The organism is Kineococcus mangrovi (assembly GCF_041320705.1).
Lineage (GTDB): Bacteria > Actinomycetota > Actinomycetes > Actinomycetales > Kineococcaceae > Kineococcus > Kineococcus mangrovi.
On sequence record NZ_JBGGTQ010000006.1, the window covers coordinates 57527 to 114704 of the forward strand.

A 57178-nucleotide genomic window follows, 5' to 3' on the forward strand; every position below is an offset into this window, starting at 1 on the left:
GGACACCCTGCGCGCAGCCGTCGATGCCGCCTTCGAGCAGGACCCAACGTCCATCGCGGCCTGGCCTGACCCCCACCCCGACCACGAGCCCGCCCCGGAGGAGTACTCCCGCTGCCTGGACCCCACCAAGTACCGCATCCTCACCGTCCGAGCCGATGCCTGGGCGCGAGTTCTCACCGACGCAGGTCTGGCCACCCTTGAACCCATCGATCTCACCCCCACGGACGACACGTGGCGCGACGGCTCCCCCTCCGGGATCGCCCCCCTCCGGGCCCACCGACTGCGCCCGCACCAGCAGAGCGCGATCCCCGTGGTGCTGAGCTTCCGCGGCTTCGACGGCCCCGACGACAACATCGTCACCATCAGCGCAGGCGAACCCGCCGTCCCCCTGGCCACCGTGCCTACCTGCGGCTGCGACGCCTGCGACGACGGTTCCGAGCACCTCCTGACCGAACTCGACGAGCACATCCTCGGCGTCGTCACCGGCGACTTCGTTCACGTCAGCACCCCCCGCCTCACCGCCTTCGGTACCAGTCACGGCTGGGAGGCCAACGCGAGCGACGACGACAGCGACGGTCTCGGTCAGGTCGAGCAGCTCCTCGAGGACGCCCGGACAGGCCGCTCACCGCACCGCGTCGTCCACGGCGCCCGGTGGTGGTGACGCCCCCACCGCCCAAGCACCTCAGTCCGGGAGCCACCACACGTCGTAGCCAACCGCGCGGTCGTCCCGCGGTGCATAGGTACACGGTCGCGCCATCCACCCCTGGCCCCGCTGTGCCAGGCTGAGCAGGTGCCTGCCTCCACCACGCACACCGCGCACACCACGACCGCCCTCCAGATCGGCGTGAAAGTGCTGCCGCGCCTCCTCCTGGTCGGTGCACCCACAGGAGCAGTGCTCGGCGCCGGCCTGGGTGCAGTGTTCGCGACCGTCAACGACGACAGCCAGATGCTCATGGGCGCCATCGGGGCCGGTGCGGGGTGCCTGATGGCCACCGTGGTGCAGCTGCTCAACACCGTCGTGGTCGCCACCGTCTGGCGGTGGCGACCGGGCGCCTTCCACCTCGCCCACGCGCTCACCCCGGTCCTGGCCACCGCGGCGGCCGCCGTCTCGATCACCAGCGTCCTGGACGTGTGGGGGATCCCTACTGCGATCGGGCTGGGGGTCCCGCTGGTCTATGGCCTGCTCGCCCTGGCGATCGCTTTGATGAGCGTGCGCTGGTGCCTGCGCCCGGCAGCGCACAGCCTGTACGACCGCGCCTGAGCCCAGGACTCACCCGGAGGGGCTGAGCACGCGGCGGGTGCAGACACCCCGGACCAGCACCACCTGCCCACCCTGGCCGGCCCCTCGCACCGGGGGCCTACGGCTGCAGGACGAGGGCCTTGAAGGCCTCCGGGGTGGCGTTGACCGCCTCGGCGTAGGCGATCTCCCGGCCCCCCACCCGCAACGTCGGGGTCCCCTGGATCTGGTCGCTGCCCTCCGCACGCGCCTCGACCCGCTGGACGAACCCGGCGTAGGTGCCGCTGTCGTAGGCCTGCTGCCAGGCGTCCATGTCGGGCACACCGGCCTGCTGGGCGAACCCTCGCAGCTGCTCATCGGTGAAACCGGCCCCCTCGGCCGGCTGGTGGGCGAACACCACGCGGTGGAAGGGCAAGAACTTGCCCTGCGCGGCCGCCGCGGCGGCCGCTTCAGCGGCCTTCTGCGACCACTGGTTGCCGATGTTGTGGTCACCGATGAGCGTGACGACGTGGACGACGACCTTGGCCTGACCGCTGGCGGCCAGCTCGGTCACGGTCTGGCCCTGGACGGTCTCGAAGGTCTTGCACGCCGGGCACTGGAAGTCCTCCCAGATGTCCAGCGTGGGTGCCCCTGCGGCCGGTGTGCCGGGCAGCACGTACCCCCCGTCGCTGCCGGTGACCCCCGGTGGGGTCGCCCCCGCCGTGCTGGAGCTGTCACGCCCGTTCTGCAAGACCACCACCACGAGGGCCACCAGGGCCAGCGCCGCGACGGTGGTGGTGGTGGTGACGGTGACCTGCCGGCGACGTCGCCGGCGCGCGTCCCCAGCCCGCATCGCGCTGATCTTCTGCTGACGGGCTTGGGCCGCGGTCGGCTGCCCTGCCACCGCCGCAGGCCGCCTCGAGCGTCGTTTCGCGCTCACTCCCGTACCCTTCGTCGCTGGCAGTGACCGGCTCGATCATCGCAGGAGCTCGTCTAGCCCTAGACCTCTCGGCAGGACCAACCACGACCACCCGTGGGTTGCACCCCCGCAGGCTCGGCAACCTCACGGTCATCCCGCCGATCGGGCGCGATCATGCGTAGATGAGCAGCCTGGATCCATCGACCCCCGAGCCGCACAAGCACCTCTCGGCGCCGGTCTCCACGAGCGACCACCAGGCCGAGCAGCAACCAGTGGACGAGGACGACTAGGCGTGGATCGAACCCATCGGGTGCGTCTTCCTCCTGAGGCACCCACGCGGCTACGCACAACGCTTGGAAGACGCGTTCAAACGCTCAGCCTCAGACGAATCCATGGAGTACGCCTGGCGCCAGGTCGAGAGCCGGCCGGTCGAGGTCTTCGTGTGGTTCCACAAGGGCGATGCGGAGGCCAAGTCCATCCCCAACCCCGGAGACGTGGCGATACGGGCGACGAAGAACACGGTGTGCGTACGCATGACCTCCACCGCGGCCTGGACGGGCGCCATCACACCTGCTGACGCCGCTGTCGCCAAGGACCACCGGTTGATCATGCAGGCGCTCGAACGACGGTTCGGCGTGTCCCTTTTGAAGCTCTGAACTTGGGACAGGATCCGGCCCGACCACACGGTCATCCCGCGTTGTGCGTGATCGCCCGCGGCCGGCGACGTCGCGGTCTTGTCGATGACCGCGCTTCGCGCTCCTGCCGATGTCCGATAAATCACCCAGCACGCCCCTGACGAGCATCGACGCCGGCTGCCGCCGTACTTCCGCTCAGCGCGGGTATTCAGCAAGGACCCGGTGGAGCGCCTTACGCCCTGCCCGACCCCACGCCGGCTTACCACCAGGTAGTCCGCGCTCTCCGTTCTGGCCCATCAGCAGCAGAAACAAGCTCTTGAGCACGGCCAAACCGCGAGCCCGCCGGATCGTCGAGTCGTCCGCCCGCCCGTAGGCTTGGAAGAACCGAGCCGCCGCACCGGTCGGTAGCAGGACCCAGGCCGCCGCTAGGTCCACCGCCGGGTCGCCGGCAAACAGGTCGCCGAAGTCGACGATCCCCGACAGCATCTCGTCGGCGACGACGACGTTCGCCGGGTGCAGGTCGCCGTGCACCCACACCGGTGGCCCCTGCCACGCCGGCGCGGCCACGGCGTCGTCCCAGACGGCTCGGACGTCAGCGGCGGATTCGACCGCGTCGGCGTCCAGGGCGATGAGGAAGTGCTCGAAGCCGTCGCCGCAGTCCCTGGGGTGCGCACCCCGGCCCGTGTCTGCTGGTGCCTCCGCCGGAGTAGGCACATGCAGTGCTTGCAGGAAGGCCGCCAGAACGTCCGCGGCGTGCTCGCCGCGGGTGATCGAGCCGCGGTCCAGCGGCAGACCCGGCACCCACGTCATGACCGTCCACATCTAGCCTGCGACCTCAGTCGGCGTGCCGGTGGTACTCGGCCAAGCCCTGCTCGATCCGAGCGGCAACGGCCCCAGCCAGCCGCCCCAGGTCCTCCCCGGCGTAGACCGCGGCCAGCTCCTCCAGCAGCTCACCCGCCACGTACAGCTCCTCAGCGGTCAGCACCGGAGGCCGCGGACGAGGAAGGGCCTGAACCACCTCGCACCGGGGACCGCCGGGAACGCTCACCACGCGACCGTCGTCGGTGTGCAGCACGGCCTTGTAGCTGCCATCCGGCTGATCGGTGCGCTTCTCCCAGATGCCTTCACCGACGAGCGTCCCGTCCAGGCGGAGGTGGACGCGGACCCGCTCTCCGTCCTGGGGGTCGCGGTGCTCAAAGCTCCATCCCAGAACAGCCGCCCAAAAGTCGCGCTTGAGGCCGGGGTTGCCAGGGACGTCCTTGGCGGTGACCCGCGTCGTCTCCTCCATGCCCAGCCACGGTAGGGGCCGCATCGGACACGAGCGGGCACCGGTGTAGGCAGAGCCCCGGTAGGCAGCAGATCGAGATCTCGCGGTCATCCCGCGGCGCGCGGGCGCACGGTGATGTCGATGGCCGCATAGTTGGGACCTGCAGGTCTACGAAAGAGCAGCGTGGAGATCACCTGTGCGTAGAGGGTGAGCACATGAGGATGACGTCCCGTCCCTGGTCCGCGCGAATCCTGCTCCTCGGGTGCGCTGCGATCGCCGTCGGAATCCTGTTGCTGTTCCACCCGACGACCACGACCTACGAGGGCGCCCAACTCGACTGCGGATCGGCGATCTCGCCGAGCAGTGCCGCCGTCGCGGGGTACGACTGCTCGGTGGACGAGCGGCGCTTCACCGCGGTCTCGATCATGACGAGTGGGGCTTTCGTCGCCCTCGTCGCTGGGCTGTGGCCGGCCTTGCGGGGTGGGGAGCGGGTGCAAAGCGTCCCGGACGCCAGCCCCTCTCGCCACTGAGGCACATCCCGTCCTGCCCTCCATCTGTGGCGGCTCGACGGCCAAGCGGGACGCACGGTCATCCCGCCCTCCGGGTGCCACTCGCTGACCGGCGGCAATTGCCCAGGCAGCGATGCTGGCCGCGGTCGGCTCGACTACCGCAGGTAGCTGCTGAAGCTGCCGAAGAGCGAACCGCCCAGGAGCAGCAGCACCCAGAAGGCGCCGACGATCTTCAGCTCCCCAGGCATCACCCAGCGCCGCGCAACAGCACCCTCGCCCGTCCCCGCCTCGACGCCGGGCTGCACCAGGTCCTGATCGGTCACCACGGACAGACCCCGCAGGTCCATCCACCGTGACCGCTCCGCGGCGTACAGACAGACTCGCCGCCCATCGTGCAACGTCACCCGCGGGTAGGTCGTCCCCTGCTCAACACCGGCGACCTGCGCCTGCGGGATGACCCAACGAGTCAGGAAGTTCTGCACGGTGATGCCGCCTGGCGCCAACCGCACGTACGGCACCGCGAAGAGCAGGACGAACAGGAAGCTGCCGAGACCGATGACGGCAGTCACCAGGGTGCCGAACGACCGTGTAGCCCAGGGATCCTCGCCCAGGTAGACGAAGCCCATTGGGTCGCTCAGGCACCACACCACCGTGAGCAGGACCCAGCCGAGCCAGCCGCTGATCTGATTGGTGCGGTTGCGCAGCACCCGCGCGTCTTGGCCAGCACGGTGGCGGCCCACCTTGAGCACCTCGTTCCAGAGTCTTAGGTCGGGATCCCATCGGCGGGGGGAGCCGGCTCCTAAGTCTCTTGAAGCAGCGCCACCCATCCGCTCACGGCGCCCTGCGGGCGACGTCACGGTCATCCCGCGGATAGTGCGCGTTCCTGGGCAACGACGGACACAGGGCATCACAGGGACGTGACCGTCTCCATGGAGGAGTCGGCTTCGCCTGGGACGATCAGCCGGTGATGGGTGAGGACTCTGAGGTGGTGGCTCGAAGGCGCCCGCGTGTCTGGCCGTGGGGCGTCCTCGCGGTGGTCGGAGCGGTCGTCGCCACCTACGTCTCGGACGCCATGGGGTGGCCATGGTGGGTGCGCGGCCTGCTGATGGGGGCGTGCATCGGTGTGTTCTCGAGCTTGGCAGGCCGAGCTGCGCGTCGCCGCCGTGATGCGCGCACGGCCCGGGACTCGTCGAGCTGAGGAAGTGGCCGATGTCGAGCGGTCCTCTCCCCACGAGTGAGGAAAGATCGCTCGGTCTTGCCGCGGTGCGCGGGCGCACGGTCATCCCGCAGACCAGGAGCTCGTCATCCGGGCCTTGTGTCCTGTAACCAACCACGCTCGTCCGGACACTAGGTGGTGTGGACAGCACCGATGAGGCCCTATGGGCAGCCGCCCGCAGCGGCGACGGCGACGCCTTCGCCGCCCTCTTCGACCGCCACCACGGCCGTGTGCACCGCCACAGCGCCCGACTGCTCACCACCGCAGCCGACGCCGACGACGTCACCGCCGCCACCTTCTTGGAACTGTGGCGCCGCCGCGACGACGTCCACCCCACCACCGGCAGCCTCCTGCCGTGGCTGCTGGTCACCGCCACCAACCTGACCCGCAACACCACCCGGAGCACCCGCCGCTACCGCGACCTGCTGCACCGCCTGCACCACCAACCCGCACCACACCGCACCCCTGACGTCGCTGACGTCGCTGAGGTCCACACCGCCGCCCACCTCGACGAGCCCCTAGCCACTGCCTTACGGGTGCTGCGCACACCGGACCTGCAGCTGATCACCCTGGTGGTCCTCGAAGACCTCACCCTCACCGAAGCCGCCACCGTCCTGGGGCTGAGCCCGGGTGCGGCCAAGACCCGCCTGCACCGCGCCCGCACCCGCCTACGCACCGCCCTGGCCGACCACCCCGCCGCCAGTCGCCTGCGCGCACCCGAAGGGCAGCACCCATGACCGAGCCGATCTCCACCCCCAACACCACCCGGGCCGCTGCCCAAGAGGCCGCTCGAGACGCCGCTTTGGATGCTGAGGTCCGCGACCGCTTCACCGCCCACGAGCCGGCTGCGCTGGACCCGGTGTTCCGCGAGGCCCTGCGCACCCACCTGCGCCAGATGGTCACCGCATCGGCCACCGCGTCGGGCGAGACCACGGCCAAGAGCGAGGCGGTGTCCCGCCCCGCACGGCGTCGCCACTGGCCTCGGCGACGCACCCTGACCCTGGCTGCGGTCCTGGCCGCCGGCCTCGGCGGAGGTGGAGCAGCCCTGGCCTCGGGAGTGCTGCCGCTGCCGGGCGCCGATGACGTCGTCTTGCGCACCCCGGCCCAGACCGTCGTGCACACCGGCACCGCCACCGTCGACCTCGGCGAGCGGCCTGCCGGAGTCACCAGCGTCGAACTGACGCTGACCTGCCTCAGTGCTGGCACCTTCACCTTCGACGACGGCGCCAGCCTGTCCTGCGCCCCCGGTGACGTCACCGCCCAGGCAGCATCGGTCCCCACTCCTGGCCTGGCGGCGCAGCACAGCGGCAGCGCCGGGTACACCCTGGCGTTGAAGGCGGGTCAGAGCACCACCACGATCACCGCCACGGCTGGCACCCGGTGGTCCCTGACGACCGCTTACTCCACCCGCACACCGACCGAGTGGGCGCTCAACGCCCACGGTCAGACCTACGGCGTGACCAAGGACGACGGCAGCCAACCGGACCTGATCGCCGTCGTAGCGACCACCAGCACCGGCCAGCAGGGCTACGTCCGCGCCAGCGACTTGAATCCGCCGCTGAACTTCACCTCCCCGCAGGAAGCAGCTCAGTGGTCAGCAGCGCAACCGCCTGTGCGGACGCTGCCCGTGTACGCCTCCGACGGCACGACCGTCATCGGAAGCTTCCAGGCCGGCTGATCACAGCACTTCACGGTCATCCCGCCGTCCGAACCTCACGAGCGACGGCGCAGACCACGGTCGTGCTCGAAGATCACCCGACCCCAGCGTCCCGAAAACCAGTGTTTTCGGACCGACCTCAGCGCCGGACAGGACTCAGCACGGTCACGACCACAGATGATCGCTTGATCGAAGCCAACACGGCTGCTAGTGGCGTCAGTGCCGCGTACGGCGCGTTGACAGCGAGCGCTGCATGACTCGCGAGTCGACTTTTGTCGAGCCAGGGGAGCGGCGACACTTGTCCCCATGCCCCTTCGTTCTCCGTTGTACCTGGACGCTGAGACCCTTGTCGCATTGGCTGAGTATCATGATATCGATGTTCCAAGGAAGGCGTCTATCACCGAGAAGAAAATCCGCGAACGAGGTAGTTTAGGTCAGGGCGATGATGGAGCATTTGGCAACGCCGCCAGCGGCCGCATCAATATTGAGTACCAGACAACATATGAACTCAACCCGAGCAACAAGGTAACGGCCAGCAAAATTATTGACGGCCTAATAAAGTCAAAAGCGGTTATTACTCAGCCTGCCGAATCTATCACTGTAGAGAAAGATGTCGTTTTTGAACTTGAAGGATGCACGCGGATCACCGCTGCCAGCACTGCCGGTAAGATGCTGCATATTATCCGGCGTCTCATCGAACGATCCGACACCAGCTTTGACGAAGTATTTGCCCTTCAAGCAGACGATCCCGAGGTAGCGGAGGAGCTTCGCAAGGTATATCTAGGTAATGAGCTGCTTCCCATTCCTGTCCTTATGGAGCTCACTGGCTGCGATTTGCCCCGTAAAATCTACATTAATGTACGGCCGAATCATTTCGTGGACGCCGCATCTGCTGACAAAATTGAAGGTAGGTTACGAATTCTAGGAACGGTCAGCCACGTTATTGCCGGGGGTCCTGATGGGTTTCTAAGCGCCGAAGAGTGGCTCTTGAATGGATATGAATATTTGTTCAAGCGCACCCTCATGACAAAACTTCATGGCACTGTAGAAAACCTCATGAGCGCATTTGACCTTGACCTGCCTGCAGACGATGTTCACGGACATATCACCGGACCAGCCATCGTGCTTGACGCGATCGCGATCTACTAACCGCCCGAACGCACTACCGTGCAGCAAATCGAATAAGATCCCGGCTACGTCAAGGGGTCAGCACAAGGGCTCCCAACCGGCCCCATTGCACAACAAGCACGGCAAGGTGCACTACCCCACGTGCTTGCTCCAAAGTCGGCGCGGGTCGCTGGTCGCCGCCGTGACGCTTAGGATCAGGCCACATTAAACGCAGCATTTGTTCGAGCGTGCGCGCAGCGTTCAGTGGCTGCTTACGCTTTGCATCGGCGTCCTCATTGCCGACGTGCAGCACTAGTTTGTGGTTACTTAAGAAAGCGCCAGCGATGTCGGAAAGTGTTGCCTTGTCCTTATTGGGGACCGCAATCGGCCGCAAGATAGCCTCAACTGCTTTGATGGAGTGATCCCAGGCGTCAGCTGCATCGGGGTGTAGGCCGTACGCTTTATCCCAGGCCTCAGCGAGGGCCGCGCTCGCCTCGTCGGCAGGACTAGTGGACTTTTTAAAGTCCGCGAACGCCACTTCATCTACCCGCTTTTGAAGGCCATAAGGGCGTTCACCGACGGACCATCCAGCATAACCTGCGTCCAGGAGATCGCTGAGCGCTTGCCGTTGAGACTCGTCGTACCCTGTGCGATGCAGGAAATGCAAAGTCGCGTCAAGGACATCGAGTAGATGATCGTCCTCTATGTCCGCATAGTCTGCCAGCTGTTCCCCGGGGCTCTTCATGAAGCTTAGCTCTCCGATGTCGAGCCGGTGATTCAGTGAGGCGGCGACTAGATGGACGACATCACCACCACGCTCCAACGTTTTGATGATCCAGCTTCGTAGACTGGGCCCCAGAGAAAGGGGGATGCCGTCGCTCATTATGCGAGCTGGGCGCTTACCCTGTCGTACGCTCAATGGTTGATAGTCACTCATAGTTTCACTATACCTAGATGACAGAAGGGGGTAATTCGTTTAGCACCTAGTCACGCATACGCAAGGCCGATAATATTTCTTATGACAAAGTGCGCCTGAAGCCACTCTCCCGCAGTGGTTCAGGACGGGTCGTGCTCGCCCTGCCCCGCCAGCCGAGGCACGTCGGTGCGGTTTGCCTGGCGGCTGGCCCTTTTGGTCGGGTCCAGCTGGGCGAGCTCGCGGGTCTGCGCTTCCACGGGACGCCCGGCCGCGTCCCCCATCGCCACCAGCGCCCGCGCGGCGAGCACGTCGGCGCGCGTGGCCGACTCCGTCGTCACGCTCACGTCCGCGGCCCTCCGTTCAGCCTGGCCAGCTCCACCATGACGTCGTACATCATCCCCCGATCGACCTCAGATGCCGAGGGGTCACGCGACAACGACGTCAAGACCACCCACCCAGCCTCCTCCAGCTTGGGGTTGCCCGACTGCGACACCGCCTCGACCGCCCAGTGGAAGCGCGCCCACAGCTCCGCGCGCGGCCGCGACCTGCGTGTCCCGGTTCGCCTGCTCCGCCGCCGCCAGCGTCAGGCAGTTCTGCTCAGCGGCCGCCGTCGTCGAGACGCGGTTCTGCCGGCCTTGGACGAACAACGCGACCACCCCGACGGCGCCGGCGATGATCCCGGCCCACAGCGTCGAGTCCACGCACGCACCGTGGCGGTGCCCTCTCCGGCACCGGCTCGACCTGGCGTCGGACGTCACGCACATATCGATGTCGGGGCGGCGCTTCGGGCGTGCTCGGCGCGTCTTCAACGGACGTCTACTGCGCCCTCACAGCGTGAGCGGGCAATCGCCGCGCCAGCCACGGCAGCAACAGCAACGCCCCTGCGCAGCCCAGCGCGACCGCCGCCCACGGCAGCCACGACGCCACCGCGAACAACCCGACCAGCAACGGCGCCAGCAGCGCGGTGGCGTTGAAGCCGTACTGCACCGTCGCCATGTACCGCCCGTACGCCGCCACCGGCGCCGACGCCTCGGCCATCGCCATCACCCGGACCCCGATCAGCATGGCCGAGACCGCCAGTACGACCGTGGAAGCCAGCAGCCACACCGGCTGCCACCCCCCACCGATGGACGGGGCCGCGGCGCACATCGCGCACCAGGCGAGGACCAGCACCGTCCCGGCGGTGACGGTGCGGGTGCGCGTCCACCCACTCGTCCAGCGCACCACCAGCGCGGTGCTGGTGGAGGTGATGCCGGTCAGCAGCGCGATGGAGGCCCCCGGCACCCACCCCGGTGCGTGCAGCCGCTCCAGAGCCCACACCGAGAAGCCGACGAGGTGGACGTCGGTGGCCAGGCCCGTCAGGGCGATCACCACCAGCAGGACCAGGAAGGGACGGTCCCGCCAGGGCCGCGGCGCAGCCCTCACCGTGGCGTCCGACGGCGCGGCCGGCGTGCGGACATCGGACGTGGTGGCGCTGCCAGCAAGGTCCGTGGCGTACGGGCCGGCCTCACCGGAGATGGCCGGGTGCGCCGGAGCCTGCGCCGCAGCGGGGGCGTGGCGGTCACGGGCGGGCTTGATGTGGACCAGGCGCCACAGCAGACCGGCGGCCAGCACGAAGGTCAACGCGTCGACAGCGACCGCGACACGCAGGGCCGAGGTGTCCAGCCACGTCAGCAGGGCGGCGGCGAGCAGGGCGCCGAGACCGAAGGCGGCCGAGCGGATCATGTCGACGTGGGCGAACGGCCCGTCCTTGGGCCCATCGCCGGCGACGGCGGCGATGAGGGAGAACAGGGAGCTGTAGAAGGTCTGCGTCCCGGCCGCGACCAGCACCGCCCCGCCGACCGCCAGAGCCACCGCGGCCCCTCGACCGGACCCGGCCCTGCTGCTTGTGCTGCTGGTGGTGCCGGCCAGGAGGTAGAGCGTCATGCCGACGGCCTGGATGAGCTGGGAGGTGATGACGACGCGACGGGGCCCGAAGCGATCCACGACGGTGCCCACGACCAACGGGGCGCCCAGACCGGCGAGGGTGCCGAGGAACAGCAGCGTCCCGGCCAGGCCGACCGACAAGCCGACGACCTGGACGCTGTAGACGAGCACCAGGGGCAGGAACAGGCCGGAGCCGAAGTTGTCGACGGCCAAGGCCAGCAGCAGCCCCCAGCGGGAGCGGTCGTCCTCGCGCGACCAGGTCGGGACCTCCTCGGTGCCCACTGCGGTGCGTGCCACAGGTCACGAACGTAGAGCAGCCCTGGGCCGACGGAGGGGAGCCGGACGTCACGGTCATCCCGTACGTCCGGGGATCAGCCCGCGGCCTCGTCCCCGGACGGGGAGGCGCCCCTAGAGGGTCCGAGCCGTCCGACGGCGTCGCAGCTTCGCGACGCCCACGGCGGCGACCATCGTCACCCCCGCGAGAGCGAGCTGGAGCAACGGCGCGTAGAGCAGGCCGAGGACCGCGGTGGACGACTCCGAGGTGTGGATGCTCCACAGCACCCACGCGGTCAGGGCGATGAGCAGCAGGTCCCCGAGGAGCACCACCGAGGTCGCCCCTCGCCAGTACCGACGCACGGAGGCACCCACCGCGACCGCGGCGGCGAACGGCAGCAGCGCCCACGCGCCGAACGCGATCACGAAGACCACCGACCCGACGCTCTCGGTGACGAGGTCCCAGCTCGTCAGGTACGCCGTCGCCACCAGCGTCGTCACCGCCCCCACCGCGGGCAACCCCACGAGAGCGAGCAGCACGGGGTCGCGGAGGGACGGGAGACGGCGGAACGCGGTGGTCACACGTCAACGGTGACACCTGAGCGGCGTCCAGGAGGGCGGTTCAGCCCCGCGTCCGTGCCGAGACGCGGTCGTCCTGCGCTCGGGACGCGATCACGGAGCGCCGGGACCTACGCCGCGGCGCCGGGCTGCCGGTGAGCGGGACGACCCCGACGCCGACCACGGCCGCGGCCGGTCGCAGGAGTTCCTGCGACGCGCCGGCCGGGCCGGGGGTGGGAGCTGCGCCGGGGGTGGGGGCCCGGCGCCCGCTACGGTGACGACGTGATCGAGCTCCCGGGGTAGGTCGGGGGCCTCGCGTGCCGCGCACGCACGAGCCACCCGACCCCCGTCGAGACGACCGGCCGACCCGTGACGTGCCACCGGCACCCGGCGCCGGTCCCCCTCGGCCTGCCCCGATGGAGACCCCCCGTGTCGCACCCCGACCCGGTGGTGGGCTACCGCGCGCTCCTGGCCCTGCCCGGAGTGCCCCTGGTGCTCACCGCCGCCACCCTCGCCCGCCTGTCCTACGCCACCTTCGTCCTGTCCCTCCTGCTGGCCGTGCAGAGCGCCACCGGCTCCTACGCCGCGGCCGGGACCGCCCTGGGCGTCTACGGCCTGACCGCCTCGACGATGCCCGCCAAGGCGCGGCTGCTCGACACCGTCGGCGCCCGCCGCGTCCTGCCCCTGCTCAGCACCCTGTTCGCCCTCGCGCTCACGGGCCTGGCCGTCGCCGCCGGCGGCGGGGTGACGGCCGTGCCGGTCCACGTCGCCGGCGCGGCCGTGGCGGGGGTGGTCGCCCCACCGGTCGGGCCGACCGTGCGCGCGGTGTGGGCCCGGCTCACCCCCGACCCCGGGTCGAGGCAGCGCGCCTACGGCCTCGACGCGGTCGTGGAGTCCGGGCTGTTCGCCCTCGGCCCGGTCCTGGCCGCGGCCCTGGCCCAGACCGCCGGACCCGCGCTCGCGCTGGCCGGGACGGCCGTCGTGCACCTGCTGGGTGGGCTGCTGATGGCGGTCTCGCCCCTGCTGGCCCGCCCCGGCAGCGCCTCCCCCGCCGCACCACCCCCCTCACGCCGGCCCTGCTCACCCTTGCGACGGGTGCTGGGGCCCCTGGCCCGGCCCGGGTACGCCGTCCTGCTCGTCTTCACCTTCGCCACCGGCCTCGGCAACGACCCCCTCGAGGTCGCGGTCGTGGCCCGCGGGCAGCAGGCCGGCGCGACCGCCCCCGGGCTGCTGCTGGCGGTCCTGTCGGTCTCCGCGGCCGCGGGCGGGCTGGCGTGGGGGCACCTGGTCGGCACCGCCCGCGGACGCCGTCTCCGCCGCGCCTCGCCCTGGAGCGTGCTCGCCGTCCTGGCCGCGGTCACCTCGGTCGCGGCCGCCGCGGCGGCCCTGGCGCCGGGGGTGGCCTGGCTGGTGGTGGCGCTGGTCGTCGTGGGGGCGGCCGGCGCGCCCCTCGCGGTGGTGGTCTACACCGCCGCGGACCGCCTCAGCGGCCTGGACGGGGGCGCGGAGGCGACGACCTGGGTGAACACCGCCACCAACCTCGGTGCCTCCCTCGGCACCGCCGGCGCCGGTGCGCTCGTCGACGCCCACGGCACCGCCAGCGCCTTCTGGGCCGGTGCGGCCGTCACCGCCGCCGCCGCGGTCGGGGCGTGGAGCCGCCGGTGGTGCGCCCACCCCACCGCTACGGGCGCAGCGGACGGCGGGCGCGCTCCAGGGCGGGGGCGTCGGGGACGACCGGCTGGACGACGAGGTCGGCGCTCGCGAAGCCGCCGGCGGCGGTGAGCAGGGAGGGAGCACCCCCGTCCAGCGGGACCTCCCACACCGCAGGATCCGCCGAGCCGTGGTCGCAGCCCTCGCAGGCGGGCACCGGGGTGAAGCCGTCCAGCGCCAGGAAGCTCCCGTCCGGCGCCCACGCGAGGTGCTCGACCCGGACCGGTGCAGGACCCAGGTCCCGCAGCACCCGGCCCTCGACGTCGGTGACGACGATGCGGGGGGACCCGGCGGGTCGGGAGGTGACGCCCTCCCCCGGCGCCGCCGGGGCCTGCGGGGTGCGGACCACCGCCAGCTCGGTGCCGTCGGGGGAGGAGGCCGGGAACTCCTCGGCGGCGTCGGGGGTCCACACCCGCACCGCCGTGGCGGTGGCCACGTCGATGCGCACCAGGTCCTGCCCCAGCTCGTCCGAGCGGGAGGCGACCACCGTCGTCCCGTCCGCGGAGAAGGTGGGCCACCCGCTGCGCCGGGCGTCACCGGCCACCTGCCGGATCGTGCCGCCGGCGACGTCGGCGAGGAAGACCTCGTAGTCGCCGCCGGTGCAGGGGTCTCCGGGCTGGGCCCGCCACAGCAGCACGGACCCGGCGGGGGAGAAGGTCAGGTCCGCGGTGTTCGCCGGCACCTCCCCGAGGGTCCGGACGCTCTCCCCGGGGGAGATCAGCACGAGCTCGGCGCGGCGGACGGGCGGGTCGGTGGCGCAGTCGGAGTCCGGCTGCACCGCGGCGCGGGCGACGGCCACCGTGCCATCGGGAGCGGCGGCCACGGCCCGCAGGTCGTACCCGCTCACGAGGGCGCGACGGTCGCTGCCGTCGGGGCGAGCGCTGTGGAGGGTGGAGCCGCCGTCCGTGCGGCCGTCGAACCCGATCCAGACCAGGCGCCGGCCGTCCGCGCTCCAGGTCACGTCCCCGGGCCGTCCCGGAGCGACGGTCCGCACCAGGCCGGTGCCGCTGTCCACGGTCAGCAGGCTCTGCTCGGTGTCGGCGCCGACCCAGCCGCTGAAGGCGACCAGGCCACCGGCGCGCGCGGCGCCGGGGGCGGCGGAGGAGGCGGCGAGGACCAGGACCCCGACGGCGGCCACGCTGCGTCTGCGCACGCTCCACCACACACCACCAGCGGGCCCGCCGTCCTCGGTTCACCCCTCACCGGGCGGACGGGGCGGCGGGCCGGCACCGGGTCAGGCCGCGAACTCGGCGTACCCCGTCGCCTCGTCCTGCCCCACCGCGACGACCGGCTCCTGCGCCCGGGCGCGCGCCAGCTGCGTCTCCTCCGCCCGCCACGCCCACCGCTCGACCCCGACGACGTTGGCGTGCTCGACCGCGTCGACGAACGCCACCGGGTCGCAGGCGTACGGGCCCGACGCCCACAGCGGGTTGGCCTCCACGACCAGCCACCGGCGGTTCCCCCGGTCCCACGCCACGTCCAGCGAGCACACCGGCGGGCGGTCCGGACCCAGCTCGCGCACGACGTGGCGGGCGAACGCCGCCGCCTCCGGCGAGCGGTCCGAGGACAGCGAGGGGCTCCACGCCCGCCCCGCCACCCGGTAGGGGCTACCGGTGAGCACCTGCCCCTCGCACACGACGAACCGGTGCTCGTGGTCGAGGTCCAGCAGGTCCCTGCAGTGCTGCACGCGCAGCCGCTCGTCGGCACCGTCGGCCAGCGCGGCGCGGCGGAAGTCCGCCACGTCCCAGACCCCGGCGGGCGCCCCCACCAGCTTCAGCAGCGCCGGCTTCAGGAACACCCGCCCGGGCGGGACCCGGTCCAGCGTCGTGGAGACCACCCGTCGCCCCAGCAGGTCGGGGTCGAGGCCGCTGAGCCAGTCCCACGGGGGCGCGGCCAGCGCCGGCGCCAGCCCGGCCAGCTGCAGCCGGGCGGCGTAGGCGTCGGCCATCCAGAACGTCAGGGAGTCGAACTCGCCCGCCGCCGGCACCTGCCCGGCGTAGGACAGGAACAGGCGACGCCCGCCGCGGCCCGGGGCCAGGCGCACCGCGACGGTGGTGGATTCCGCGATGACGCACAGGGCACGGGACACCCGACCACGCTGGCCGAGCACCGGGCTCACCGTCCAGCGGGTTGCCGGTCCATCAGCGGTCGCCGGTGAAGTGCACGACGGCCGTGCCGCCGACCTGCGTCACCACCACCCCGGGCAGGTCCCGGGTGCGCGCCAGCCACGCCCGCGTCCGCTCGGCGCCCATCCCCAGGTTCGCCCGGTCGGTGGCGAGGACGACCCAGTCCGGCAGCCCGTCGAGCGGCTGGTCCACCGACCAGCCGCGCACGTCGTGCCCGCCCCCGGCGCGCCCCAGCAGGTAGGGCCCCGAGGAGTTGTCCGCCGCCACCACCGCCCCGGTGGGGATGACGTCCGAGGCGGTGCGCAGCGCCTCCACCCGCGCCGCGGGCCGCCACGTCGTGGCGGCCGTGAGCAGACCGCCGGGGGGCAGCAGCACGACGGTGACCACCGCGGAGCAGGCCGCGGCCCCCCACGCGGTCCCCGGCAGCAGGCCCCGCCGGTCCGGCACCCGGCGCAGGACGTCCACGAGCGCGACGCCGGTGACGGGCACCAGGACCAGGTCGTAGTGCAGGGTGCTGGACAGGTAGCTCGGCTCGTGCGAGACCAGCCGCCACGCGAGCGTCGGCACCGTCAGCAGCGCCAGCGGCGAGCGCACCCAGACGAGGCCGCCGCCCACCACCACCGTCACCACCAGCAGCAGCCGGTCCGCGGTGCTGACGCCACCGGCCGCGGGGGCGGCGGAGAAGGTGGACAGCCGGGTCAGGTCGTGCGCGGGGCTGACCGCCAGCATCGTCCCCAGCGCGAGCGCGACCCCGGCGACGGCGCCCACGGCGAGCAGCACCCCGAGGCGGCGCCGGCCCTGCCAGAAGACGACGAGGGCCACGGCGGCGACGGTGGCGCCGAGGTCCTCCTTCACCAGCAGCAGGGGCAGGGACCACCAGCACGCGGCCACCTGCCGCCGCTCCAGCAGCGCCGTCGCGCTCAGGGCCAGGAACGGCACCGCCAGGCACACCTCGTGCACGTCGAAGCGGGCCGCCGCGAGCGCCCCGTGGGCGGTCCCGACCGCCACCGCGACGGCCGCCGCGACGCCCGGCGGCAGGTGCCGCACGGCGCACCGGGCGACCAGGGCCGCCCCCAGGCCCAGCAGCACCCCCTGGGCCACCAGCAGGCTGCGCGGGTCGGGCCACAGGGCCCAGACGGGTCCGAACACCGCGGTGAGCGGGGAGAAGTGGTCCCCCAGCAGGCGCTTGCCCCCCAGGACGCCCGAGGTGGGCAGCCGCCCCGAGGCCCAGGACGCCGCGGACTGGCTGAAGATGCCGAGGTCGTAGGAGTGCGCCTCGCCCTGCTGGAACCGGCCCACCCCGAGCGCGACGTACGCCGCCGCCGAGACCAGCCCGGTGAGCAGGACCAGCAGGCGTCCCCGCGGTGACGCGGCTCGTGGACGCAGCCCCGGGCCGGCGGCACCTCGCACCCCGGGTGCCGCGCTCCTCACGTCCGCACCGTAGCGAGGGACCGCGGCGCGGGAGCACCCGCACCACCCACCCCGGCCGGCTCGCCTCAGCGGCGCCCGGCCTTGTGCTCGGCGACGACCGCCTCCACCCGCTGCAGCACCGACCGCACGCCGACGTCGAAGGCGGAGCGGCACTCCACCGGCGTGGCGCGGACGACGCCGACGGTCACCCCGACGGCCCGGTCCTCGCTGCGGCGGCCGCGCACCGGCAGCGGCGCCGGTGGTGTCCACGCGCGGACGACGTCGGCGGTGCGCCGGGCCCCGTCCTCGTCGGTGCCGGGCAGGACGACGGCGAACTCGTCGGCCCCCAGGCGGCCCGCGGTGGCGGTGGGCGGCAGCGCCGAGCGCAGGTGCGCGGCGAAGGCGATGAGGAGAGCGTCGCCGGCGGCCAGGCCGTAGGAGTCGTTGACGGCGCGGAACCCGTCGAGGTCGGCGAGCAGGACGCAGACGGGCTCGTCGCGGTCGACGGCCGCACCGAGCGCCGCGGACAGCCGCTCCTGCAGCAGGCTGCGCGTGGCGACGCCGGTGAGGGCGTCGCGGTGGGTGGCCCTGGACATCTGCGCGGTCCGGTCGCGCAGCACGCGGGTGGCCGCCCGCAGCGACTGCTCCAGCTCGCGCACGGGGGTGACGTCGCGGCTCACGAGGACCGCCCCCGCGTACCCGCCGTGCGCGTCGTGCAGGGCGGTCGCGGCCGACTCGACGACCAGCGTGCGCCCGCCGGTGGTGGTGACCTCGACCTCGACACCGGACCAGCCGTGGCCGGCGGTCAGCGCGCGCCGCACGGCCCGGAGGTACTCGTCGGCTCCGTGACCGCGGGTCAGCCCCTGCACGTGCCGGCCCACGAGGTCCGCGGCCCGCACGCCGTAGAGGCGCTCGGCGACCTTGTTGAGCAGCTGGACCGTGCCGCGGGCGTCGACGGTGACGATGGCGTCGGAGACGTGCTCGAGCAGGCCCTCCAGCAGCCGGCGGCTCACGACCCCGACGTCGCCCTCGCAGACGCGCACGGAGGTGTGGCGCAGGTGCCCGTCGGACCAGACGACCGCGGACCCGGTGACGCGGCGGTCGCGGGCGTCGCGCAGGTCCACCGGGCCGGTCGCCCCGGGGACGTCCCCGAGGACCTCGCGGGGGCAGCGGCCCAGGACGTCGGCGGCGAGGTGGCCGAAGACGGTCTCGGCGGCCCGGTTCCACCGGGCCAGGCGACCGTCGGCGTCCACCGACCAGGTGGGGTCGGGGAAGGTGTCCAGGACGCCGGTCCCCTCGACCTCCTGCGCGTCGACCCGCACCGCCCCACCCCGTTCCCGGACCCCCTCTGGACCCACCTGCAGGTGATCGGCGGTGGCGGGCGGGACGGAGAGAGCCCGAACGGGTGGATCAGGGGCTCGGCGCGGTGCGGCGGCTCGACAGGACGAGGTGGCGGACCTGCTCGAGGATCTCCTCGAGGTCGGTGACGGGGATCCCCATGGACGCCGACCCCCACAGCCCGTCCCCGATGAGCTGGACCAGCCGGGCCAGGCCGCGGTCACCGTCGAGCTGGTCCTCGATGAGCTCGCGCCAGCTGTCGTTGACGGCGACGTAGGCGGCCGCGGCCCGCGAGTCGCCCTCCTGGGCCAGCCGGAGCATGGCGACGAGGGCGGTGCTCAGCGGGTCCGACTCGGTCCCGTCGACCAGGGAGACGGCCTCCGTCGACGACGTGCGGACGTAGTACTCGGCCGGGCCCTCCGGGGCGGTGCGCATCCGCTCGACGTCCTCGGCGGCGAACCGCTCGAAGCGCTGGACGAGGCCCTCGACGAGGGCGTCCTTGGAGGCGAAGTGGTAGAGCAGGCCGCCCTTGGACACGCCCGCCCGGGCCGCGACGGCCTCGAGCGTCGCCGAGCGCGCACCGCTGCTGACGACGAGGCCGGCGAAGGCGTCGACGAGGCGGTCGCGGGTGGCGGCGGGGTCCCTGGGCACCGGAGGAGGGTAACGACTCGCCGACTATACCGTCCGGACGGTACAGTCGAGGGGAAGCCGACGCGACGAACCGAGGAACCGTGACCACCACGACCGCCCAGCCGGTCTCCCCCGCCCCCTCCGACCGCCCCACCGCCCGCCAGCGGGCCGCCCTGGCCGTGCTCGTGCTGCCGGTGCTGATCATCTCCGTCGACATGACGGTCCTGAGCTTCGCGCTGCCCGCGATCAGCGAGGCCGTCTCCCCCACCGGCACCCAGCTGCTGTGGATCGTCGACGGGTACTCCCTGGCCATCGCCGGCCTGCTCGTGACGATGGGCACCCTCGGCGACCGCCACGGCGCCCGCAAGCTCCTGCTCATCGGCTCGGCCGGTTTCGGGCTGGTCTCGCTGTTCGCCGCGTTCGCCGACTCCGCGACCGCGCTCATCACCGCGCGCGTGGCCCTCGGGGTGTTCGGCGCCACCCTCATGCCGTCGACGTTGTCGCTGCTGCGCAGCACGTTCACCGACCGGGAGCAGCGCCGGACGGCCTTCGCCGTGTGGGCCGGCGGGTTCGCCGCCGGGGGCGCCCTCGGGCCGATCGTCGGCGGTTGGCTGCTGGAGCACTTCTGGTGGGGTTCGGTCTTCCTGCTGAACGTCCCGTTCATGGTCCTGCTGCTGGTCCTGGCCCCCCTCGTCGTGCGCGAGCACCGCGGCGGCGGTGCGCACGGGCGCCTCGACCTCGTGAGCGTCGTCGTCTCGGTGCTGGCGCTGACCTCCCTCGTCTACGGCGTCAAGACGCTCGCCGAGCACGGCCTCGCCACCGTCCCCGTCGCGACGTTCCTGGCCGGCGTCGCCCTCGGCGCCGTCTTCGTCCGCCGCCAGCTGCGGCTGGCCGAACCGCTCCTGGATGTCGACCTGTTCCGCCTGCCCGTCTTCCGCTCCTCCGTGCTCGCCAACCTCATGAGCATCTGCGGGATGACGGGGATGCTCTTCGCCGTCTCCCAGCACCTGCAGCTCGTCCTGGGGATGCGCCCGCTGGACGCGGGGCTGCTCCTGCTGCCCGGCGCCGTCGTGACGTTCGCGTCCGGGCTGCTCGCCGCCCGCCTGGCGCGCCGGCTGCGGCTGGACCTGCTCATCGCGACCGGCCTGCTGCTCGGCACCGCCGGGTACGCCGTCATGGCCCTGCTCGGGCCCGGCGGCGGGTCGGCGCAGGCCGCCCAGCTCGCCGTCGCCTTCGCCGTGCTGTGCGCGGGGGCGGGCCTGGCCGAGACGCTGACGAACGACGCGATCCTGTCGGCCGCCCCGCCGCACCGGACCGGGGCCGCCTCGGCGATCTCCGAGACCGCCTACGAGGTCGGCGCCGTCCTCGGCACGACCGTCCTGGGCAGCGTGCTCAACGCCGTCTACCGCGCCCGCGTCGAGGTGCCCGCGGGGGCCGAGGCCGCCCGCGAGACGCTCGGCGCGGCGGTCGAGCTGTCCTCGACCCTGCCCGGCGGCGAGGCGCTCCTCGCCTCGGCGCGCGAGGCCTTCACCCGCGGCCTCGACGCGACGGCCGCGGCCGGGGCCGTCCTGACGGCGACCGCAGCCCTCGTCGTCTGGCGCTCGCTGCGCCCCGGTGAGCGCCCCGCCGCGTCGTCCCGGGATGTGGTCACGGCCGAGCGGTCCTAGCGTCGGGGCACTGGAACGGGACGTGAGGAGCACGCGGTGCCGAAGACCTCGAAGTCGGGCGAACCCCTGGAGGACGAGCTGCCGAGCACGTTGCAGCGCTCGGACGAGGAGGCGCAGGAGACGTTCGCGAAGGCGCACGACTCCGCCGCCGAGTCCTACGACGACGAGGCCCGGGCCCACCGGGTCGCGTGGGCGGCGGTCAAGCACACCCACGAGAAGGTCGGCGACCACTGGCAGCCCAAGGAGGACGGCCGCAAGGGGCCCTCGGACCCGCAGGCCGAGGGCGGCGTCGACACCGACCGCCGCACCTCCGGCGGCGTCGACGAGCACGCGACGAAGGAGCACCTGCTCGAGATCGCCCGCGAGCTCGACGTGCGGGGCCGGTCGTCGATGGACAAGGCCGAGCTCGTCGAGGCGGTCCGGAAGGCCAACGACGCGGCGACGCGGGACAGCCGGTCGTAGCCGCCACCTCGCCGGGCGGGCTCAAGCCGGGGGCGGGACGTGCCGATGGGGCCGGCACCCGAGCAGCACAGGAGAGCATCGTGGAGCACCCCCGTCGCGCAGCGGCCCTCGTCACCGGCGCGGCCGGTCTGCTCGCGGCCTCGGCCTGCGTCGTGGGGACCTCGGTCGGGCAGGTCGCCGGGCCGGCGGCGTCACCGCCGGTCCGGGCGAGCAGCGCCCCCTCGGCCGAGTTCGTCGCTCCCCTGCACGTGCCCGCGCCGCCGGCCGGTGTCCTCGGCCCGGCGGGGGGCGAGGCGGCCGACGGGGGCGCGGGCGTGCTGGGGCCCGAGGACGTGATCACCCCGACCCCGACCGTGCCGCTGCGCGCCGTGATCCGGCCCGCCTGAGGGCGGGGACCCCGGCTCGGGGTCCGGGGACGACCCCGACGTCACGGGCCGGCGACGAGGGTGAGGACCACCCACGTCGCCGGGAGCAGCAGCGTCGCGAGGACCCCCGCCACGACCAGCCGGGGCGAACGGGCCGCGGCACCGGAGAACGTGGCCGCCAGGCCGAGGGCGACCGCCGCCGCTCCGACGACCAGGGGCCCCAGCGACCCGGCCCGGTGGGCCCACGGGAGGCAGACCGCGCACACGACGGCCAGCACCAGGGCCGTGATCGACCACCGCGCAGCGGTCGGTCCGCTCAGCACCTGCACGACCTGCCCCGCGGGGTGGTTCCGCGGCCGCGGGGCAGCACCGGCGCGCGCTCCGGACCGGGGCTCACCCCGGCGTCACCAGCGGCGCCGCGCAGCGGCGGTGCGCGGCCTCGACCTCCTCCTGCTGGCGCCGGGCCCGGTCGGCCAGGCCCCGGACCCCCGAGGTCCAGTCGCCGCGCAGCTCCTGGACGGCGACCAGCTCCCCGAGCAGGCGCGCGGCCACCGCGCGCCGGTGCAGCCCGCCGAGCACGTCCTCCAGGGCCAGCAACGCCTCCACGACCGCGGCCCGCGCCGGGTGCGCCGTCGGCAGCACCCCCGCGACCCGGTCGAGCACGGGCAACCGGTGCAGGAGCGGGGCGACGCGGCCGGCGTGGGCGGACAGCCAGCCGACGCCGACGACGGCCCAGTCGGTGCTCGCGCCGAGCCGCCGCATGGCCGTCCGCAGCGCGGCCCGGTCGGCCGCGACCTCGCGGCGGACCCGCAGCAGCGTCGTGCGCTCGCCGGCCAGGACGTCGAGGGCGGCGGCCCGTCGCAGCTGCTCGGCGAGCCCGGTCGCGGCGGCGAGCTGCTCGTTGAGGTAGGCGCGCAGGACGGGGTCCGCGTCGGGGGTCCCGCGGCGCCGCCCGGGGACCAGCGCGGCGATCGTGGGCACGAGGAGGACGCTAACCCGCATGGAGTTCCTGCGCGCCCTGCCGGTCCTGCCGGTCCACGACCTCGACGCCGAGACCGCCTTCTACGCGGCGCTGTCGTTCCACGTGCAGCACCGCGAGGACGGCTTCGCCGCGCTGGAGAGCGGGGAGGTGGTCTTCGGCCTGCGCCGGGTCCCGGCCGACGTGCCGGTCCCGCCGGCCGGGGTGTCCTGGCAGGTGGAGGTCGACGACGTCGCCGAGGTGCTCGCGGGAGCGCGCGCGGGCGGCCTGCTCGTCCGCGAGGCGCCGCACCAGCGCGACGGCGGTCGCTGGACCCTGCGCCTGCTCACCCCCGCCGGCTACGAGCTGGTCCTCGACGGTCCCTCCTCGGGCACGACCGTCCTGGACCTGCGGTCCCTGGCGCTGTCGCTGCCGGACGTCGTCGAGCTGGTCGACGAGGGCCGGACGGGGTTCCGGCGGATCGGCGGCGCGTGGTTGGCGCGGGTGGCCGGCGACCACGCCGAGCTGCACACCGGCGAGGGGCCCGGCGGGGTGACGGCGGTGGACCTGCGCACGGTGACGCGCGAGCACCTGGAGGAGCTGCTGCGATCGGCGTGGGAGGTCACCCCCGGACCCGTCGCCGACGTGGGACCACTGCGCACGGAGTGACGGGTGTGACACACGGTGACGGTCGTGGTGCGGTGAGCTGCGGTGTTCCGGTGGAACGCTCCCCCCTGGTCACGTAGCGTGTTTAAGCGATCACACGATCGGGGAGACACAGGGGGAAGAACGATGGACGCTGCGCAGGGCGGCACGATCATGACCGAGGGGCCCGCGGTCGACACCACGGTCACCCTCATGCCCACGAGCGCCGCCGGCGCGGGCGCCTGGCGCACCGGGACGGTCCGCTCGTGGACGGCCGGTGCCGCCGGTCTCGTCGTGACCAGCCACGTCACCGCCAGCCGAGCGACGGTCGAGGAGCTCGACGGTCAGCGCGTCTGGGTCAGCACCGACCCCGGCGACGGTTCCGCCGTCACCCCGCACGCCGTCTTCCAGGCCGTCGCCCGGGCCCACCGCGACGACGAGCTCGCGCTCACCGGCGTGATGCTGCTGGCCGCGGAGACCCGTCGCGGCGCCGTCCGCGCCCCCGTGTCCCTGCCGGCCCACCTCACGACCACCGACGGCGTCGCCGACGTCCGCACCGTCGACTACTCCCGCACCGGCATGCGCATCGAGGGCGCCGCCGACGTGCCCGGCGGCACGGACGTCGAGGTCGCCCTCGAACTGGCCGACGGCCTCGAGGTCCACGGCCGCGGCGAGGTCGTCCGCGTCGACGAGGAGTCCGGCGAGGCCGTCGTGCGCTTCGTCGAGCTGGAGGAGGGGGCCGCCGAGGCCCTGGAGCGCAGCGTCCTCACGGAGCTGGCGCGGCAGAACCGCCCCTGACACCCGCACCGTCCGACCCGCACGCGCAGCACCCCCGGACCGGGACCGGTCCGGGGGTGTCGTGCGCCGGCACGACGGGCGGGTCAGCCGAGGCTGGTCGGCTCACCGTCCCCCGGCGCCGGGGAGGCGCTGTCCGCGGGCGGTGCCGGAGCCCCGACCGGCGGGGTGGGCGGAGCCGGGTGCCCGACCTCGACGCGGGTGGCGGTGAAGGAACCGTCGTCGCCGACGGCCGTGCCCACCGCGGCCTCGGCGTGCACGTGCTCACCCACCGTGATCGAGGACGCGTCGGCGGTCTCGCCGTCCCGCAGGACCCGCGCCCCGGCGACGTCGACGACCGTGCTGGTCCCGTCGGGCCCGGTGAGGGTCAGCTCGTCCCCGTCGATCGCCGTCACGTCGCCGTGGGCGCGCACCGGCTCGACCACGACCCGGGACGCAGTGCGGTCGTCGGCCGTCGAGCCGGACGTGAGGTCGACGTGGACGCGCTGCCCGACGGTGATCGCGTCGCGGTCGGCGGTCTGCTCGCCCTGGCCGGGGCCCTGGTCGAGCACGACGACGGTGTCGTCGGTGAGGGTGACGACGGTCTGCTCCCCGCGCGGGGCGGTGAGGGTCAGGGTGTCGCCGTCGAGCGCCGTCACGGTCCCGCCGGCGGGCGGGCCGACGCGGTCACCCCGGCCCGGACCGGCGGGCCCGGCACCGGGACCACCGTCGGGACCGCAGCCGGGGGCGGGTGCGGTGCCGTCACCGGGGAGTCCCGGCGACGCGGGGGCGGACGCGGACGGGCTGGGCGCGGTGCCGTCGGGGGTGCCGGGCGCGCTGGTGGCGGCGCTGCCCGCGGCGACGGCGGCCGTCGCGGCGAGCCCCCCGGCGGCCGTCGCCACGACGGCACCGAGGACGAACCTCCGGACGCGGGCGCTGCGACGTGCGGTGCCGGGCGCGGCGGGGTCGGTCGGGTCGGTGGGGCGGGTGGTCGTCACGGTGCTCCTCCAGGTCGCTCTGGCTGGTCCTCACCGGGACCTCCAGGTCCGCGGCGAGGTCCACACCACCGGCCGGACCTGAAGCCGACCTGAAGCGGGTGCGTTCCGCCGCAGTCCTTCAGGTCCTCTTCAGCCCGCGCGCTGGCCGCGACCCCCCGGCTCTGCGATGTTCGTCCGGTGCCCGCCGCAGCCGTCCGGGTCCTCCTCGTCGAGGACGACCCGCTCATCGCCGAGTCCGTCACCCAGGCGCTCACCGACACCGGGATGGTCGTGCGCGCCCGCCCCGACGGCCGCGGTCTCGACGAGGTCGTCGAGGGGTTCCGCCCCGACATCGCCGTGCTCGACGTCATGCTCCCCGGCGAGGACGGCACGTCCCTGGCCCGGCGGGTGTGCGTGCCCCGGGACGTCCCCGTCGTCTTCGTCACGGCCCGCGACGACGTCGACGACCGGCTCTCCGGCTTCGCCGCCGGCGCCGACGACTACGTGGTCAAACCCTTCGCCGTCGAGGAGCTGCTCGTGCGGCTGCGGGCGGTGCTGCGCCGGTCCGGGCGCACGCCCCAGGTCGTCGAGGTGGGCGACCTCGTCGTCGACGAGTCCGCCGCCGTGGCCCTGCGCGACGGGGTACCCCTGGACCTGACGGCGACGGAGTTCCGGCTGCTGGCCCAGCTCGTCCGCCACCGCGGGCGGACCCTGTCCAAGCTGCAGCTGCTCACCCAGGTCTGGGGCTACGAGCACTACGACCAGAACCTCGTCGAGGTCCACGTCAGCGCCCTGCGCCGCAAGCTGGAGGAGCACGGGCCGCGGCTCGTCCACACCGTCCGGGGCCTCGGCTACGTCCTGCGCGTCCCCACCGCCCCGACCACCGGGGACGGGGACGGGGACGGCTGAGAAGTGCGCACGGTCTCCCTGCGCCGCCGCGTGGTCGCCGTCGCGACCGCCGTGCTCGCGGCGCTGCTGCTCGCCGTCGGGATCTTCGTCGACACCGACCTCGGCTCCCGGTTGCGCGAGGACGCCCGGGCGCGGCTCGCGGCGCTGGCCGAGCTCGGGGTGCAGCTCGACGGCACGGTCGACGACCAGACGCTCGTCGACCGGCTCGCGACCGCGGGCGCGAGCGCCGAGCTGGAGACCGGTGACGGCACGGTCGTCGGCACTCCCGGCCCCCCGGGACCCGGTGGCCCCCCGGGACCGGCCGGTGGACCCGCGCGGGGCCCGGGGGCCGCCGTCGTCCAGGACGGGGACCTGCTGCGCACCACCCGCACCCTCGGCGAGGGCCGGGTCCTCGTCCTCACGACGTCGCTGCGACCCGTCGAGGACGCCCGCGCCCAGTTCCGCCGCTCGATGCTGCTGGGCGCGCTCGCGGGCCTGGCGCTCGCCGTCGTCGCCCTGCGGCTGCTGCTGGGCCGGGCCCTCGCGCCGCTGGACACCATGACCGCCACGGCCCGCTCGATCGCCGACGGCGGCCGTGGGCGGCGCCTGACCCCGGACCGCACCGACACCGAGCTGGGCCGCACCGCCGCCGCCTTCGACGCCATGCTCGACTCCCTGGAAGGGGCCGAGCAGCGCGCCACCCGGTCACGGGACCGGTTGCAGCGCTTCCTGTCCGACGTCGCGCACGACCTGCGGACCCCGCTGGCCGCCGTCACCGCGGCCGCCGAGCGGCTGCTGCTGGACACCGGGGACGGGCCCCGGCGCCAGGACCGCGAGGAGGCCGCCGTCCGCATCGTGCGGGAGGCGCGGCGCGCGGCCCAGCTCGTGACGGACCTGCTGGCGGTCTCCCGGCTGGAGGAGCTGCACCCGCGCGCGGTGCCCACCGACCTCGCCACCCTGGTCCGCGCCGCGGTCGAGGAGGCGGGTCCCCTCGGTCAGGGCGTGAGCGTGCGCACGACCGCCGTCGACGCGGTCGCCGACCCCGACCACGTCCGCCGCGTCCTGGTGAACCTGCTGTCCAACGCGCGCCGGGCCGCCCCCGCCGGGCCCGTCGTCGTCACCGTCGACCGGTGGCAGGAGCAGGGCCGCGTCGTCGTCGCCGACGGCGGGCCCGGCATCGCCCCGGCCGACCGCGAGCGCGTCTTCGACCGCCTCGTCCGGCTCGACCCCGCCCGCGCGGGTGACGGCGGGTCGGGGCTGGGGCTGTCGATCTCCCGCGGCCTGGCGCGGGCCGGTGGCGGGGAGCTGCGGTGCGCGGACCCGGGCGAGGCGGGCCTGCCGCCGGACCTGCCGGGCGGGGCGGTCCTCGTCCTCACCGTCCCCACCGAGTGACGGCCACCTGTGCCCTGGACTGCGCGTAGTGACCGTTCGCGCTCGCCGGTCGACCCGGAACCGTCCCCGAGAGGGGCAGTCGGTGCCCCGGGTACCTCGTGGTGTCGTCCACGGTCGACGTCCTGACCAGGAGGCCGGCTGCGAGAGAACCAGCGCATCGCTGACGCCGTCGATCGGCGAGACAGGCAGCGGGTTGCGGCGTCGAAGCGCTCCGCGTCCACAGGCGGGGGACCGTTCATTGCAGCGCGGAAGCGACTGGACGACCATGGGAGCCACCGGCGCGCCGGTGGAGAGCGGGTGAGGTCGTGCGGTTCAGTGGTGCGGTCGCGAGCACGAACGGCGACGGGAGTCGAGGGACAGCGGAGGAGGAATCGTGACGGGGAAAGACGATGAGCGGTTCACGGTCCCGCTCTACTCGGTGGCTGAGGCGGCGCGGCACTTGGATCGCATGCCTGCCTCGACGCTCAGCACGTGGGTCGACGGGTACGTGCGTGGGCAGCACGGGCAGTACCGGGGCGAGCCCCTGGTGACTGCGTTCACACCGAAGCGGCGGGGCTACCCGCGCCTTCCCTTCGTGGGTCTCGCCGAGGCTTACGCCCTCAACGCCTTTCGCAAGGCTGGTGTCCCGCTGCAGCGCATCCGAGCCTCGCTCGACGCTCTCGTCGCCGAACGAGGACCCCATGCCCTGGCGAGCGAACACCTCATCACCGACGGCGCTGAGGTGCTGTGGCACGTTCAAGCTGAAGGCGAGCGCGAAGCCTTGGAACAACTCGTCGTTCCGCGTCTCGGCCAGCGCGTCTTCACCCGTGTCGTGGAGCAGTACCTGCGAGAGGTGCAGTTCGACGACGGGTACGCCAGCCTGATCTGGCTGCCGCGCTACCGCGACGCCCATCTCGACGTCGTCATCGACCCGCAGCGCGCTGGGGGACAGCCGATCTTCGCCAGGACGGGCGTCGCAGTGGACAACGTCCTGGGGCGGATCCGCGGCGGAGAAGACCCCGAGGAGACGGCTCGGGACTTCGGGATCCCCAGTGAAGACCTCCGGACCGCCCTCGAACTCAGCGCGTGACGGGGGAACACATCCCGCTGCGCATCCACCAGGAAACGATCTTCGTCGACCGCAGTCTCGGAGCAGCGATCGTGCCGGACGGTCTACGGGCGGCAGGGCTGACGATCAAGACCATGCGCGATGTCTACGGCGAGGCACCAGGCGCCGCCACGGCAGACGTCGACTGGATCGCCATGGCCGGCGACCGGGGTTGGATCATGTTCCACAAGGACGCCCGGATACGACGCAACGAACGTGAGCGACAGGCGGTGACGGAGCATGCGGGACGCATGTTCTGCATCACCAACGCCAACACCACCGGAGCGGACAACCTGCACCGTTTCCTCCGGTGCCTGGCAGCCATCGATCGTGCCGCGGCTCACCCGGGACCTTTCATCTACGGTGTGGACGCCACGTCCATCCGCAAGCTCTTCCCCTGACCGAGAACGACGGGTGGTGTGGAACCAGATCATCGGACTCCGGCGTCTCAGCCCTCCCGCGACTCCGGCTGCTCGGCCCACCACGCCCGCAGCTCCCGCTCGGCCTCCTGCTCCCCCAACGGCCCGCGGTCCATCCGCAGCCCCAGCAGGTGCTGGTAGGCGCGGCCGACGACGCGGGACGGCCCGATCCCCAGCAGCTGCATGATCCGGTTCCCGTCGAGGTCGGGCCGGATCGCGTCCAGCTCCTCCTCCTCCCGGAGCCGGGCGATGCGCGCCTCGAGGTCGTCGTAGGCGTCCGAGAGGCGCTTGGCCTTGCGGGCGTTGCGGGTCGTGCAGTCGCTGCGGGTGAGGCGGTGCAGGCGTTCGAGCAGGGGGCCGGCGTCGGTGACGTAGCGGCGGACGGCGGAGTCGGTCCACTCCCCGTCGCCGTAGCCGTGGAAGCGCAGGTGCAGCTCCGTCAGGCGCGCGACGGCCTTGGTCGTGTCGTTGTCGAAGCGCAGCGCCTTGAGCCGCTTGGTCACCATCTTCGCGCCGACGACCTCGTGGTGGTGGAAGCTGACGCCCCCGCCGGCCTCGAAGCGGCGGGTGCGGGGCTTGCCGACGTCGTGCAGCAGCGCGGCCAGGCGCAGCAGCAGGTCCGGGCCGGGGACGGAGTCGTCCGGGCCGCCCTCCAGGTCGATGGCCTGCTCGAGCACGGTCAGGGAGTGCTCGTAGACGTCCTTGTGGCGGTGGTGCTCGTCGATCTCCAGCTGCAGCGCGGGCAGCTCGGGCAGGACGTGCGCGGCCAGGCCGGTGTCCACGAGCAGCCGCAGCCCGGCGACGGGGTCGGCCGCCAGCAGCGTCTTCTCCAGCTCCACGCGGACCCGCTCGGCCGAGACGATCCCGACGCGGTCGGCCATCGCGCTCATCGCGGCGACCACCTCCGGCGCCACCCGCAGCCGCAGCTGCGCGGCGAACCGGGCCGCGCGCATCATCCGCAGCGGGTCGTCGGAGAACGACCGCTCCGGGGTGCCCGGCGTCCGCAGGACCCCGGCGGCGAGGTCGGTGAGGCCGTCGTGCGGGTCGACGAAGTCCATCGACGGCAGTTGCAGCGCCATCGCGTTGACGGTGAAGTCGCGCCGCGACAGGTCCCCGACGAGGTCGTCGCCGTAGGCCACCTCGGGTTTGCGGGAGGCCGGGTCGTAGCTCTCGGAGCGGTACGTCGTCACCTCCACCACGAGGTCCTTCTTGCGCGCCCCGATGGTCCCGAACTCCTTGCCGATGTCCCAGGACGCGTCGCCCCAGGCCCCCAGCAGCCGGGCCGTGTCGTCGGGGCGGGCGTCGGTCGTGAAGTCCAGGTCGGTCGAGCGGCGGCCGAGGAAGGCGTCGCGGACGGGACCCCCGACGAGGGACAACGCGAACCCGGCGCCCTCGAAGACGCGGCCCAGGTCGACCAGCAGCGCCATCACGGGCTCCAGCGCCGCGACCGCACGGCCCTTCGCCTCGTCCTTGGCCGACTCCAGGGCCGACTCCAGCGGCGACCCGGGGGCGACGGCCGGTCCGGCGGGCCGGGGGGTGGGGGACTCCTCGTGCAGCACGGGGTCCAAGCCTGCCACGACTCACCTGCCGTGGGCGGACAGCTGCGCTGGCTACAGTGAGCCGATGGTCACGCCTGCCCGGGAGCCGCGTCGGCGGCTGCCCACCGTGCAGGAGACCTCCTCCGGTGGGCTCGTCGTCGACCTCTCCACCGGCGTCCCGCGCGCCGCCGTCATCTGCCGCCTCAACCGCGCCGGCCGCCCCGAGTGGTGCCTGCCCAAGGGCCACCTCGAGGGCGAGGAGACGCTGGAGCAGGCCGCGGTCCGCGAGATCGAGGAGGAGACCGGCATCCGCGGCGAGGTCGTGGAGACGCTCGGCAGCATCGACTACTGGTTCTCCGCCGACGGCCGCCGCATCCACAAGGTCGTGCACCTCTTCCTGCTGCGCGCGGTCGGCGGCTCGCTGACGGTGGACAACGACCCGGACGCCGAGGCGATCGAGGTCGAGTGGATCCCGTTCTCCGACCTCGACGAACGCCTCGCCTTCCCCAACGAGCGACGGGCGGCGACGGCGGCGACCCTGCGGCTGGGCGAACTGGCGTGACCGGGCGCGTCACGCGCCGCGGACTGCTCACGGGGCTGGCCACCGGCGGGGCCCTGACCGCCGCCGTCCCGGCGCGGGCCTCGTCGACCCGGCCGACCGCGGGCGCCACGTCCACCGCCACGTCCACCGGCAGCTCGACGACGTCCACGAGCCTCCCGCTGCGCGTCGTCCTGCTCGAGCTGACCCCCTCGACCTACGCGGCGGACGACCCGGCGCGCGCGACCGTCGTCGTCCGCGCGCGGGTGGAGCACCGGGGGTCGGTCCCGCTGACGTCGCTGACGGCCCGGCTGGTCACCCAGCGATCCCCCGTCGTCGCCCGCTCCAACCTGGACACGTGGGCCGGGGCGTCCGACCGCGCGTCCATCACCCGCTCCTCGGCCAGCTCCGACGACGTCGTCGTGGGGTCCGGGACGTTGCGGCCCGGCGAGTCCGCGGAGGTCCTCACCACGCTGCCGGCGGCCTCGATCGGCGCGGGTGTCGGCGCGCACCTGGCGGCCGTGGAGGTCTCCGACGACTCCGGGCGCGTCGGGGTCGCGCGCACGTTCCTCGTCTCGGCGCCCGGCTCGGTCTCCCCCACCCCCCTGACGCTGCTGCTGCCCCTCGTCGCGGGCCGCGACGTGTCCGCCGCCGGGTTGTCCACCGCCGTCGGGCAGCGGCTCGGCCCGCTCGTGGAGGGCAGCGCCGACCCCCGCGTGGCGTGGGCGCTGGACCCCGCCCTGACCGCCACCGCCGCCTCCGTGCGCGCGGCGACGCAGCCGGGCGGGGACGCCCCGACCGCGAGCGCGAGCCCCGACCCGACGGCCTCGAGCAGCGCCCGGCCCTCGGCGGAGCAGGCCGAGCTGCTGTCGCAGTGGCTGGACCGGCTCGCGGCCGCCGCCGCGGTCCGCGACGTCGTGGGGCTGCCGTTCGGCGACCCCGACCTGGAGGCGCTGTCCCGCGCGCCCTCGGGCCCGGAGCTGCTGGGGCGCGCGACCACCGCCGCCGCCGGCGCCTTCGACGGGCTCACCGGCGACGGCGTGCGCACCGACGTCGCCTGGCCCGCCGACGAGGCCGCCGACGAGGACCTGCTCGGGTTCTGCGCCGAGCGCGGCGCCTCGACCGTCGTCCTGGACGACCGGTGCCTGGTCCCGGACCGCGACCTGACCTTCACCCCCGTCGGGCGCGCCACCGTCGAGCTGCCCCGCGGCCGCTCGCTCGTCGCGCTCGTCGCCGACGCGACGATGTCCTCGGTGCTGGCCGACGTCGCCGACCCCGACCAGGCCGTCCTCGTCCGGCAGCGGCTGGTCGCCGAGGCGGCCACCACGACGCTGCAGCGCCCCAGCGACCCGCGCGGCCAGCTGCTCGTGGCCCCGCGCAGCTTCGCGCCCACGGCGAGCGCGCTGAGCGGGCTCGTCGCCGACCTCGAGGCCTCCGGCTGGGCGCTCTGGCAGCCGCTCACCGGGCTGCTGGGGACGACGGCCCCCGACGACGGGCGGTCCGACCCGCAGGTGCCCACCGCCACGGCCCGCGCCGCCCTGCCCCCGCGCCACGTCGAGGACGTCGAGCGCCAGCTCGACGCGGTCGACGACTTCCGCAGCGCGCTGCAGGCGTCCACCCCCGACGCCGACCTGCTGTCCCAGCAGCGCGCGGCCCTGGCCCTGCTCGGGGTGTCCTGGCGCGGGCACACCGACGAGCTGCCGCAGGCCCGGGCGGCGCTCGCGCGCGCGGTCGAGCTGCTGACGGCCGGGGTGGGCATCGTGACGGGCAGCGTCCGCAACCTCGCCGCCGAGCGCAGCGAGCTGCCCATCACCGTCGTCAACGAGCTTGACGTGCCCGTCGTCGTCGACCTCGTGCTGCGGCCGCGGACCCCGCGCGTGCAGCTCGACACCGTGCCGCGCCAGACGGTGCCCGCCCGCAGCCAGCAGCGCGTCGCGGTGCCCGTGCGGGCGCTGGCGAACGGGTCCGTCGTCGTCGACGCGCAGCTGCGCACGCCCGCCGGCAGCCCCATCGGGCCCGCCGTGGACATCCGCCTCAACGTGCGGGCCGACGTGGAGAACTGGATCACCGCCGTCGTCGGGGGCGGGGCGGCCGGCCTGCTCGTGCTGGGGGTCGTGCGCGCGTTCCGCAAGGGCAACCGCCGCGTCGACGCCGCCGAGCACCCCGTCGAGCCCGGCGCCCCGACGTCCCCGGCGCGGGAGTCCTCAGCGCCGGCCGACCCCGGGCAACCGGCGCAGTAGCGGGCTCACGAGGTCGTCGAGCTCGCGCACGCGCATGAGCCGGCACAGGACGGTGAAGACGAGCAGGACGAGGACGCCGCCGACGAGGACGACGGCGAGGTCGGCGACCCGGCCCTCGCCCAGCCGCCCACCGCCCAGCGCCACCGCCCAGCCCACGGCCGCCGCGAGCGCCGTGATGACCAGCAGCCGCACGAGCGTGCGCAGCAGCCGGTGCCCGTCGATGCCACCCCCGTCCAGGGACTGCAGCCGGCGGCGCAGCAGCACGAGACCCAGCACGCAGCCCACGACGTTGGCCAGGCTCATGAAGGCGCCGATGCCGATGACCTGCCACCGGGGCTCCAGCACGAAGTAGCAGACGAGGTTGCCCACCGAGATGACCACCGCGACGACGACCTGGACGACGAAGGGCGTGCGGGCGTCCTCGTAGGCGTAGAAGACGCGCTGCACCAGGTAGGTGACGCTGAAGGGCACGAGACCGATCGTCATGGCCACGAGCACCCGCCCGATGGGGGCGGCGCCGAACATCGCCTCCCCGACCGCCGGCCCGAGGCTGAGGAAGGCGGCGGTGGCGAGGGCACCGGCGGCGGCCACGGTCCGGGCGCCCGAGGAGAAGTCCCGGCGCACCGCCGTGACGTCACCGGCGACCGCGGACCGGCTCAGGCGGGTGAACAGGGCCGTCACGAGCGAGACCGCCACGAGGGAGTGCGGCAGCATGAAGAGCAGGTAGGCGTAGCTGTAGGAGTTCCCCGAGGCGCCGTCCACGCCGGCCCTGTTCAGCGCGTAACCGGCCGCGGTCATCACCTTCGAGGTCGGGATGAAGGCCAGCTGCCCCACCGCGACCCCGGCGAACGTCCAGCCCGCCACCCGTCCCGCGCTGCGCAGACCGATGCCGCGGAACCCGAAGCGGGGGCGGTAGCGGAACCCGACGCGGTGCAGCGGCCACAGCAGCACGAGCGCCTGCAGCGCGACCCCCGCCGTGGCGGTCCCGGCCAGCAGCACGATCATCCGCGGCGTCCAGGCGGACGCCGAGTAGTCCTCCCCGGAGGGGTACAGGGCCAGGAACACGACGACCCCGGCGATGGCGACGACGTTGTTGACGACCGGTGCCCACATGAACGGCCCGAAGCTGCCGCGCGCGTTGAGCACCTGCCCCAGGACCGTGTAGAGGCCGTAGAAGAAGACCTGCGGCAGGCACCAGAACGCCATGGCCGTGCCCAGGGCCAGCCAGTCGTCGTTCCACCGGTCCGCGTACAGGCGCACCACGAGGGGCGCGGCCACCGTGATCAGGACCGTCGCACCGGCCATGACGAGCAGCGCGAGCGTGATGAGCCGGTCGACGAAGTCCTTGCCACCGTCCGGGAGACGGAACGCCTTGACGATCTGCGGGACGAGGACCGCGTTGAGGACACCCCCCGCGACGAGGATGTAGAAGTTGTTGGGCGCCTTGTTCGCGACGTCGAAGACCTGACCGCCCACTCCCGCCGCGGCGCCGCCGATGGCCGAGGCGAGCAGTGCCACCCGGACGAACCCCAGCACCCGCGACACGAGCGTCCCGCTGGCCATCACGGCGCTGGACCGGGCGAGGGAGGCCTTGGACTCGTCCGGGACGGCCGTCTGGTCGGGTGCTGCGCTCACGCCTCGATGGTGGCCGATGCCTGCGCCGTCCGGGTCATCGCGTCCCCGGTCCGGTCAAGGTCTTCACACGGGGTGACGACTCCTCGACGGTGAAGAACTTCGGGCGGGTGGTGGCGGCCGGTGCGCTCGCCCTCGCCCTGGCCGTGCCCGCCGCGGGTGCGCACGCCGAACCGCGCAGCGAGACCCTGCAGGCGCAGGCCGACGCGCTCCGCACCTCCGTGGAGGCCCTGCGGCTGCAGCAGTCGATCGCCACCGAGGCCTACGACACCGCCATCGACGACACCGCCCGCGCGATCTCGCAGGAGGTCCGCGCCCAGGCCGTCCTCGACGCGGCCACGGGGACGAGCAGCGCCGCCGCGACCGCCGCGACCCGTCGCGTCCGGACCCTCTACATGGCCGGGCCCGCGCTGCCGACGGGTCTGTCCTCCGGGCTCGGCCTGCTCACCGGCGGGACCCTCGACCGGGCGGCGGACACCGCCCGCTCCGCCGCGGTCGCCGCGACCGTCGTCGCCGACGACCGGACCACGCTGACCCGGGCCGTCACCGCCCGGGCGGACGCGATCGCCGCCGAGGCGGACCTGCAGGAGGTGCGGCGGGAGAAGACCGCCGCCCAGCGGGCCGCGCAGACGGCGCAGGCCGAGGTCACGACGGCCCTGGCGCGCCAGCAGGACCTGCTCGACTCCGCCGACGCCGCCGTCCGTCGGGCCGTCGCGGACGAGGAGGAGGCGGCCCGGCAGGCCGCGCTCGCGGCGGCCGCCCAGCAGGCCGCGGCCGCGGGCGTCGCCGACGCGACGGGGGAGACCGCGGGCGTCGCGGACGCCGTCGCGGACGCCTCGACCGCGGCCCTCGGGGCGATCGCCGCCGCGCACACGCGCGAGGGGGTGCCGTACGCGTGGGGCGCCACCGGCCCGTCGACGTTCGACTGCTCGGGCCTGACGCAGTGGGCGTACGCGCAGGCGGGCGTGTCGATCCCCCGCACGTCCCGGCAGCAGTACGCGGGCCTGCCGAGGGTGCCGCTGGACCAGCTGCAACCCGGTGACCTGGTGTTCTACGCCAACGGCTCGGACCCGTCGACCATCCACCACGTCGCGCTGTACCTCGGCGGCGGGAAGGTCCTGCACGCCCCGCACACCGGCGACGTCGTGCGCGTCGCCGGGGTCGCGATGCCGGGGCTGTTCGGGGCGGTCCGCCCGTCCTGACCGTCTCCCGGGCGGGTGCCGGCGCCCGACGACGCGCGGTCCGCCACCCCGTCACGACGGGGCGGCGGACCGCGGCAGGACCCCGGCGGTCCCCTCAGGCGGCCGACCAGCCCCCGTCGGAGGCCAGGACGACCCCGTTGACGTTCACCGCGTCGTCGCTGAGCAACCAGGTGATGGACGCGGCCAGCGCCGACGCGGTCACCGGCGTCGGCAGGATGCCGCGGGCGCTGCCCAGCCGGGCCGGACCGAACCGGGACGTGACCTCCACCTCGATGTTCGTGATGGTCGGACCGGGAGCCACCGCGTTGACCCGGACGCCGCTGGGCCCGTACATGAAGGCGCCGCTCTTGGTCAGACCCGCCACGGCGTGCTTGGACGCGGTGTAGGCGGCCCCGGCGGCCGACCCGCGCAACGCCGCCTCCGAGGCGGTGTTGACGATCGAACCCCGCCCGCGCTCCAGCATCCCGGGCAGCACCGCGCGCATGAGCTTCATGGTGCCGTCCACGTTGACGGCGAAGACCCGCCGCCACACCGCGTCGGACATGTCGTGCAGCGCCGACATGTCGTCCATGATCCCGGCGATGTTGGCCAGCGCGTCCACCCGGTCCCCGGCCGCCGCGAGGACCTGCGCGACGGAACCGTCGTCGGTGATGTCGGCACCCACCGGTGTGACCCGCCCCGGGCCGGTCGGGTCGGCCAGGTCCGCCACCAGCTCGTCCAGCCGCTGCGTCGAGAGGTCCACGGCCACGACGTGGCCCCCCTCCCGGGCCACCCGCGAGGCCGTCGCCCGCCCGATGCCCGACCCGGCACCGGTCACGACCACCGTCTGGCCGGTGAACCGCTGCGGGACCGGCTTCTCGTCCCAGGCGGGCACCGCCGGGGACTCTCCCCGGGGGGTGCCCTGCTCGTCGAGTCCTGTCATCGTTCCTCCTCGTCCTGGTCTGCACTCGGGTGCGCGGGCCCTGCGCCCGCACGGCGGCGGTCTGCCGCCCTCACCGGGTCCCGCAGCGTCCAGCCGCGGGACCGGGGTTCAGCCTGCCCCTCGGGGGTGCGCCGGCTGCGCGTCAGGGCACCACGTCGAGGGCCGCGGGGGCGCCCAGGTGGACGTCGTGGGTGCCCGTCGCGGAGTCCTGGACGGTGACGCCCGTGGTGACGGGGGCGTGGCTGGAGGTGGTCAGCGTGTACCGCCCCGTCGGCAGGCCGTCGAAGGCGTAGGTGCCCGCGCCGTCGGTGGTGGTGCGCTCCAGGACGGTGCCCTGCTCGTCGAGCAGGGTGACGGTGGCCTCGGCCAGCGGGTGCCGGGCCGTGCCGGCGGTGACCGTGCCGGTGAGCCGCCCGCCGACGGGGAAGGACAGGTCCACCCCCAGGACGCCGTCCTCGGCGAGCTCGACGCCGCGGGCCGTCGGGCGGTGCGCACCGGCCCGGGTGGTCAGGACGTAGCTGCCGCCGGAGAGGGCGTCGAAGGAGTACGCGCCGGCGTGGTCGGTGGTGCTCGAGGCCACGACCCGGCCGGTGACGTCGGTCAGGGTGACCACGACGCCCTCGACGGCGTCCGCGCCGTGCAGGACGCGACCGGTGATCGCGCAGTTCCCGGTCAGGGCGACGTCGCGACGGGTGGGGGCCTCGGTGACGGTGACCAGCTCGGCGTGCGGCGCCAGGTGGGGGGCGGCGGTGATGAGCAGGTAGGTGGCCCCGGTGGGCACCTGGACCGAGTAGCGGCCGTCCTGGTCGGTGCTCGTCCGGTCGACCTGCCCCCCGGCGGGATCGGTCACGGTGATCACCGCGCCCGGCAACGGCCGCGCCCCGTCGGTGCTCACCGTCCCGGACACGGTCGAGGTGGGCCGGGGCCGCGGACCGGGGACCGCGGGGACGTCCTGCACCGGGACGTCCTGCGCCGGGGTGGCCGGCAGCGGCCCGGCGCCGGCCGGGGCGGTGGGCACCTGCGGCCGGCGCGGCAGGAGCGCGCCGATCACGAGCGCCACGACCGCGGCCCCCGAGGCGATGACCATGATGGTGCGGAACCCGCTCTGGGCGGGGACGGAGACGGTGCCCAGCGTGGTGGCCGAGGCGGCCAGGACCGCGCCGGCGACGGCGCTGGAGACCGAGCTGCCGATGGAGCGGACGAGGGTGTTGAAGCTGTTGGCCGAGGCGGTCGTCCGCACCGGCACCGAGGACATGATCAGCGCGGGCATGGAACCGTAGGCGAACCCGATGCCGGCGCCGATGACCCCGGAGACGACGGCGAACTGCCAGACGGCGTCCATGAAGATCGCGCCCAGGCCGTACCCGAGGGCCACGACGGTCGCACCGGTCATGAGGCTGACCTTGGCGCCGTGGTCGCGGGTGACCTTCGCGGACAGCCCCGCGGTGACCATCATGACCAGACCGCTGGGGACCATCGCCAGCCCGGCGACGAGCATGGGCTCGCCCAGGCCGTAGCCGGTCGTCGTCGGGAGCTGGATGACCTGGGGGATGACCAGGGACATGGCGAACATCGCGAACCCGAACATCAGCGAGGCGACGTTGGTGAGCAGCACCGGCCGCGTGGCGGTGGTGCGCAGGTCCACCAGCGGGTCCTTCGCCCGGAGCTGGTACACGCCCCACAGCAGGGCGACCAGGACCCCGCCGATGAGCAGGGCGGACGTCCTGCCGCTGCTCCAGCCCCAGGTGGAGCCCTTGGAGACGCCCAGCAGGATCCCGACCAGCGCGACCGAGAGCCCGAGGGCGCCCAGGAGGTCCAGGGTGCCCGAGCGCTGGGCGCGGACGGCGGGGATGAGGAGGACGACGAGCACGAGGACGACCGCTCCCAGCCCGGCGCTGACCCAGAACAGCCAGTGCCAGCTGAGGTTGTCCGCGATCAGCGCGGCCGCGGGCAGGCCGAGGGCGCCGCCGACCCCGAGGGAGGCGCTCATCAACGCGGTCGAGGGGCCGACCTTCTCCGCCGGCAGGACGTCGCGCATGAGGCTGATGCCCAGCGGGATGACACCGGCGGCGAAGCCCTGCAGGGCGCGCCCGACGATGAAGGGGGCCAGGGACTCCGAGAGCCCGCACAGGACCGAACCGGTGACCATGACGGCGAGGCTGGCCAGCAGCACGGGGCGCTTGCCGAGCATGTCCCCCAGCCGTCCCGAGATGGGTGTGACGACGGCCGCCGCCAGCAGCGTGGCGGTGATGCCCCACGAGGCGTTGGACGCGGAGGTGCTCAGCAGTGCCGGCAGCTCCTGCACGATCGGGATGACGAGGGTCTGCATGAGCGAGACCGAGATCCCGGCCAGCGCGAGGACGACGACGACGGGTCCGGCCGAGACCGGGGCGTCGGGGTGGCCGTCCACCGGCGCCGCGGCCGGGGAGGTGCGGGAGGAGGACATGCTGGTCCTTCGGACGAGAGGGAGACTTCTTAAGTCATGTGCTTGACTTAGTTGAGCACGCTCGATGGCCTGGAGCAAGTGACGTGCGCCCCCGCGTCGACGTGGGGGCCGCCGGAGGGGGCAGTGGTGGACTCGATCGAGAACGAGACAGAGACAGAGACAGAGACCGGGGGGCGGGCGCGCCGCGCCCGGGCCACCCGCGACGCCATCGCCGACGCCGCCGAGCGGCTCTTCGCCGAGCACGGCGTCGACAACGTCTCCCACCGCCAGATCAGCACCGCCGCCGGTCAGGGCAACAACGCCGCGGTCGGCTACCACTTCGGGACCACCGAGGACCTGCTGCGCGCCATCGTGCAGCGGCACGCCCGGGACGTGGACGTCGCCCGCACCCGCCTGGTCGACGAGGTCGAGGCGGACCCCGCGGCGCGCGGCGACGTCCGGGCCTGGGTGCGGTGCCTCGTGCGCCCGACCGCCGAGCACCTCCAGAGCCTGGGCAGCCCCACCTGGTGGGCGCGGCTCAGCGCCCAGCTGGCGACCGACCCCCGCCACCGGACCTCGGTGGTGGACGAGGCCATGGCCTCGTCCTCGCTGCAGCGCACGGTCGAGGGGTTCTGGTCCTGCCTGTCCGACCTCCCGGCCGACGTGCGCGCCGAGCGCAGCGAGATGTCGCGCATCCTCGGCGTGCACGTCTTCGCCGAGCGGGAGGCCGCCCTGGCCGAGGGCCGGTCCACCCCCCGGTCGAGCTGGTCGCAGTGCGCCGACGGGCTGACCGACGCCCTGGTGGGCCTGTGGCTGGCGCCGGTCTCCCGGTAGCGGTCGGGCTGGGGCCGCCGGGCTGCGCCGGCTCGTGCCGGGCGGCTAGCGGGAGGCCAGCACGGCCAGGGTGAGGCTGGCGACGTCCTCGACGACGGCGGCCTGCCAGTCGGGCACGACCTCGGCAGCGCCCGCGCGCCACGCCGCGCCGAGGAGCGAGCCCGCGAGCGCTCCCACCGCTCCCGCGACGACCGGGACGGCCGCGCGCTGGTGGTCGCGCTTGGCGAGGGCGAGCGCTCCTCCCGCACCGGAGGCGATGCGCGCCGGCAGACCGGCCGCCGACAGCCGGCTCGGCGTCTGCGGCTGCTTGTCCATGTACAGCTCCCCGCCCACGGCCGCGAGCGCCCCGACCGCGGCGAGACGGTTGCCGCTGGTCAGCGCCGGGCCGGCCAGCCCGAGGGAGCTGCGGCCCCCCGCGGCGACACCCAGCAGCGCCGAGCGCGCCACCAGGCTCCCCGACGCCCGTGCGGGCTCGTCGACGACCGCCGTGGAGCCCTGCGCGGGGCCGGGGTCGACCAGGCGCAGCGTCGAGTGCGCGGCGAGGCCGAAGGCGAGGTGCGGGACCGCGTCGGCCACCCAGTCCTGCCCCGTCCACCCCCGCACGTCCGTGACGCCCAGCGCGTGCGCGGGCCCGTCCGTGGCGGCCATGGCCAGCGCCCCGGTGACGACACCGCCGACGACGGGCGGCAACCGCAGCCCCGCCGCGCGCGCCGTCCCGACGACGGCGCCGACGCCCAGCCCGGCCACGGTCCCGGTGAGGGCCGCGAGCGCCGTCCGGCGGTTGGCGCGTTCGCCGCGGGCCCCGCCGACCTGCGTGCCCAGCCGTCCGGCGAGCGCGTCGACGACGTCCTCGGGCATCGTGCTCGCGTCCCGGCCGCGCCAGGCCATGTCGGCGTACGTCACGGCGTTGAGGACGGCGGTCCCGACGGCACCGGCCGCCAGTCCCCCGCGCAGGCCACGTCCCAGCGAGTTGATCACGCTCCCATCCTCGGCGTCGCCCGGACCCTGCGCGCGCCGAACCGGCGCGGGCCTCGCGCGCCCTAGCATGGGGTGACGTGACGGTCACCGGTGGCGCAGCGCCCCCGGACGAGACGCAGGGGGCAGTTCTGGACGGGGCGGGCCGCAGCGCGGAGCGGGACACGGACACCGGACGGGTCGCCGACCGCTACCTGCTCGACCGGGAGCTGTCGCTGGAGACGGACCTCGGCACGAGCGAGTACCTGGGCCGGGACCTCACGCTCGACCGGGCGGTGCGCGTGCGGACGCTGCCGGCGACCGACCCGCGGGCCGAGGAGTTCCTCGACGCCGCGCGCCGCGCCGCCATGCTCACCGACCCCCACGTGCCGCGCATCCTCGACGCCGGCACCGACGAGGACCCGGCCGACCCCGGGGCCGCCGTGGTGTACGTGGTGGAGGAGGCCGTCGAGGGCTCGACGATGACGGACCTGCTGCGCTCGGGCCCGCTGCGCCCGGCCGCCGTCCGCGCGCTCGTCGGGGAGGTGTCCACGGCCCTCGACGCCGCCGCCCGCCGCGGGCTGCACCACACCCGCCTCACCCCCGACGACGTGCTGCTCGACCCCGAGGGTGTCGTCCGCGTGCGCGGCGTGGGGGTGGAGGCGGCCCTGGAGGTCGACCCGCCGGCCGTGTCGGCGGCGCGGGCCGCGGTGCTGGCCAACCGCGCGGACGCCGTCGGCCTGGTGGCCCTCGTGTACGCCGGGCTGGTCGGCCGCTGGCCCGCCGTGGAGGGGACCACCCCCTGCCCGGGGTTGCCCGACGCCCCCACCGGGGACGGGAGGCCGTTGCCCCCCAAGGACGTCCGGCCCGACGTGCCGAACGACCTGGACACGCTGTGCGCGGTGACGTTCGGCCCGCACGAGGACGGCCCGCGCGACCCGGCCGAGCTGGCGCTGCAGCTCGCGCCGTGGTCGATGGACGTCTGGGACGAGACGCTGCGGCGGATGCGGGGGGAGGCGGCGACGGCCGCCGTCCGCGGCCGGCTGAAGAACCGCGACGAGGTCGTCCCGGAGGCCGAGCCGCCGGTGCCGTTCACCCGTCCCCGCTCCACCGCCCGCCCGCCGCGCGACGACTCGCGCCTGGTCCTGGTCGTCCTCGGCGCGCTGGTGGCCGTGGGCCTCGTCCTCGCGCTGTGGCAGCTCAGCGGGATCGGCGCACCGCGCAGCACGAGCGAGCGGACACCCACCCCGTCGGCGTCCGCACCCGGGTCCGCACCGGCGCCCGCCCCGGACCCCCCGTCGGCCGCGCCCGGTCCCGTCGCCCCGGCCCCCGCGCCCGCCGCGCTGCCCGTCGCGGCGATCTCCGCCCTGGACCCCCAGGGCGACGGGGAGGACTCCGCGACGGCCCCGCGCGCGCTCGACGGCGACCCGGCGACGGCGTGGGAGAGCCAGCGCTACAACACCGCGGCCTTCGGCGGGCTCAAGGACGGCATGGGCCTGCTGCTCGACCTGGGCACCGAGGTGGACGTCACGTCCGTCACCCTCACCGACGGCGGCGAGGGCGGGTCGGTCTCGCTGCTCGCTGCCCCCGGCCCCGGCCTCGACGGGTCCCGGCCCGTGGCGAGCGCCCCCGCCGGTGGGCAGCAGACCCTCGCGCCCGCGCAGCCGGTCCGGACCCGCCACCTCGTCGTGTGGTTCACCGAGCTGCCGACGACCGACGGGGTGTTCCGGGCCTCGGTCGCCGAGATCGCCGTCACCGGCACGCCCGCGTCGTGACGGGGGCGGGAGCCCAGGGACCCGCGGCCACCACCGCGGAGGACCCGCGGACCGACGCCGAGCTGGTCGCCGCGCACGTCGCGGGCGACCCGGAGGCCTTCGGCGAGGTCGTCCGCCGCCACCGCGACCGGCTGTGGGCCGTCGCGCTGCGCACCACGGGGGACCGCGAGGAGGCCGCGGACGCCGTGCAGGACGCCCTGGTGTCCGCGCTGCGGGCCGCCGACCGCTTCCGCGGCGACTCCGCGGTGACGACGTGGCTGCACCGCATCGTGGTCAACGCGTGCCTGGACCGGGCCCGCCGGCGGGCCGTGCGCCCCACCCGCCCGCTGGAGGAGGAGGTCGGCTCCGGCGAGGACGGCGTCCGCACCGGCGCCGCGCTCGCCGTCGTCGACGACGACACCCCCCACGTGGAGGCGCAGCTGGACGTCACGGCGGCCCTGGCCCGACTGCCCGAGGCCCAGCGCGCGGCTCTCGTCCTCGTCGACATGTACGACGTGCCGGTCGCCGAGGCGGCCCAGGTGCTCGGCGTGGCCGTCGGGACCGTGAAGTCCCGCTGCTCCCGGGGCCGGCTCGCGCTGGCGGAGCTGCTCGGGCCCGGAGGGAACCGGTGAGGCGCACCGCACGTCGTAGTGGCCGTCCCGTCGCCGGACCGGCGACGTCCCCGTCCACCCGAGAGAGGCGTGCCCACGGTGAGTGAGTTCGACGGCGAGGAGCTCGACGCGCAGGAGCGCCGCGTGCGCGACCTGCTGCGCGCCGCGCCCGACGTCGGGCCGATGCCGGACGACGTCGTCGCCCGGCTCGACGCGGCGCTGCGAGCGGCGCGGCCGGCCACACCCGTGGCGTCCCTGGCCGAGCACGCCGGGCGGCGCCGGGCGGCCTGGCGCCGCCGGCTCCCGCGCGCCCTGGCCGCCGCGGCCGGGGTCGCCGTGGTGGGTGGCGGCGCGCTGCTCGTCGGTCTGCAGGGCACCCTCGGTGCGGACTCCGGGTCCGGCGGGTCCGCGGCCGGTGGTGGGTCGGTGGCCGCCCTGTCATCCGAGGAGGTGCCGCCGTCGGCGGAGGTGCTGCTCAGCGGGCGCGACTACGCCGACACCGCCGCCGTCCGGGACCTCGGCCAGGACGTGCTCGGCGGGGGGTCGGCGGACGCGACCGGCCCGCAGGGCCGCGCCGACGACGCCACCCCCGGTGCGGGCTCCACCGACCGCAAGCCCACGATGCTCAACGCCCCGCAGGACGAGGGCTCCGCGCCGGTCACGACCGACGAGTCCCAGCGCCCCGCCGCCGAGCGGGCCCTGGCCTGCACGAAGCAGCTCGGGGTCGCCCCGGACTCCGTCCTCGCCGTCGAGATCGCCTCCTGGCGGTCGCAGCCGGCGGCCTTCGTCGTGCACACGACCGCCGACGCGGCCGAGGTCGTCGTCGTGGCCCTGGACTGCACGCCCGGCGACGCGGCTCTGAACACGGTCCCCGTCCCCTGAGCGGGCTCCCCGGCGCGACGGGACGGGGGAACAGCGGACCCCTACGATCGGTTGAGCAGACAGCACGGGACCCCGGGTCGCGGGGTCCGGCACCGATCGAGGGAAGCAGGTCCGCACAGGTGAGCGAGTCCAGCAACGGGGCCACTCCGCAGGACGTCCGCAACGTCATCGTCGTGGGCTCGGGGCCGGCCGGGTACACCGCCGCCCTCTACGCGGCCCGCGCGGAGCTGAAGCCCCTCGTCTTCGAGGGGTCGGTGACCGCCGGCGGCGCCCTCATGAACACGACCGAGGTCGAGAACTTCCCCGGCTTCCCCGAGGGGATCATGGGCCCGGACCTCATGGACCACATGCGGGCCCAGGCCGAACGCTTCGGCGCCGAGCTCGTCACCGACGACGTCGTCGACGTGCGCCTGGACGGGGAGGTCAAGGAGGTCACGACGGGCGGCGGCCAGACGTACCGCGCCCACGCGGTGGTCCTCGCCCTCGGCTCGGCCTACCGCGAGCTCGGCCTGCCCGACGAGAAGCGCCTGTCCGGCCGCGGCGTCAGCTGGTGCGCCACCTGCGACGGGTTCTTCTTCCGCGAGCAGGACATCGTGGTCGTCGGTGGCGGCGACTCCGCCGTCGAGGAGGCCACGTTCCTCACCCGCTTCGCCCGCTCGGTGACGATCGTGCACCGCCGTGACGAGCTGCGCGCCTCCCGCATCATGGCCAAGCGCGCCGAGGAGAACCCGAAGATCTCCTTCGCCTGGAACTCCGAGGTCGTCGGCATCACGGGCGACACGAAGGTCGAGGGCCTCACGCTGCGCGACACCGTCACCGGTGAGACCCGCGAGGTGGCGGCCACCGCGTTGTTCATCGCGATCGGCCACGAGCCCCGCACCGACCTCGTCAAGGGCCAGGTCGACCTCGACGAGAACGGCTTCGTCCTCGTGGAGGGCCGCAGCACCCGCACGAACGTCGCGGGCGTGTTCGCCGCCGGCGACGTCGTCGACCACGAGTACATGCAGGCCATCACGGCGGCCGGGATGGGCTGCTCCGCCGCGCTGGACGCCGAGAAGTACCTCGCGGCCCGCGGCGACGCCGGTCTCGACGAGCAGCCCGCCCGCGAGGAGACCGACGCGGCCGTCCCGACGGCCGAGACCGTCGAGCGCCCCCAGCACTGAACCGTCCCGACCGAACCAGGAGAACACCCGTGAGCGCCACCGCCGCCACCACCGACGACACCTTCGACGTCGACGTCCTGCAGTCCGACAAGCCGGTCCTCGTGGACTTCTGGGCCCCCTGGTGCGGGCCGTGCCGCCAAGTCGCCCCGATCCTGGAGGAGATCGCCGCCGAGCACGGCGAGAAGATCACCGTCGTCAAGGTCAACACCGACGAGAACCCCCGCATCGCGGCGAAGTACGGCGTGACGTCGATCCCGACGCTCAACGTCTACTCCGGCGGTGAGGTCGTCAAGACGATCATCGGCGCCCGCCCCAAGCCCGCGCTGCTGCAGGAGCTCGCCGAGTTCGTCGGCTGACGACCCCGCACGACGAGAGGCCGGTCCCCCAGGGGGGCCGGCCTCTCGTGCGTCGGGTGCCGCCCGTCAGGCGGGTGCGACCCCGGTCAGGGTGGGGACGCGGACGGTGCCGAGGATGCGCTCGAGCGCGGCCTCGACGTCCTCGCGCCACGACAGCGCGTTCTTCAGCTCCAGCCGCAGCCGCGGGAACCGGTGGTGGGGCCGGACGACGGTGAAACCGACCGACTCCAGCAGGTGCGCGGGCAGGACGCACGCAGCGCCGTGGTCGTGGGCGTTCTCCGCGCTGCCGTCCCCGCCCACCGCGGCCGGGCCCCCGCCGAACGCCTCGACGGCCTTCACCCCGCGCTGGGTGAGGTCCTTCGCGGCGCCCTGCAGCAGCATCCGGGCCAGCCCCTCGCCGCGGTGGGCCGGTTCGATCCACCCCGTCGTCAGCAGGACCGCGTCGCCGCTGACGGGGGACGTCGGGAACCGGCTCTGCTGCGGGACGTAGACGGGGGGCGCGTACATGACGAAGCCCACCGGCTGGTCGTCCACGTGGACGAGGCGCCCGCAGGGGCCCCACTGCAGGAGGACCGTGGAGATCCACGCCTCCTTCTCGAAGTCCGGGTACCCGGCCTCCGCCGCGCGCGTCGCGGCGGCCTCGTCGAGTTCCCAGAAGACGCACTGCCGCGAGGGTTTGGGCAGGTCGGCGACGGTGTCGAGCGTCAGCGGGGCCATGCGTCGTGCCACCGGGGCGGCCTCCCGTTCCGTGCTCGACACGCCGTGTTCGTCCCGTCCGTGCAGGGCTCTCACGCCGTGCCGGTGCGTGGTCAGCAGTCTAGGTGGCAGTCTCGGGGTGAGCTCCGCACCCGGAGCGAGGATCTCACCGTGAGGTCCCACTGCGCCCGAGGAGGCCGCCATGAGTCAGCACCCGCCGTCCACGAGTCCCGGTGACGCGCCCGTCGCGTCCGCCGCGGCCCGGGCCGGCGCCGTTGCTGCCTCCCCCTCCGTGCCCGGGCGAGGCGGTCGGCGCCTCGACCGCTGGGTCGGCACCTACGCCCAGCGGACCGCCTCCATGACCGCCTCGGAGATCCGCGCCCTGTTCGCCGTGGCGAACCGTCCCGAGGTCGTCTCCCTGGCCGGCGGGATGCCCTACCTGCCCGCCCTCCCGCTCGACGCGATCGCCGAGCTCAGCGCCCGCGTCGTCGCCGAGAAGGGGGCCCAGGCGTTGCAGTACGGCTCCGGCCAGGGCGAGGAGCGGCTGCGCGAGCAGATCGTCGAGGTCGTGCGCCCCCAGGGCATCGCCGCTCACCCCGACGACGTCGTCGTCACCACCGGGTCCCAGCAGGCCCTCGACCTCGTCTCGCGGATCTTCCTCGACCCCGGTGACGTCGTGCTCGCCGAGGCGCCCAGCTACGTGGGGGCGCTCGGCGTCTTCCGCAGCTACCAGGCGCAGGTGGAGCACGTCCCCCTCGACCACGACGGTCTGCAGCCCGCGGCGCTGGAGGAGGCGCTGGTGCGGCTGCGCGCCCAGGGGCGCCGGGTGAAGTTCCTCTACACCGTCCCGAACCACCACAACCCCGCCGGGGTCACGCTGTCGCTGGAGCGGCGCCACCAGGTCCTCGACGTCGCGCGCCGCCACGACCTGCTCGTCCTGGAGGACGACCCCTACGCGCTGCTGGGGTTCGACGGGGACCCGCTGCCGGCCCTGCGGTCGATGGACGCCGAGCGCGTCGTCCACCTCGGCAGCTTCTCCAAGACGTTCGCACCGGGCTACCGCGTCGGCTGGGCCGTCGCCCCGCACGCCGTGCGGGACAAGCTCGTCCTCGCCTCGGAGTCGGCGATCCTGTGCCCGACGTCGTTCGGGCAGTTCGCGATCGCGGAGTACCTCGCGACCTGCGACTGGCAGGGCCAGGTCAAGGTCTTCCGCGAGCTGTACCGGGAGCGGCGGGACGCGATGCTCACCGCCCTCGCGACGCACCTACCGCAGGCGACGTGGACCCGGCCCGCGGGCGGGTTCTACGTGTGGCTGACCCTGCCCGCCGGTCTGGACGCCAAGGCGATGCTGCCGCGCGCGGTGACGGGCCGCGTCGCTTACGTCCCCGGCGGGGCCTTCTACGCCGACGGGACGGGCGGGCACTCCCTGCGGCTGTCCTACTGCTTCCCGACGGCCGAGCGCATCACCGAGGGCGTCCGGCGGCTGGCCGGCGTCGTCCACGACGAGCTGGACGTCCAGCAGCTCTTCGGCTCCCCCGGGGGCCGGGAGCCCCACCGGGAGCAGGGCGTCGTCAACCCCGGACCGGAGCTGGCGTGAGCGGCGGTCCGGTCGGCGCGGAGGGTCCGCGGGTGACGGTCCTGGCCGGGGGCCTGTCGCACGAACGGGACGTGTCCCTGCGCTCGGGGCGGCGGGTGGCCGAGGCCCTGCGCGACGCCGGTTGCGAGGTGAGCGTCCTGGACGCCGACGCCCACCTCCTGCCGCGGCTGAGGGACGACCGGCCCGACGTCGTCTGGCCGGTGCTGCACGGCGCGATCGGGGAGGACGGGGCGTTGCGCGACGTGCTGGAGCTGCTGGCGCTGCCCTTCGTGGGGTCACGGGCGGCCGCCTGCCGGCTCGCGTGGAACAAGCCCATCGCCCAGTCGATCGTCGCCGCCGCGGGCCTGCGGGTGCCCGCGTCGATCGCGCTGGCCCAGGCCACGTTCCGCGACCTGGGGGCCCAGCCGGTCCTGGCCGCGGCCGCCGACTGGGCGGGCTTCCCGCTCGTCGTGAAGCCCAGCCGGGGCGGTTCGGCGCTCGGGGTGGCCGTCGTCGGGGACGTCCGCGACCTCGCCCGCGCGGTGGTCGACGCCTTCGCCTACGGCGACACCGCTCTCGTCCAGGAGCACGTCCCCGGCACGGAGGTGGCCGTCTCCGTCGTCGAGGCGTCCGGGGAGGTGCTGGCCATGCCGGCGGTGGAGATCGTCGCCGACGGCGGCTCGTACGACTACGCGGCCCGGTACACCGCGGGCTCGACCGAGTTCTTCGCACCCGCCCGGCTGAGCCCGGACGTCACCGCCCGGCTCGCCGACGCCGCCCTGACCGCTCACGCGGCGCTGGGTCTGCGGCACCTGTCCCGCGTCGACTTCATCGTCACCGACGCGGGCGAACCCGTCTTCCTCGAAGCGAACGCCGCGCCGGGGATGACCGAGACGTCGCTCCTGCCGCAGGCCGTCGAGGCCGCGGGGCGCGGCCTCGACGCCCTCTACCGGGGGATCGTCGAGTCCGCGCTCCCGTCACGGGTGCCCTGACGCGTCAGTTCTGGCTGCCCAGCAGTCGCAGGATGCGGTCCAGGTCCTCGACCCCGGCGAAGTCGACCGTCAGCCGGCCCCGGGTGCGGCCCATGCTGATCCGCACCCGGGTGTCGAGGCGGTCGGCGAGCACCGTGGCCCGGCTGTCGAGCTCGGGCTGCGGCTCGGCGGGGTTGCGGCGGCGCGGAACGGTGTCCGCGTCACCGAGGGCGATCATCTCCTCGACCGCGCGCACCGACAACCCCTCGGCGACGACCCGCTGCGCGAGACGCTCCATGGCGGCGCCGTCCTCCAACGACAGCAGGGCGCGGGCGTGCCCGGCGCTGAGCACGCCGGCGGCGACGCGGCGCTGCACGAGCGGCGGCAGCTTCATGAGCCGCAGCGTGTTGCTGATCTGCGGACGGGAACGGCCGATGCGGGAGGCGAGTTCCTCGTGGGTGCAGCCGAAGTCGTCCAGGAGCTGCTGGTAGGCGGCCGCCTCCTCGAGCGGGTTCAGCTGGCTGCGGTGCAGGTTCTCCAGCAGCGCGTCCCGCAGCAGGTCGTTGTCGGCCGTCTCGCGCACGATCGCGGGGATCGTGTCGAAGCCCGCCTCCACGGTCGCCCGCCACCGGCGCTCACCCATGACGAGCTCGTAGCGCGGCGCCCCGTCCTCGGCCGCCGCCACCGGGCGCACGACGATCGGCTGGAGGACACCGATCTCCCGGATCGAGTGGACGAGCTCGGCCAGGTCGTCCTCGTCGAAGACCGTCCGGGGCTGACGGGGGTTCGGCGTGATGGCGTCGACCGGGACCTCGGCGAAGCGAGCGCCGGGGACCTCGAGGAGACCGTCGGACGCCTGCGCCTCCGCCTCGGCCGGTGCGTCGTCGGCCGGCGCACCGTCCGTCGGGTCCGTCTGCTCGAAGGCGGCTTCGTCGACCGCTTCACCGCGCTCGTCCTGCTCCGGGTCGTCGGTCGTCGTGACCACCGCCAGGTCGCCGACACGCTCCTCGTGAGCTGCCGCGTCGTCGACGGCGCTGTCCTGCGCCGGTTCCGGTGCGACCTCCGGCTCGGGGGCGGGACGCTGGTCGAAGAAGAGGTCGACGGGACGTGCCGCCGGACGCATGGCGGGCGGCACCGAGGACCCCGCCACACCAGGCCGGTTCGCCGTGGTGGTCGTCGACCCACCGCTGGGGATCAGGGCCCCGAGACCACGTCCGAGACCACGCCGCTTGTCGCTCACGCTCCACCCTCCTTCGACGCGCTCCCGCGCCGTGTCGCCAAACCGTCCGTCCACCGTGCCCACGGGTCGGCCGCCGCCGGGGCCGAACCCGTGTCAGCATCCCCCTCGGGTGCCTCCACCTCGTGCACGCCACGCTGGGCCATCTCGCGCGCGGCCTCCAGGTAGGCCAGGGCGCCGGAGGACAGGGGGTCGTACGCCATGACCGTCTGGCCGTGACTGGGAGCCTCCGAGATGCGCACCGACCGCGGCACGAGCGAACGCAGCACCTGGTCACCGAAGTGGTGACGCACCTCGTCGACGACCTGCGCCGCGAGCCTCGTCCGCCCGTCGTACATGGTCAGCAGGATCGTCGTGACCGCGAGGTCCGGGTTCAGGTGCTCCTGGATGAGCTCGATGTTCGACAGCAACTGGCTGAGCCCTTCGAGCGCGTAGTACTCGCACTGGATGGGGATGAGGACTTCCGGCGCGGCCACGAAGGCGTTGATGGTCAGCAGACCCAGGCTGGGCGGGCAGTCGACAAGGACGTAGTCCACCCGGCGCTCCCCCGCCTGCTTGAGCCCCTTGAAGTACTTCGCCACCGCCCGCTGCAGTCGCGACTCGCGCGCGACCATCGAGACGAGCTCGATCTCCGCACCGGCGAGGTCGACCGTCGCGGGAGCGCACCACAGGTCCGGCGCCTCCTCGCACCTCTGAACGACGTCCTCGAGGGGCTTGCCCTCGACGAGCACCTCGTACATGCCGGGGACACCGGAGTGGTGGTCGATACCGAGCGCGGTGGACGCGTTGCCCTGTGGGTCGAGGTCGAGCACGAGGACCTTCAGGCCCGCCGCCGACAAGGCCGAAGCCAGGTTGACCGCGGTCGTGGTCTTCCCCACGCCACCCTTCTGGTTGGCGATCGTCATGATGCGCGTCTCAGTGGGACGGGGGAACCGCTCTGGCGTCCGGGGGGTGGATGTTTCACGTGGAACAGGGGGAGCCACCGCCTCCTCGTCCGGTTCTTCGTCCGGGAATGCCGCAGGGGTCTCGTCGGCCGGTGCGCGCAACTCGACCACGGGGGCCAGTGGCTGCTCGATGCGGTCGGTCTCGGGCTCATCGACCGTCACCGCCTCGTCCGCCACGGAAGGTGTTTCACGTGGAACGACGACGGAATGCTCGACCGAGGCGACGGCGGGGTCCGGTGTTTCACGTGGAACATCGATGACCTCTGCACTTGCCGAGGCAACGTGTTCGTCTGTTTCACGTGAAACGCCGCGGGGCGCGGGGACGGGGAACCACCCCAGCGCACTGCTCGACGCCACCGCGGTGTTGCGGCCGAACCATCCGAGCTGATTCACGCTCTGCTCCTCCTTGTGGTTCATCGTCGTTGGCTCCACGGGCCGCGGCGCTTGGGGGTTGCCGACCCCGGGGACGGCAAGCTGCGCAGGGGCCCGTGACCTCGGGCGACGCGCACGACAGTCGTTCCGGACTCGGCGTCCGGCCCGACCTGCACGATCTCCGGCTCCGAGGTCACGCCCAGCTGTCGCAGCACGTCGGCCGCGGCGGCGATCTCCTCCGGCGCGCTCCGGCCCTTGATGGCCACGAGGTGGCCGCCGGTGACCACCAACGGCAAGGCCCAGCCGTAGAGGGTCGCCAGGGGCGCCACGGCACGTGCGGTGACGACGGAGGCGGAGAACTCCCCTCGCACATCCTCGGCGCGTCCACGGGCGACGGCGACCTGGTCCCGCAGGTCCAGCTCTGCGACGGCCTCACGGAGGAAGGCGTAGCGACGCTCCAGGGGCTCGACGAGACGCACCTGCACGTCGGGACGCGCCAGGGCGAGCGGAATGCCCGGCAGCCCCGCTCCGGAGCCGATGTCCAGGACGGACGCGCCCTCGTCGACGACGTCACCCAGGTAGGCGCAGTTCAGCAGGTGCCGGTCCCACAGCCGGGGGACCTCCCGGGGGCCGATGAGCCCCCGCTCCACGCCGGCGGTCGCGAGCAGATCGCGGTAGGTCGCGGCGCGCCCGACGCGGTCACCGAAGACGCGATCGATCTCGGACTGGAGGGTCTCGTCAACGACCCCGGAAACGACGGAGGGCGGTGGTGTTCCACGTGGAACACCACCGCCCTGGGGCAGATCATCCGACACCCCGTCAGCCTATCGGCCGACGGAGGTCGGTCAGGTCACTCGCCGTTGCTCTGTGGATCCGCGGCTGCGGTCGGCAGGACGACGACGCGGCGGCGCGGCTCTTCGCCTTCGGACTCGCTGACGAAGCCCTTCGCCGCGACGGCGTCGTGGACGACCTTGCGCTCGAAGGCGGACATGGGGTCCAGCCGCTCCGCCGTCCCCGACGCCTGCACCCGCTCGACGACCTCGTGCGCCAGTCGGACGAGGGAGCTCCGCTTGGTGGAGCGGTGACCGGCCACGTCGAGCATGAGCCGGGTACGGTCGCCGGTCTGCGCCTGGACGGCGAGCCGGGTCAGCTCCTGGAGGGCTTCGAGCACCTCGCCCTCGGATCCGACCAGCCGCGAGAGCGCGGGAGTGCCGGCCTCGTCGGCAACGACGGCCACCGAGGCGCGGCCGTTCTCGATGTCGATGTCGATGTCCCCGTCGAGGTCGATGATGTCGAGCAGCTCCTCGAGGTAGTCGGCGGCGATGTCGCCCTCCTCCTCGAGTCGCGACTTCGTCGACCCCTTGCGCTGGGGCTCCTCGGTCGCCGTCGCGGGTGCCTCCGCGGTGGCGTCCACCGGGGTCTCCTCGACCGCGTCCGTCGTGTCGTTCACACGTCCTCCTGGCTGGTGTGGCGGTGGAGCTGGTCTGTCGGGGCGGGAGGTCAGCGGTTCGGGCCCTGGCTCGACCGCGAGCCCCCGGGCCGGCGCTGCTGACGGCTGTTGCCCCGCTTGGGCTGCTGACGCTGCCGCCGGACGGGGGCGGCGGGCGTGGTGTGCTCGGCTCCGGTGGCCGTCTCGGGCTCACCGTCCTTGGTCAGGACCAGACCACGCCGGGCTGCGCGGCGAGCCTTGCGCTCCTGCAGCTCCTTCTCCGCCAGCGACCCCGGGTTGGGCATGCGGCGGATGACGAAGAACTGCTGGCCCATCGACCACACGTTGGTGGTGAGCCAGTACAGGAGGACACCGATCGGGAAGTTGACGCCGGAGACGGCGAAGATGATCGGCAGGATGTAGAGCATCAGCTTCTGCTGCTGTGCGAAGGGGTTGCCCTCCATCGACGCCGACGAGGTGTTCTTCGCCATCAGCTGCTTCTGCGTCACGAACTGCGACGCGGACATCAGGACGATCATCACCGCGGTGAGGATGATGGCGTTCCAGTTGCCACTGCCCCAGGACCTCATGAAGACGTCGGAGAGCTGGGCACCGAAGATCGTCGCCCTGTCGGCCTGCTGGACGAGCTCGAGGTTGAGCGCACCGACCGGCTTCTCCTGGGCGATGCCGTTCAGGGTGTGGAAGAGCGCGATGAAGATCGGCGACTGCAGGAGGATCGGCAGGCAGCTGGCCATCGGGTTCGTCCCCGACGACCGGTAGAGGGCCATCATCTCCTGTTGCATGGCCTGGCGGGAGGCGGGGTCGTTCTTGCCCTTGTACTTCTGCTGGATCTTCCGCATCTCGGGCTGGATGACCTGCATCCCGCGCATCGCCTTGATCTGCTTGACGAAGAGCGGGATGAGCAGGATGCGGATGACGACCACGAGGCCGACGATCGACAGCGACCAGGCGGCCCCGCCGGCCGGGTCGAACCCGATCGCGGTGAACAGGTCGTGGAAGCGCACCATGATCCACGCGACCACCCACTGGATGGGATAGAGAAGGTCGTAGAAGAACTCGATCATGGGGCGGTTCGTCCTCTCACAGGGGTCGGGCTCACAGGGCTGACCTCAGGGCGCTGGCACCCGGGAGTGCCCCTTCGGCGGAACGGGGTCCACCCCACCAGGGTTCCACGGGTGGCAGCGGAGGAGTCGCCGGACGGTCAACCAGGTCCCGACGACGGCACCGCGCGTCCGCAGCGCCTCGACGGCGTACGCGGAGCACGAGGGGTAGAAGCGGCACGTCGGGCCCAGGACGGGGGAGACGAGCAGCTGGTAGGCGCGGACGAGCAGGACCAGCAGCAGCGCCGGCCAGCGCAGGGGGTGCCACCACGGACGGCCGGACGGGGGCCGCACCGCCGGCTCAGGCACCGGGGACCAGCCCCAGCCGCCGCAGCCCGCGGTCGACGTCGACGCCGAGCTCGGCCGAGGTGGCCTCGGCCGCGCCGGGCAGGGCGCGGACCACGAGCAGCCCGCCCTCGGCCGGTAACAACCCCAGGCGCACCGCGGCGAGGTGGCGGAGCCGGCGTTGGGTGCGGTGCCGCTGCACCGACCCGCCGACGGCCTTGGACACGACGAAGCCCACCCGCGTGGGGTGGGCTCGGTCGGTCGACGCCCAGTGCAGGACCAGGCGCCTCGTGCCCGCACGCCGACCGTTCCGGAAGGCGACCGTGAAGTCGTCCCGGTGGCGAAGGCGGTGCTCCGCGGTCAGCACGCGGGCGTGGGGATCGAGGTCAGGCGGCGATCTGCGCGCGGCCCTTGCTGCGGCGCGCGGAGAGGATCGCGCGGCCGGCGCGGGTGCGCATGCGCAGACGGAAACCGTGCACCTTGGCGCGGCGACGGTTGTTCGGCTGGAAGGTGCGCTTGCTCACGGCGGAACTCCTGGGACTCGTGCGGGCGGGCCCCGCCGGACGGCCGGGACCGCCCGCGCGAGGTGGTGGTCCTCGGAGCGGTCGGCTCGGCGATGCGGAGCACAATCCCCAGCAGAGTACGGCCGGTGACCCGACCCGGTCAAAGCGCGCAGGGACGGGGGTGCCGTGGGTCGGGCCCGGTCCGTCCACAGGGACCGCCGCTCGCCCGTGCGGGTGGTGGCCGGACGGTAGCGTCCCCCTCAGGTACGGCGGGCACGACCCGCCGGGACCGGGCCCCGACGGGAGGCCGGGACGCCACGACGGTGCTCCGGCCGTGCGGTGTCGTGCGGGCGTCCTGCGGAGGTCGACGAGGCGGACGGCACTTGAACGGGTGCCCTCCACGTTGTTACCGTCCCGCTCGACGTACCGACGCCCGCATCCGATCGAGGTGCCTGCGACGGGCGGTTCGTCGCACCCCCGTCGTCCTCCACAGGTGTGGACAGGGGTGTGGACGAGTCCCGTCAGACGGATTCCGGTACGACGGGAGAGGGCTCGATGCAGACCGACGGAGGGGACTTCCCCAGCGTCTGGGAACGTGCCGTCGCGCAGCTGGACGACGGGGGGATCACTCCCCACCAGCGGGCGTTCGTCCGGCTCACCCGTCCGCTCGGGCTCCTCGACGGGACCGCGCTGCTGGCGGTACCCAACGACCTCACCAAGGACGTCATCGAGCAGAAGGTCCGCGAACCGCTGACCCGTGCGTTGTCCGACGCCTACGGCTCGGCCATCCGCCTCGCGGTGACGGTGGACCCCTCCATCGGCCAGGTCCTCGCCCCCGAGCGCACGGGGGAGCGCTCCGGTGACGACGGCGTCCCCAGCGTCGAGCGCGAGCGGGTCGCCGCCGCGACCTCCCTGGACTCCGAGGCCCCGCCCCTGCTGACGCAGGGCGAGCGCCGCGGCGCCGGCGTGGAGGAGTCCCCGCTCGACGACTCCGACCCGGACCTGCTCTTCACCGGCTACAAGGTCGACCGGGGGGCGGGCACGGGCCGGCAGGTGCCGCGCAACCGGTCCACGACCAAGGTCGAGAACGCCCGGCTGAACCCGAAGTACATCTTCGAGTCGTTCGTCATCGGCGCCAGCAACCGCTTCGCCCACGCCGCCGCCGTGGCCGTGGCCGAGGCACCCGCCAAGGCCTACAACCCGCTGTTCATCTACGGCGAGTCCGGGCTGGGCAAGACGCACCTGCTGCACGCGATCGGGCACTACGCCCAGAACCTCTACCCGGGCGTGCAGGTGCGGTACGTGAACTCCGAGGAGTTCACCAACGACTTCATCAACTCGATCCGCGACGACAAGGCCCAGGCCTTCCAGCGCCGGCACCGCGACGTCGACGTCCTGCTCATCGACGACATCCAGTTCCTGTCGAACAAGGTCCAGACGCAGGAGGAGTTCTTCCACACCTTCAACACGCTGCACAACGCGAGCAAGCAGGTCGTGATCACCTCCGACCTGCCGCCCAAGCAGCTGTCGGGGTTCGAGGAGCGGATGCGCAGCCGCTTCGAGTGGGGTCTGATCACCGACGTCCAGCCGCCGGACCTCGAGACCCGCATCGCGATCCTGCGCAAGAAGGCCATCGGGGAGCGCCTCGAGGTGCCGGACGACGTCAACGAGTACATCGCCTCGAAGATCTCCTCGAACATCCGCGAGCTCGAGGGCGCGCTCATCCGCGTCACGGCCTTCGCCAGCCTCAACCGGCAGCCCGTCGACATGAGCCTGGCCGAGATCGTGCTGCGCGACCTCATCCCCAACGACGAGACGCCGGAGATCACGGCGGCCGCGATCATGGGGCAGACCGCGTCGTACTTCTCCGTGACCCTCGACGACCTGTGCGGGACGTCCCGCTCGCGCACGCTCGTCACGGCCCGGCAGATCGCCATGTACCTGTG

59 protein-coding genes and 1 pseudogene (2 of these 60 cut by a window edge) are annotated in these 57178 nt (G+C 73.7%); 29 read left to right on the forward strand and 31 right to left on the reverse strand.

The features are described 5' to 3' along the window. Window positions 1–661, forward strand: the 3' portion of a protein-coding gene (locus tag AB2L28_RS13575; protein WP_370719513.1) for a DUF6226 family protein. Its footprint begins 8 nt before the window's first position; only the last 661 of its 669 coding nucleotides appear in the window; its start codon lies beyond the left edge, outside the window; the stop codon is at window positions 659–661. A gap of 129 nt (window positions 662–790) precedes the next feature. Then, on the forward strand, window positions 791–1261 hold the full coding sequence (locus AB2L28_RS13580; RefSeq protein WP_370719514.1) for a hypothetical protein: 471 nt from the start codon (window positions 791–793) through the stop codon (window positions 1259–1261). A 97-nt stretch (window positions 1262–1358) separates the two neighbouring features. Here AB2L28_RS13580 and AB2L28_RS13585 read toward each other — a convergent pair whose 3' ends face one another. Beyond that, window positions 1359–2120 carry a DsbA family protein gene (locus tag AB2L28_RS13585; protein ID WP_370719515.1) on the reverse strand — a complete coding sequence of 254 codons (762 nt, stop codon included), beginning with the start codon at window positions 2118–2120 and terminating at the stop codon, window positions 1359–1361. Window positions 2121–2488: 368 nt separating this feature from the next. Between AB2L28_RS13585 and AB2L28_RS13590 the strand changes: the two genes are divergently transcribed. After that, window positions 2489–2791: a hypothetical protein gene (locus tag AB2L28_RS13590; protein ID WP_370719516.1), complete on the forward strand. Its 303-nt coding sequence runs from the start codon at window positions 2489–2491 to the stop codon at window positions 2789–2791. 174 nt (window positions 2792–2965) lie between these two features. Here the strand turns inward: AB2L28_RS13590 and AB2L28_RS13595 are convergent. Both AB2L28_RS13595 and AB2L28_RS13600 read right to left on the reverse strand, forming a co-directional pair. Next, a pseudogene (locus AB2L28_RS13595) lies at window positions 2966–3592 on the reverse strand (phosphotransferase); the annotation flags it as partial. A 13-nt stretch (window positions 3593–3605) separates the two neighbouring features. Then, window positions 3606–4058 carry a hypothetical protein gene (locus AB2L28_RS13600; protein ID WP_370719517.1) on the reverse strand — a complete coding sequence of 151 codons (453 nt, stop codon included), beginning with the start codon at window positions 4056–4058 and terminating at the stop codon, window positions 3606–3608. Window positions 4059–4252: 194 nt separating this feature from the next. On the opposite strand from AB2L28_RS13600, the gene AB2L28_RS13605 reads away from it, so the two are divergent. Next, window positions 4253–4567, forward strand: a complete 315-nt coding sequence (locus tag AB2L28_RS13605) for a hypothetical protein (RefSeq protein WP_370719518.1) — start codon at window positions 4253–4255, stop codon at window positions 4565–4567. Window positions 4568–4701: 134 nt separating this feature from the next. On the opposite strand, the gene AB2L28_RS13610 is transcribed toward AB2L28_RS13605, so the two are convergent. Beyond that, window positions 4702–5295, reverse strand: a complete 594-nt coding sequence (locus AB2L28_RS13610) for a hypothetical protein (protein WP_370719519.1) — start codon at window positions 5293–5295, stop codon at window positions 4702–4704. Window positions 5296–5902: 607 nt separating this feature from the next. On the opposite strand from AB2L28_RS13610, the gene AB2L28_RS13615 reads away from it, so the two are divergent. The 3 genes from AB2L28_RS13615 (at window position 5903) to AB2L28_RS13625 (ending at window position 8568) form a co-directional block, all read left to right on the forward strand. After that, entirely contained in the window at window positions 5903–6499 is a 597-nt protein-coding gene (locus AB2L28_RS13615; protein WP_370719520.1) for an RNA polymerase sigma factor, read from the forward strand. After that, window positions 6496–7440: a hypothetical protein gene (locus AB2L28_RS13620; protein WP_370719521.1), complete on the forward strand. Its 945-nt coding sequence runs from the start codon at window positions 6496–6498 to the stop codon at window positions 7438–7440. Before AB2L28_RS13615 ends, AB2L28_RS13620 begins: the two co-directional genes overlap by 4 nt. Window positions 7441–7773: 333 nt before the next feature. Further along, window positions 7774–8568, forward strand: coding sequence for a hypothetical protein (locus AB2L28_RS13625; protein ID WP_370719522.1), 795 nt, complete (start codon window positions 7774–7776; stop codon window positions 8566–8568). A 49-nt stretch (window positions 8569–8617) separates the two neighbouring features. Here the strand turns inward: AB2L28_RS13625 and AB2L28_RS13630 are convergent, their stop codons facing one another. From AB2L28_RS13630 to AB2L28_RS13650, 5 genes are all read right to left on the reverse strand, one after another. After that, entirely contained in the window at window positions 8618–9409 is a 792-nt protein-coding gene (locus tag AB2L28_RS13630) for a hypothetical protein (RefSeq protein ID WP_370719523.1), read from the reverse strand. A gap of 173 nt (window positions 9410–9582) precedes the next feature. Further along, entirely contained in the window at window positions 9583–9786 is a 204-nt protein-coding gene (locus AB2L28_RS13635; RefSeq protein WP_370719524.1) for a hypothetical protein, read from the reverse strand. Between the two features lie 81 nt (window positions 9787–9867). Beyond that, window positions 9868–10143, reverse strand: coding sequence for a hypothetical protein (locus tag AB2L28_RS13640; RefSeq protein ID WP_370719525.1), 276 nt, complete (start codon window positions 10141–10143; stop codon window positions 9868–9870). A 115-nt stretch (window positions 10144–10258) separates the two neighbouring features. Continuing rightward, window positions 10259–11665 carry an MFS transporter gene (locus tag AB2L28_RS13645; RefSeq protein ID WP_370719526.1) on the reverse strand — a complete coding sequence of 469 codons (1407 nt, stop codon included), beginning with the start codon at window positions 11663–11665 and terminating at the stop codon, window positions 10259–10261. Window positions 11666–11776: 111 nt separating this feature from the next. Beyond that, window positions 11777–12223, reverse strand: a complete 447-nt coding sequence (locus AB2L28_RS13650; protein ID WP_370719527.1) for a hypothetical protein — start codon at window positions 12221–12223, stop codon at window positions 11777–11779. A 405-nt stretch (window positions 12224–12628) separates the two neighbouring features. Here AB2L28_RS13650 and AB2L28_RS13655 point away from each other — a divergent pair, with 405 nt between their 5' ends. Then, entirely contained in the window at window positions 12629–13981 is a 1353-nt protein-coding gene (locus AB2L28_RS13655) for an MFS transporter (protein WP_370719528.1), read from the forward strand. Here the strand turns inward: AB2L28_RS13655 and AB2L28_RS13660 are convergent. From AB2L28_RS13660 to AB2L28_RS13680, 5 genes are all read right to left on the reverse strand, one after another. Beyond that, window positions 13881–15062 (reverse strand): TolB family protein, encoded by a 1182-nt coding sequence (locus AB2L28_RS13660; RefSeq protein WP_370719529.1) that lies wholly within the window; start codon window positions 15060–15062, stop codon window positions 13881–13883. The genes AB2L28_RS13655 and AB2L28_RS13660 overlap by 101 nt on opposite strands. 81 nt (window positions 15063–15143) lie before the next feature. Further along, the gene (locus AB2L28_RS13665) at window positions 15144–15998 is read right to left on the reverse strand and encodes an ATP-grasp domain-containing protein (protein WP_370719530.1); all 855 of its coding nucleotides are present in this window, start codon (window positions 15996–15998) and stop codon (window positions 15144–15146) included. Between the two features lie 52 nt (window positions 15999–16050). Beyond that, complete coding sequence (locus AB2L28_RS13670) at window positions 16051–17466, reverse strand: DUF2079 domain-containing protein (protein ID WP_370719531.1); 1416 nt, start codon at window positions 17464–17466, stop codon at window positions 16051–16053. A 65-nt stretch (window positions 17467–17531) separates the two neighbouring features. Beyond that, entirely contained in the window at window positions 17532–18803 is a 1272-nt protein-coding gene (locus tag AB2L28_RS13675; RefSeq protein ID WP_370719532.1) for a sensor domain-containing diguanylate cyclase, read from the reverse strand. A gap of 52 nt (window positions 18804–18855) precedes the next feature. Continuing rightward, window positions 18856–19434: a TetR/AcrR family transcriptional regulator gene (locus AB2L28_RS13680; RefSeq protein WP_370719533.1), complete on the reverse strand. Its 579-nt coding sequence runs from the start codon at window positions 19432–19434 to the stop codon at window positions 18856–18858. A gap of 80 nt (window positions 19435–19514) precedes the next feature. On the opposite strand from AB2L28_RS13680, the gene AB2L28_RS13685 reads away from it, so the two are divergent. The 3 genes from AB2L28_RS13685 (at window position 19515) to AB2L28_RS13695 (ending at window position 21928) form a co-directional block, all read left to right on the forward strand. Next, entirely contained in the window at window positions 19515–21080 is a 1566-nt protein-coding gene (locus tag AB2L28_RS13685) for an MFS transporter (protein WP_370719534.1), read from the forward strand. Window positions 21081–21116: 36 nt separating this feature from the next. Further along, window positions 21117–21542 (forward strand): ChaB family protein, encoded by a 426-nt coding sequence (locus AB2L28_RS13690; RefSeq protein WP_370719535.1) that lies wholly within the window; start codon window positions 21117–21119, stop codon window positions 21540–21542. 80 nt (window positions 21543–21622) lie between these two features. Beyond that, the gene (locus AB2L28_RS13695; RefSeq protein ID WP_370719536.1) at window positions 21623–21928 is read left to right on the forward strand and encodes a hypothetical protein; all 306 of its coding nucleotides are present in this window, start codon (window positions 21623–21625) and stop codon (window positions 21926–21928) included. A gap of 41 nt (window positions 21929–21969) precedes the next feature. On the opposite strand, the gene AB2L28_RS13700 is transcribed toward AB2L28_RS13695, so the two are convergent. Together AB2L28_RS13700 and AB2L28_RS13705 are read right to left on the reverse strand one after the other, a co-directional pair. Next, the gene (locus AB2L28_RS13700) at window positions 21970–22230 is read right to left on the reverse strand and encodes a hypothetical protein (protein WP_370719537.1); all 261 of its coding nucleotides are present in this window, start codon (window positions 22228–22230) and stop codon (window positions 21970–21972) included. 70 nt (window positions 22231–22300) lie between these two features. Then, window positions 22301–22888, reverse strand: coding sequence for a hypothetical protein (locus AB2L28_RS13705; protein WP_370719538.1), 588 nt, complete (start codon window positions 22886–22888; stop codon window positions 22301–22303). 19 nt (window positions 22889–22907) lie between these two features. Here AB2L28_RS13705 and AB2L28_RS13710 point away from each other — a divergent pair, with 19 nt between their 5' ends. After that, the gene (locus tag AB2L28_RS13710) at window positions 22908–23534 is read left to right on the forward strand and encodes a VOC family protein (protein WP_370719539.1); all 627 of its coding nucleotides are present in this window, start codon (window positions 22908–22910) and stop codon (window positions 23532–23534) included. Between the two features lie 123 nt (window positions 23535–23657). Next, window positions 23658–24308, forward strand: coding sequence for a PilZ domain-containing protein (locus AB2L28_RS13715; RefSeq protein WP_370719540.1), 651 nt, complete (start codon window positions 23658–23660; stop codon window positions 24306–24308). A gap of 83 nt (window positions 24309–24391) precedes the next feature. Here AB2L28_RS13715 and AB2L28_RS13720 read toward each other — a convergent pair whose 3' ends face one another. Then, window positions 24392–25282: a hypothetical protein gene (locus AB2L28_RS13720; protein ID WP_370719541.1), complete on the reverse strand. Its 891-nt coding sequence runs from the start codon at window positions 25280–25282 to the stop codon at window positions 24392–24394. 177 nt (window positions 25283–25459) lie between these two features. Here AB2L28_RS13720 and AB2L28_RS13725 point away from each other — a divergent pair, with 177 nt between their 5' ends. The 4 genes from AB2L28_RS13725 (at window position 25460) to AB2L28_RS13740 (ending at window position 29029) form a co-directional block, all read left to right on the forward strand. Beyond that, window positions 25460–26170 carry a response regulator transcription factor gene (locus AB2L28_RS13725; protein ID WP_370719542.1) on the forward strand — a complete coding sequence of 237 codons (711 nt, stop codon included), beginning with the start codon at window positions 25460–25462 and terminating at the stop codon, window positions 26168–26170. 3 nt (window positions 26171–26173) lie between these two features. After that, window positions 26174–27541 carry a HAMP domain-containing sensor histidine kinase gene (locus AB2L28_RS13730; protein WP_370719543.1) on the forward strand — a complete coding sequence of 456 codons (1368 nt, stop codon included), beginning with the start codon at window positions 26174–26176 and terminating at the stop codon, window positions 27539–27541. 373 nt (window positions 27542–27914) lie between these two features. After that, a complete protein-coding gene (locus AB2L28_RS13735; protein WP_370719544.1) occupies window positions 27915–28610 on the forward strand; it encodes a DUF433 domain-containing protein in 696 nt (231 codons plus the stop codon). Then, window positions 28607–29029: a PIN-like domain-containing protein gene (locus AB2L28_RS13740; RefSeq protein WP_370719545.1), complete on the forward strand. Its 423-nt coding sequence runs from the start codon at window positions 28607–28609 to the stop codon at window positions 29027–29029. Before AB2L28_RS13735 ends, AB2L28_RS13740 begins: the two co-directional genes overlap by 4 nt. Before the next feature lie 47 nt (window positions 29030–29076). Here the strand turns inward: AB2L28_RS13740 and AB2L28_RS13745 are convergent, their stop codons facing one another. Continuing rightward, complete coding sequence (locus AB2L28_RS13745) at window positions 29077–30624, reverse strand: CCA tRNA nucleotidyltransferase (protein ID WP_370719546.1); 1548 nt, start codon at window positions 30622–30624, stop codon at window positions 29077–29079. 46 nt (window positions 30625–30670) lie between these two features. Between AB2L28_RS13745 and AB2L28_RS13750 the strand changes: the two genes are divergently transcribed. Beyond that, window positions 30671–31147 carry an NUDIX hydrolase gene (locus AB2L28_RS13750; protein WP_370719547.1) on the forward strand — a complete coding sequence of 159 codons (477 nt, stop codon included), beginning with the start codon at window positions 30671–30673 and terminating at the stop codon, window positions 31145–31147. After that, window positions 31144–33363 carry a DUF6049 family protein gene (locus AB2L28_RS13755; RefSeq protein ID WP_370719548.1) on the forward strand — a complete coding sequence of 740 codons (2220 nt, stop codon included), beginning with the start codon at window positions 31144–31146 and terminating at the stop codon, window positions 33361–33363. Before AB2L28_RS13750 ends, AB2L28_RS13755 begins: the two co-directional genes overlap by 4 nt. Here AB2L28_RS13755 and murJ read toward each other — a convergent pair. Continuing rightward, on the reverse strand, window positions 33328–34998 hold the full coding sequence (murJ, locus tag AB2L28_RS13760) for a murein biosynthesis integral membrane protein MurJ (protein ID WP_370719549.1): 1671 nt from the start codon (window positions 34996–34998) through the stop codon (window positions 33328–33330). The genes AB2L28_RS13755 and murJ overlap by 36 nt on opposite strands. Before the next feature lie 89 nt (window positions 34999–35087). On the opposite strand from murJ, the gene AB2L28_RS13765 reads away from it, so the two are divergent. Next, window positions 35088–36197 (forward strand): C40 family peptidase, encoded by a 1110-nt coding sequence (locus AB2L28_RS13765; protein WP_370719550.1) that lies wholly within the window; start codon window positions 35088–35090, stop codon window positions 36195–36197. A 94-nt stretch (window positions 36198–36291) separates the two neighbouring features. Here the strand turns inward: AB2L28_RS13765 and AB2L28_RS13770 are convergent, their stop codons facing one another. Together AB2L28_RS13770 and AB2L28_RS13775 are read right to left on the reverse strand one after the other, a co-directional pair. Then, window positions 36292–37119, reverse strand: a complete 828-nt coding sequence (locus tag AB2L28_RS13770; protein WP_370719551.1) for an SDR family NAD(P)-dependent oxidoreductase — start codon at window positions 37117–37119, stop codon at window positions 36292–36294. Between the two features lie 142 nt (window positions 37120–37261). Next, window positions 37262–39565: an MFS transporter gene (locus tag AB2L28_RS13775; RefSeq protein ID WP_370719552.1), complete on the reverse strand. Its 2304-nt coding sequence runs from the start codon at window positions 39563–39565 to the stop codon at window positions 37262–37264. Window positions 39566–39691: 126 nt separating this feature from the next. On the opposite strand from AB2L28_RS13775, the gene AB2L28_RS13780 reads away from it, so the two are divergent. After that, on the forward strand, window positions 39692–40378 hold the full coding sequence (locus tag AB2L28_RS13780; protein WP_370719553.1) for a TetR/AcrR family transcriptional regulator: 687 nt from the start codon (window positions 39692–39694) through the stop codon (window positions 40376–40378). A 45-nt stretch (window positions 40379–40423) separates the two neighbouring features. On the opposite strand, the gene AB2L28_RS13785 is transcribed toward AB2L28_RS13780, so the two are convergent. Further along, complete coding sequence (locus tag AB2L28_RS13785; RefSeq protein WP_370719554.1) at window positions 40424–41356, reverse strand: hypothetical protein; 933 nt, start codon at window positions 41354–41356, stop codon at window positions 40424–40426. Between the two features lie 77 nt (window positions 41357–41433). Between AB2L28_RS13785 and AB2L28_RS13790 the strand changes: the two genes are divergently transcribed. From AB2L28_RS13790 to trxA, 5 genes are all read left to right on the forward strand, one after another. After that, entirely contained in the window at window positions 41434–43107 is a 1674-nt protein-coding gene (locus tag AB2L28_RS13790; RefSeq protein WP_370719555.1) for a protein kinase family protein, read from the forward strand. Further along, window positions 43104–43718 carry an RNA polymerase sigma factor SigM gene (sigM, locus tag AB2L28_RS13795; protein WP_370719556.1) on the forward strand — a complete coding sequence of 205 codons (615 nt, stop codon included), beginning with the start codon at window positions 43104–43106 and terminating at the stop codon, window positions 43716–43718. The genes AB2L28_RS13790 and sigM overlap by 4 nt, the downstream gene beginning before the upstream one ends. Window positions 43719–43796: 78 nt before the next feature. Beyond that, window positions 43797–44579 carry a hypothetical protein gene (locus tag AB2L28_RS13800; protein ID WP_370719557.1) on the forward strand — a complete coding sequence of 261 codons (783 nt, stop codon included), beginning with the start codon at window positions 43797–43799 and terminating at the stop codon, window positions 44577–44579. A 119-nt stretch (window positions 44580–44698) separates the two neighbouring features. Beyond that, window positions 44699–45742 (forward strand): thioredoxin-disulfide reductase, encoded by a 1044-nt coding sequence (trxB, locus tag AB2L28_RS13805; RefSeq protein ID WP_370719558.1) that lies wholly within the window; start codon window positions 44699–44701, stop codon window positions 45740–45742. A gap of 29 nt (window positions 45743–45771) precedes the next feature. Further along, window positions 45772–46098, forward strand: a complete 327-nt coding sequence (trxA, locus tag AB2L28_RS13810; protein WP_370719559.1) for a thioredoxin — start codon at window positions 45772–45774, stop codon at window positions 46096–46098. A gap of 66 nt (window positions 46099–46164) precedes the next feature. Here trxA and AB2L28_RS13815 read toward each other — a convergent pair whose 3' ends face one another. Further along, the gene (locus AB2L28_RS13815) at window positions 46165–46827 is read right to left on the reverse strand and encodes a GNAT family N-acetyltransferase (RefSeq protein WP_370719774.1); all 663 of its coding nucleotides are present in this window, start codon (window positions 46825–46827) and stop codon (window positions 46165–46167) included. 169 nt (window positions 46828–46996) lie between these two features. Here AB2L28_RS13815 and AB2L28_RS13820 point away from each other — a divergent pair, with 169 nt between their 5' ends. Together AB2L28_RS13820 and AB2L28_RS13825 are read left to right on the forward strand one after the other, a co-directional pair. Continuing rightward, window positions 46997–48391 carry an aminotransferase-like domain-containing protein gene (locus AB2L28_RS13820; RefSeq protein WP_370719560.1) on the forward strand — a complete coding sequence of 465 codons (1395 nt, stop codon included), beginning with the start codon at window positions 46997–46999 and terminating at the stop codon, window positions 48389–48391. Window positions 48392–48423: 32 nt separating this feature from the next. Next, window positions 48424–49362 carry a D-alanine--D-alanine ligase family protein gene (locus tag AB2L28_RS13825; RefSeq protein ID WP_370719561.1) on the forward strand — a complete coding sequence of 313 codons (939 nt, stop codon included), beginning with the start codon at window positions 48424–48426 and terminating at the stop codon, window positions 49360–49362. A gap of 4 nt (window positions 49363–49366) precedes the next feature. Here the strand turns inward: AB2L28_RS13825 and AB2L28_RS13830 are convergent, their stop codons facing one another. From AB2L28_RS13830 to rpmH, 8 genes are read right to left on the reverse strand one after another with little or no spacing between them, the layout of a single operon-like run. Further along, on the reverse strand, window positions 49367–50581 hold the full coding sequence (locus tag AB2L28_RS13830) for a ParB/RepB/Spo0J family partition protein (protein ID WP_370719562.1): 1215 nt from the start codon (window positions 50579–50581) through the stop codon (window positions 49367–49369). Beyond that, window positions 50578–51939, reverse strand: coding sequence for a ParA family protein (locus tag AB2L28_RS13835; protein ID WP_370719563.1), 1362 nt, complete (start codon window positions 51937–51939; stop codon window positions 50578–50580). The genes AB2L28_RS13830 and AB2L28_RS13835 overlap by 4 nt, the downstream gene beginning before the upstream one ends. Then, on the reverse strand, window positions 51936–52709 hold the full coding sequence (rsmG, locus tag AB2L28_RS13840; protein ID WP_370719564.1) for a 16S rRNA (guanine(527)-N(7))-methyltransferase RsmG: 774 nt from the start codon (window positions 52707–52709) through the stop codon (window positions 51936–51938). Before rsmG ends, AB2L28_RS13835 begins: the two co-directional genes overlap by 4 nt. A 35-nt stretch (window positions 52710–52744) precedes the next feature. Further along, complete coding sequence (locus tag AB2L28_RS13845; RefSeq protein WP_370719565.1) at window positions 52745–53344, reverse strand: Jag family protein; 600 nt, start codon at window positions 53342–53344, stop codon at window positions 52745–52747. Between the two features lie 50 nt (window positions 53345–53394). Continuing rightward, window positions 53395–54408 (reverse strand): membrane protein insertase YidC, encoded by a 1014-nt coding sequence (gene yidC, locus AB2L28_RS13850; protein ID WP_370719566.1) that lies wholly within the window; start codon window positions 54406–54408, stop codon window positions 53395–53397. A gap of 45 nt (window positions 54409–54453) precedes the next feature. Beyond that, a complete protein-coding gene (gene yidD, locus AB2L28_RS13855) occupies window positions 54454–54702 on the reverse strand; it encodes a membrane protein insertion efficiency factor YidD (protein ID WP_367639788.1) in 249 nt (82 codons plus the stop codon). A 43-nt stretch (window positions 54703–54745) separates the two neighbouring features. Beyond that, window positions 54746–55096 carry a ribonuclease P protein component gene (gene rnpA / locus AB2L28_RS13860; RefSeq protein ID WP_370719567.1) on the reverse strand — a complete coding sequence of 117 codons (351 nt, stop codon included), beginning with the start codon at window positions 55094–55096 and terminating at the stop codon, window positions 54746–54748. Between the two features lie 19 nt (window positions 55097–55115). Then, window positions 55116–55253, reverse strand: a complete 138-nt coding sequence (rpmH, locus tag AB2L28_RS13865) for a 50S ribosomal protein L34 (RefSeq protein WP_367639670.1) — start codon at window positions 55251–55253, stop codon at window positions 55116–55118. A gap of 534 nt (window positions 55254–55787) precedes the next feature. Between rpmH and dnaA the strand changes: the two genes are divergently transcribed. Beyond that, on the forward strand, window positions 55788–57178 hold the 5' portion of the coding sequence (dnaA, locus tag AB2L28_RS13870) for a chromosomal replication initiator protein DnaA (protein WP_370719568.1). 175 nt of this gene lie beyond the right edge of the window; only the first 1391 of its 1566 coding nucleotides appear in the window; its start codon is at window positions 55788–55790; the stop codon falls past the right edge of the window.

Excerpts from the sequence above, each read along its gene's own strand:
- AB2L28_RS13600 (WP_370719517.1), bottom strand. The coding sequence starts at position 4,058 with ATGGAGGAGACGACGCGGGTCACCGCCAAGGACGTCCCTGGCAACCCC.
- AB2L28_RS13605 (WP_370719518.1), top strand. The coding sequence starts at position 4,253 with ATGAGGATGACGTCCCGTCCCTGGTCCGCGCGAATCCTGCTCCTCGGG.
- AB2L28_RS13620 (WP_370719521.1), top strand. The coding sequence starts at position 6,496 with ATGACCGAGCCGATCTCCACCCCCAACACCACCCGGGCCGCTGCCCAA.
- AB2L28_RS13630 (WP_370719523.1), bottom strand. The coding sequence starts at position 9,409 with ATGAGCGACGGCATCCCCCTTTCTCTGGGGCCCAGTCTACGAAGCTGG.
- AB2L28_RS13710 (WP_370719539.1), top strand. The coding sequence starts at position 22,908 with ATGGAGTTCCTGCGCGCCCTGCCGGTCCTGCCGGTCCACGACCTCGAC.
- AB2L28_RS13715 (WP_370719540.1), top strand. The coding sequence starts at position 23,658 with ATGGACGCTGCGCAGGGCGGCACGATCATGACCGAGGGGCCCGCGGTC.
- AB2L28_RS13750 (WP_370719547.1), top strand. The coding sequence starts at position 30,671 with ATGGTCACGCCTGCCCGGGAGCCGCGTCGGCGGCTGCCCACCGTGCAG.
- AB2L28_RS13770 (WP_370719551.1), bottom strand. The coding sequence starts at position 37,119 with ATGACAGGACTCGACGAGCAGGGCACCCCCCGGGGAGAGTCCCCGGCG.
- AB2L28_RS13775 (WP_370719552.1), bottom strand. The coding sequence starts at position 39,565 with ATGTCCTCCTCCCGCACCTCCCCGGCCGCGGCGCCGGTGGACGGCCAC.
- AB2L28_RS13820 (WP_370719560.1), top strand. The coding sequence starts at position 46,997 with ATGAGTCAGCACCCGCCGTCCACGAGTCCCGGTGACGCGCCCGTCGCG.
- AB2L28_RS13835 (WP_370719563.1), bottom strand. The coding sequence starts at position 51,939 with ATGAACCACAAGGAGGAGCAGAGCGTGAATCAGCTCGGATGGTTCGGC.
- yidC (WP_370719566.1), bottom strand. The coding sequence starts at position 54,408 with ATGATCGAGTTCTTCTACGACCTTCTCTATCCCATCCAGTGGGTGGTC.